We start from the raw sequence: 57,009 nt of genomic DNA on the forward strand, positions 1-57,009 counted from the left end.
CGGTAGAAGGTGAGCTGCGGGTGGATGTCGAGGGGGACGGCGTAGAGCTTTCCGTCGACGACGGACCGTTTCCACAGGGCGGGGTTGAAGTCCTCCTGCCGTACCCGGTACCGGGCGAGGAGCTCCACGTCGAAGGGGTCGAGCAGCCGGTCGGGGGCGAAGCCGGTGAGCCGTCCCAGGTGCAGCACACCGAGCTCGGGGGCGCGGTTCCCGGAGGCGGCCATGGCGAGTTTCGTGTAGTACGGATTGCCCCAGAGCAGCGTCGATTCCAGCACGTCGACGCCCGGGTTCGCCCGCCGGAAGGCGTCCAGCATCGCGATCATGTTCACGCCGTCGCCGCCGCTGAACAGGTTCCAGTAGCGCAGCCGCGCGTCCGCGCCGGAGGTCAGCGCGGAGGCGCTCCGGTTCGCGGCGGCCAGCCCGAAGCTGCCCGCGACGGCGAGTGCTCCGAGCCCGCCGAGCACACCGCGGCGGCTCGGGAAGGAGGGTGACATGACGCCTCTCTTCTTTCTTGCGATTCTCGATTGCGTTTGTTCGGTATATCGAATGGTGATCGCAACTTCGAACGGACCGTAAAGTCCAACATCGTGCGCGTCAACGGTTCGGACGAAGTCCCCGTGAAATGCGGGGCGTTCTGCGCGATGCGTTGACGTGCTCGGCTCTGCTGCCTAAGTTGCCGTTCGTAATCCTGATCAGCGTCCGAGATATCGAACGCGAGATACCGAACACGAGTATCGAGAACGGCAGAGGTGGACATGGCGCGCAGGAGATGGCAACTCGGGCTCACCGTCGGGGCGTTGGGGTCCCTGCTCGCGGGGACGCTCGCCGCGAGCCCCGGCGCGGCGGCCGGTCCCGCCGCACCGGACGAGCCGGCCGACTACACGTTCGACGTCGACACGGCCCGCACCGGAGCGAAGATCGACGACTCGATGTACGGCGTCTTCTACGAGGACATCAACCGTGCGGCCGACGGCGGGCTCTACGCGGAGCTCGTGCAGAACAGGTCCTTCGAGTACAGCACCGACGACAACAAGGCCTACACGCCGCTCACGTCATGGGACACGTCGGGCACCGCCCGCGTCCAGAACGACGACGGCCGCCTGAACACCCGCAACCGCAACTACCTCGCGCTGAACGCCGGTTCGGCCGTCACGAACTCCGGCTACAACACCGGCATCGCGGTCGCCAAGGGCAAGCGGTACGACTTCTCGGTCTGGGCCCGCGCCGACGGGGCGGCGCGCGCGCCGCTGACCATCGGCCTCCGGGACTCCGCCGGCGAACTGGCCGCCGCCCGTCGTGTCACCGCGCGCGGTGGCTGGGCCAAGTACAAGGTCTCCTTCACCGCCACCCGCACCTCCGCGACCGGACGGCTCACCGTCACCGCGGGCGCGCCCGTCGCCCTCGACGAGATCTCCCTCTTCCCGCGCGACACGTACAAGGGCCGCGAGAACGGCCTGCGCAAGGACCTCGCCGAGAAGATCGCCGACCTGCATCCCGGATTCCTGCGCTTCCCCGGCGGCTGCCTGGTCAACACCGGGAGCCACGAGGCGTACGACGAGAAGTCGGGCTGGCAGCGCAAGCGCTCCTACCAGTGGAAGGACACCATCGGCCCGGTCGAGCAGCGCGCCACCAACAGCAACTTCTGGGGCTACAACCAGAGTTACGGGCTCGGCTACTACGAGTACTTCCAGTTCGCCGAGGACACCGGCGCCATGCCGCTGCCCGTCGTGCCCGCCCTGGTCACCGGCTGCGGCCAGAACAAGGCCACCGACGACGACGCGCTCCTGAAGCGGCACATCCAGGACACCCTGGACCTCATCGAGTTCGCCAACGGGCCCGTGACGAGCGAGTGGGGCAAGAAGCGCGCCCGGATGGGCCACCCCAAGCCCTTCCGCCTCACGCACCTGGCGGTCGGCAACGAGGAGAACCTGCCCCACGAGTACTTCGCCCGCTTCAAGCAGTTCCGCGCGGCCATCGAGGCCGCGTACCCGGACGTCACCGTCGTCTCCAACTCCGGGCCCGACGACAGCGGCGCGATATTCGACACCGCCTGGAAGCTCAACCGCGAAGCGAACGTCGACATGGTCGACGAGCACTACTACAACAGCCCCCAGTGGTTCCTGGAGAACAACGACCGCTACGACTCCTACGACCGCAAGGGCCCGAAGGTCTTCCTCGGCGAGTACGCCTCCCAGGGCAACAAGTTCTCCAACGCCCTCGCCGAAGCCGCGTTCATGACCGGCCTGGAGCGCAACGCCGACATCGTGAAGCTCGCCTCGTACGCGCCGCTGCTCGCCAACGAGGACTACGTGCAGTGGAAGCCGAACATGATCTGGTTCGACAACGACCAGTCGTGGGGATCGGCCAACTACGAGACGCAGAAGCTCTTCATGCGCAACGTCGGCGACGAGGTCGTGCCCTCCACCGCCTCCGGCACCCCGGCCACCTCGGGCCCGATCACCGGCGCCGTCGGCCTCTCCACCTGGGCGACGAGCGCCGCGTACGACGACGTGAAGGTCACGGCCGCCGACGGCAGGACCCTGTTGACCGACGACTTCTCGGCCGGTGACAGCCAATGGAAGAAGGCATCGGAAAAGGGCAGTTGGGCCGTCCGGGACGGCGCGTACGTCCAGTCCGACGAGGCCGCCGAGAACACCCTGGTCACGGCCGGCGACAAGAGCTGGCAGAACTACGACCTGAACGTGAAGGCCACCAAGAAGGCGGGCAAGGAAGGCTTCATGGTCGCCTTCGGCGTCAAGGACACCGGCAACCACTACTGGTGGAACGTCGGCGGCTGGAACAACACCCAGTCGGCCGTGGAGAAGACCACCGACGGGGCCAAGCAGACGATGGTCCAGGACGACACGACCGTCGAGACCGGCCGCAGCTACGACCTGCGCGTCGAGGTCCGCGGCCGCCAGGTGACGCTCTACCTCGACGGAAAGAAGTGGGGCTCCTTCACCGACGACAAGCCCGCCGAGCCCTTCCGCCAGGTCGTCACCCGCGACAAGGCCACCGGCGAACTGATCGTCAAGGTCGTCAACGCCCAGAGCACACCGGCCCGCACGCGGGTCGACCTCGGCGACGGCGCGAAGGCGGCCCCGAAGGCACGGGTGACCACCCTGACCGCGGACCCGGCCGCCGAGAACACCAAGGACGCCCGGCCCGTCGCCCCCAGGACGTCCACCTTCGACGGGGTGGACGACAGGTTCTCGTACACCTTCCCCGCGAACTCGGTGACGTTCCTGCGGATCAGGACCGAGTAGCCCGGAGCCGTCCGCACGGACGGCTGCTCGACAGCCGCAATCCCAGATCAGGTTGAGGGAGTCATGACCCGTTCCGCCCGCTTCACCCTGCACCCGGACTTCGCCGTCGGCGATGTCGACCCCCGCCTCTTCGGCTCCTTCGTCGAACACCTCGGCCGGTGCGTCTACACCGGCATCCACGAGCCCGGCCACCCGACGGCCGACGAGACGGGCCTGCGCGGGGACGTCCTCGACCTGATCCGCGAACTCGGCGTGACCACCGTCCGCTACCCCGGCGGCAACTTCGTCTCCGGCTACAAGTGGGAGGACTCCGTCGGCCCGGTCGATGAGCGGCCCCGCCGCCTCGACCTGGCCTGGCGCTCCACGGAGTCCAACCGCTTTGGCCTCTCCGAGTACATCGCCTTCCTCAAGAGGATCGGCCCGCAGGCCGAGCCGATGATGGCGGTCAACCTCGGCACCAGGGGAGTCGCCGAGGCGCTGGAACTTCAGGAGTACGCCAACCACCCCGCCGGGACCGCCCTTTCGGACCTGCGCGTCGCACACGGCGACAAGGACCCCTTCGGCATCCGGCTCTGGTGCCTCGGCAACGAGATGGACGGCCCCTGGCAGACCGGCCACAAGACGGCCGAGGAGTACGGGCGGCTCGCCGCCGAGACCGCCCGCGCGATGCGGCAGATCGACCCCTCCCTGGAACTCGTCGCCTGCGGCTCGTCCAGCCAGGCCATGGACACGTTCGGCGCGTGGGAGGCCACCGTCCTCGCCGAGACGTACGAACTCGTCGACCACATATCCCTGCACGCCTACTACGAAGAGACCGACGGCGACCGCGACTCCTTCCTCGCCTCCGCCGTCGACATGGAGTCCTTCATCGAGAACGTCGTCGCGACCTGCGACCACGTGGGGGCGCGCCTCAAGTCGAAGAAGAAGATCAACCTCTCCTTCGACGAATGGAACGTCTGGTACCTGAGCAGAAGCCAGGAGGAGGCGGCGGCCGCCCGCCTCGACGGGACGCAGGACTGGCCCGAGGCCCCCCGCCTCCTGGAGGACAACTACTCCGTCACGGACGCCGTCGTCTTCGGCTCCCTGCTCATCGCGCTGCTCCGGCACGCGGACCGGGTGGCCGTCGCCTGCCTCGCCCAGCTCGTGAACGTGATCGCGCCGATCCTGACAGAGCCGGGCGGCCCCGCGTGGCGGCAGACCACGTTCTTCCCCTTCGCGCAGGCGTCGCGGTACGGACGCGGGCGGGTCCTCGACGTGCGGGTGGACTCACCGACGTATGAGACGGCGAAGTTCGGCGAGGTGCCGCTGCTGCACGCGACGGCGGTGCGCGCCGACGACGGCAGCGGCGCCGTCACTGTCTTCGCCGTCAACCGCCACCAGTCCGAACCGCTGCCCCTCGAAGTGGCCCTGAGCGGACTCGACATGACGTCCGTCGTCGAACACAGCGCGCTTGCGGACGCCGATCCGGAGGCCCGCAACACCCTGGCCGAGCCGGAGCGGGTCGCCCCGCACGAGGTCACGGGCACGGAGCTGCGGGACGACGGCACGCTGATCGCCACGCTGGAGCCGCTGTCCTGGAACGTGATCCGGCTCGGGTGACCCGGGCTTTCCCGGCCCGACCGGCAACCCGGTGACGGGTGGCGGCGACTACCCGGCGTACCCCCCAATGAGCCGCTCTGAAGGGACGTCCGTATGAGCACGCACCGCAGGGGCCACCACCGCCGCCGCCACCTGATCCTGTTCACCGGAGCCGGCGCCGCCGCGCTCGCGCTCGGCGCCGCACTGCCGCACCTGGCCGCCGCGGAACCCGCGGGGACGGCGGGGGCCCGGTCCGCGCAGGCCGAGAACGCGCCGATCGGCTTCGGCGCGGGCACGACGGGCGGCGGCAACGCCACCCCGGTCACCGTCACCACGCTCGCCGCCTTCAAGTCCGCCGTCGCGGGGAACACTGCCAAGGTCGTCAAGGTCAGCGGCCTGATCCCGCTCAGCGGCCAGGTCGACATCGGCTCCAACACCACGGTGCTCGGGGCCGGTTCGGCCTCGGGCTTCACCGGGGGCGGCCTGCGCGTGAAGGAGGCCACGAACGTCGTCGTGCGCAACCTGAACATCAGCAAGCCGGTGGCGCCCGCCGACGGCATCACCGTGCAGAAGTCGACGAAGGTGTGGATCGACCACAACTCCTTCTCGGCGGACCGCGAGCACGACAAGGACCACTACGACGGCCTTCTCGACATCAACCATGGCTCGGATCACGTCACCGTGTCGTGGAACACCTTCAAGGACCACTTCAAGGGCTCTCTCGTCGGCCACAGCGACAACAACGGGGCCGAGGACAAGGGCCACTTGAAGGTGACCTACCACCACAACCACTTCAGCAACGTCTACTCGCGCATCCCCAGCCTCCGCTTCGGCACCGGCCACTTCTACGACAACTACGTCCAGGGCGCCGACACGGCGGCCCACTCCCGCATGGGCGCACAGCTGCTGGTCGAGAACAACGTCTTCCGCTCCACCAAGATCGCCGTGACCACCAGTCGCAGCAGCGACGTCGACGGCTACGCGGTGCTGCGGGGCAACGACCTCGGGGGCGCCGCCACGGAGATCTCACAGGTGGGCTCCTTCACGAACCCGCCCTACAGCTACACCGCCGAGCCCGCCTCGTCCGTCGTCGCGTCCGTCACGCAGGGCGCGGGCGCCGGAAAACTCTGACTCCGTCAAGAGCAAGGAGAACCGTGTGAGCCGTAGCCGTAGCCGCAGCGCGCTCCTCGTCCTGCCCGCCGCCGTGCTGCTCGCCCTCGTGCCGGGCACCGCGTCGGCGTACCCCAATCCCGGCACCGTCACCGGCAGCACCGTCGTCCACGACCCGACGATGGTCCGCACCGCGTCCGGCAAGTACCTCCTGTACGCCACCGGGGGCGGCATCGGCCACCGGTCCTCCACCGACCGGATCGCCTTCCGCGCCGGCGCGGACGCCTTCGGCGGCCGGCCGGGCTGGTGGTCGCGGTACTCCTCCGTGCCGGAGGCCTGGGCTCCGGACATCTCGTACCACGGCGGGAAGTACCTGATGTACTACTCCGTCTCCAGCTTCGGCTCGAACACCTCCGCGATCGGACTCGCGGGCTCCACCACGGGCGAGCCGGGCACCTGGACCGACCACGGAACGGTCGTCACCTCCGGCCCCGACAGCGACCACAACGCCATCGACCCGAACCTCTTCGTCGACGACGACGGCAAGTGGTGGCTGTCCTACGGCAGTTGGTGGACGGGGATCAAGATGATCCGCGTCGACCCCGGGACGGGCAAGCCGTACGCGGGCGACACGACCCGCCACTCGCTCGCCTCCCGGCCGACCGGGACGAAGGCGGTCGAGGCGCCGTACGTCGTCAAGAGGAACGGCTTCTACTACCTCTTCGCGTCGTACGACACGTGCTGCGCGGGCACCGCCTCGACGTACAAGATCAAGGTCGGCCGCGCGACCTCGCCGACCGGCCCGTACTACGACAGGAACGGCGTCGCGCTGACGAAGAACGGAGGAACCACCGTCCTGGAGTCGCACGGCCGCTACATCGGCCCGGGCGGCCAGTCCGTCCTGAAGGACGTGGACGGCGACCTGCTCGTCTACCACTACTACGACGGACAGGACAACGGCACCCCGAAGCTCGGGGTCAACCTGCTCGACTGGAGCTCGGGGTGGCCGGTCGCCCGCTGACCGGCCTCTGCGACGGGGCACGTCGACTCGTTATTGAAAACGATTGTCATGCTGCTATGGTCAAGCAGCCGCAAAGTCGACGTGTCCCGTTCCAGGAAGAAGTCCCGTGCGCCCTCGCAAGCTGCTGCCTCCCGCCGCCCTGGCCCTGTCCTCCGCGCTCGCTCTCACCGGGTGCTTCGCCGCGAGCACGGCCGGCTCCGGAGAGGCGTCGGACGGCGAGCGGATACGCGTGGCGATGATGAACCCGCCCCGCTCCGGCCTCTCCCCGCTCAGCGACGACGCCTTCAAGCTGTCGCGCTGGTCCACCGCGGAGACCCTGGTCAACCTGGACAAGGACGGCGACGCCGAGCCGGCGCTCGCGACCAGGTGGAAGCGGACGGACGAGCGCACCTGGACCTTCACCCTCCGCAAGGGCGTGACGTTCCACGACGGCACCCCGCTGACCGCGCGGGCCGTCGAGCGGTCCCTCACCGCGGCGGCCACCGCCTCCCCCAAGCCGCGCATCCTCGACGGCGTCGACTTCACGGCCGAGGCCAAGGGCGACACCGTCGTCGTCACCACGGGCGAGCCCGACCCGCTCGTCCCGCAGCGGCTCTCCTCGCCGCAGCTGTCCGTCCTGGCCGCCAAGGCGTACCGGGGCGGGACGGTCGATCCGGTCGGGGCGGGCACCGGCGCCTTCGTCCTGAAGAAGGCCGACGGCACGTCGTCGGCGACCCTCGACCGCAACGAGAAGTACTGGGGCGGACGCGCCAGGGCCGCCGGGATCGACGTGACGTTCGTCCCCGACGGCGCCGCGCGGGCCGCCGCCCTGCGCAGCGGCGACGCCGACATCGTCGAGGCGATCCCGGTCTCCCAGGCCTCGCTCCTGGAGAAGGACCAGATCACCGAGGTGCCCATGCCGCGCACCAACACCCTCTACCTGAACACCGGTGCGGGCGTCTTCAAGGATGCGGGGCAGCGGGCCGCCGCCCGCGAGGCCATCGACGCCGACGCCCTCGTCGACGACATCTACGAAGGGCGCGCCGACACGGCGGAAGGCCTGCTCGGACCCGCCCTGCCCTGGGCGGCGGAGCGCGCCGGACGCACCCGCGCCGCCGAGCCGGCGAAGCCGTCCGGCGAGACCATCACCATCGGCACCTTCACCGACCGGGCCGAACTGCCCGAGGTGGCGGCCACGCTCCAGCAGCAGCTGAAGAAGGCCGGGTTCAAGGTGAAGCTGGAGGTACGGGAGTACGCCGCCATCGAGGCGGACGCGCTGGCCGGGAAGTTCGACGCGTTCGTCCTCTCCCGCGCCACCGTCATCGACTCCGGCGACCCGGCCGCGTACCTGCGCAGCGACTTCGCGGGCGACGGCTCCTTCAACCTCTCCCAGCTCGCCGACCCGCACGTCGACAGGGCCGTCCGCAAGGCGGAGGAGGCCACGTCCGGCGCCGCCCGCCGCGCCGCGGTCCTCGACGCCGAGACCGCGGTCCTCAACACCGACGCGGCCGTCCCCATGCTCCACGAACGGGTCATCCAGGGCGACGCCACGAACGTCGTGGGCTCCGCGAAGGACCCACGCGAGCGTGAGCTGATCACCCTCGACACGTACGTCAAGTGATGCCGGAGATACGCCACGCGGCACGCCGGACCCGGCTCGTGACGCGCCGGGCGGCGCGTGAGGCTGCGGGGGTGGTGGGGGCTGCGGGGTCGGCGTGGTCGGTGCGGGCGGTGCGGGCGGTGCGGGCGTCAGGAGTGCGGGTCGTGCGGTCGGCGGGCGGGGTGCGGCCTCTGCGGCCGACGGCCGAGGCGCGGGCTACGGGTGGCGGGTGTGCCGTGCAGTCTGCGGCCGGGGTGCGGGGCGTGCGGCCGACGGCCGAGGCGCGGGTTGCGGGACCGTCGGTCGGGGTGAGAGCCGGGCGGTCGGTGGGCGGGGTACGGCGGGTTGTGTGGTTGGCGGGGGTGTGGGGCGTGCGGCAGTTGGGCGGGTTGCGAGACATGTGGCTGTCGGGTGGGTTGCGAGGCATGTGGCTGTCGGGTGGGTTGCGGGCCGGGCTTGTGCGGGTTTGTGCGCTCGCCGTGGTTCTCGCCGTCGTCGGGCTGTTGCCCTGGCTCTCCGGGCGGGATCCGGCCCTCACCGTGCTTCGCGCACGCTCCGCCGAGCAGGAGCCCACCGCCGAGGCCCTGTCGGCGATCCGCGCCGACCTCGGCCTGGACGCCGGGCCCCTCACCCTGCTCACCGGCTGGGCCGCCGGCCTGATCCGCGGCGACCTCGGCACCTCCTGGGTCTCCGGAGCCGACGTGCTCCCCTCCGCGCTCTCCGGACTCGGCGTCTCGCTCACCCTCATGGGCGCCTCGCTCGCCGTGGCGCTGCTCGTCGCGACCGCCCTGTGCCTGCCCACGCTGGTACGCGGCGCGCGCGGCACCCTGCGCGGCGGGGGAGGGGCCGGCGGGGCGATGCTCGCAGCCGTACCCGAATTCCTGCTCGCCACCGTGCTGTTGATCGTGCTCGGCGTGTGGGGCGGGCTCCTCCCCGTCTCCGGCTGGCAGGGGCCACGCCACCTCGTGCTGCCCGCCCTCGCCATGGGCGTCCCCGCTGGCGGGCTGCTCGGCCGGCTCGTGGCCGACGCGCTGCCCGCGGTGTTCCGTGAGCGCTGGACGGACGTGTGGCGGGCGAGCGGGACGAGCCCCGTCCGGCTGACCGGGGCGGCACTGCGGCGCGCCCTGCCCGCGCTCGTGCCGCAGGTCGGCCTGGTCGCGGTCGGACTGACCGGCGGCGCGGTCGCCGTCGAGACCGTCTTTGCGGTGCCCGGCCTCGGCCGCACCGCCCTCGGCGCCGCCAAGTCCCAGGACCTGCCGCTGCTCCAGGGCTCGGTCCTCGCGCTGCTGCTCCTCGCCCTGGCGGCGGGCGGCTGCGCGGCCCTCGTGCGGAAGGCGCTGTTCGGCGCCGCGCTCAAGGGCTCGGCGCTCGCGCTGCCCGCGCCGCCGCCGGGGCACGTACCGGCGAGGGTGCCGGCCCTGCTCGGGGCGGCCCTCGCGGCCGTCATCGGGTGGGGGCTGCTGCGCGACCCGTACGCCGTCGACACCACGCTGCGGCTCGCCGCGCCCTCCGCGGCGCATCCGCTCGGCACGGACGCGCTCGGCCGCGACGTGCTGGCCAGGCTCGGGCACGGGGCCGCGAGCACCGTCGGCGTTGCGCTCGCCGTGTGCGCCGTCTCGCTGCTCGTCGCGCTCGTCCTCGGCTTCCTGCCGAACGTGGCCGCCGGCGCGTCCGACATCGCCAACGCGCTGCCGCCCGTCGTGGTCGGCGTTCTCGCCGCCGCCCTCACCGGACCCAGCACCTTCGGCGCTTCCCTCGCGGTCGCGCTCATCTCCTGGCCGCCGCTGGCCGCGCACGCCGCGGCGCTCGTCCAGGAGACGCGCGCCGGGGCCCACCTGGCGGCCCAGCGCGCCATCGGGGCGAGCCCCGCCTGGATCCTCACCCGGCACGTGCTGCCCGCCGTCGCGGGCCCCGTCGCCCGGCACGCGGTCCTGCGCCTGCCCGGCACCGCGCTCGCCCTGGCGGCCCTCGGCTTCCTCGGCCTCGGCGCGCGGCCGCCGTCCCCCGAGTGGGGGCTCCTGCTCGACGAGTCACGGCTGTACGTCGAGAGGGCACCGGTCGCGGCCCTCGCACCGGCCGCCGCGCTCGCGCTGCTGGCGGGTCTGGCGGTGACGCTGGCGGCGGTAAGGCCGCGTGCGGCGAGTTCGGCGCGTACACCGCGTGCACCGCGTCCAGCGCGAACGGCACAGTCCACGATGCCTGCGGAGGTCAAGGCATGAGCATCAGCAACCCTTTGCTCGCCGTGCGGGATCTGCGGGTGAGCGTCGGTGCGGTGACCGCGGTGCGTGGTGTGTCCTTCGACGTCCACGCCGGCCGCGTCACCGCTCTGGTCGGCGAGTCCGGGGCGGGCAAGTCGCTGACCGCCAGAGCGGTCCTCGGGCTCGTGCCGCGCGGCGCCCGGGTGGCCGGCAGCGTACGTCTCGACGGCGAGGAGATCGCCGGGGCGGGGACGGACGTCTACGGACGTCTCTGGGGGCGGCGCCTCGCGTACGTCCCGCAGGACGCGCTGGCCGTCCTCAGCCCCGTGCACACGGTCGGCGCCCAAGTCGCCGCCGCCGTACGCTCGGTGGCCCGCGTCCCGCGCGCGGAGGCCCGGCGCAGGGCGGTCGCGGCGCTGGACCGCGTCGGCATCGCGGAGGCGGCACGGCGCGCCCGCTGCCTCCCGCACGAGTTCTCCGGCGGCATGCGCCAGCGCGCGGTGATCGCGATGGCGCTGGTGAACTCCCCGGACCTGATCGTCGCCGACGAGCCGACCACGGCGCTCGACCCCCGCCTCCGGGAGGAGATCCTGCACGCCCTGACGACCACACCCCGCAAGGGTGACGACAAGTCCCCGGCGCTGCTGCTCATCACCCATGACCTGCCCCTGGCAGCCGCTCACGCCGACCACACGGTGGTCCTGTACGCGGGAAAGCCCGTGGAGTCGGGCCCGACATCCCAGGTGCTCACCCGTCCGAAGTCCCCTTACACGGCGGGCCTCCTGGCCTCGTTGCCGGGAGTGACAGAGGCGCGGCGTGCGGCGCGCGGGCCGTTGCCGGTGGTCGCGGGGAGCCCGCCGTCCCCGCTCGCGCTCCCCGCCGGGTGCGCCTTCGCGGACCGCTGTCCGGCGGCCGTCGACGAGTGCCGGGTGGCGGAGCCCGCGCTGGTCGACGGTGGGGGCGGGCACGCCGTCGCGTGTCATCGGTCGCGGGAGCTGCCCGCACCCCTCACCGGGCTCTTCACCGAGGAGGCCGCCGCGTGACTCCGCTGCTCGAAGTGACCGATCTCGTCGTGCGGTACGGCGAGTACACCGCCGTGGACCGCGTGTCGTTCCGCATCGAAGCGGGCGAGACGCTCGCGCTGACGGGCGCGTCCGGCTGCGGGAAGACGTCCACGGCGACCGCCGTGCTCGCGCTGCGCAGGCCCGAGCGGGGCAGCAGCGTCCGGTTCGCCGGGCAGGAGCTGACGACGCTGCGCGGCCGCGAACTGCGCGCGCTGCGGCCGCAGTTCCAGCCCGTCTTCCAGGACCCCTACGCCTCCCTGTCCCCCCGCACCCCCATCGGCGCCACCATCACCGAGCCGCTGCGCGTGCACGGCAGGCCCGTCGCGGGACGGGCGGCCGAGCTGATGGAGCTGGTCGGCCTCGATCCCGCGTACGCGGCCCGCCTGCCGCACGAGCTCTCCGGCGGCCAGTGCCAGCGCGCCGGAATCGCCAGGGCGCTCGCCCTCGGCCCCCGGCTCCTCGTCCTCGACGAGCCGGTCTCCGCGCTCGACCCCTCCGTCCGCTCCGGCATCGTCAACCTCCTCACCGACCTCCAGGACCGCCTCGGACTCGGCTACCTCTTCATCTGCCACGACCTGGCCCTCGTCCGCCACCTCGCCCACCGCGTCGCCGTCATGTCGGCCGGGCGGATCGTGGAGACGGGACCCACGCACGAACTCTTCGACGCGCACCGGGACCCGTACACCCGTCAGTTCCTCACCGGCCACTGACCCCGACCCGCTTCCCGGACCCATCCGACTTCCCGCGCCCCTCCGACTCCGCGCACCCACCCGATACGAGCGATACGAGCCCCACGCCCGCCATGTCTGCCGTCACCCCCGCCACCCGTACGCACCTCTGGCGCACGCTGCCCGCCCTGCCCCGGCTGCTGATCGTCACCCAGTGCGCCTTCAACATCGGCTTCTTCGCCGTGCTGCCCTTCCTCGCCGACCACCTAGGCGGCGCCCTCGGCCTCGGCGGCTGGCTGGTCGGGCTCGTGCTGGGGCTGCGCACCTTCAGCCAGCAGGGGCTGTTCGTCGTCGGCGGCACGCTCACCGACCGGTACGGGCCCCGGCCCGTCGTGCTCGCCGGATGCGCGCTGCGGGCCTTCGGGTTCGGCTGGCTCGGCTTCGCCGACGCGACCTGGTCCGTCATCGGCTCGGTGCTGCTCGTCGGGTTCGCGGCGGCACTGTTCTCACCGGCCGTCGAGACGGAGATCGCCCGGCAGGCGGTGCGTCACGAGGAGACGACCGGCGTCGAGCGGACCCGGGTCCTCGGCCTCTTCTCGGCGGGCGGCCAGGCGGGCGCCTTGGCGGGGCCGGTCCTGGGCGCGGCCCTGCTGGCGGGCGGGTTCCGGGTGGCCTGTCTCGCGGGGACGGCGGTGTTCCTGGTGATCCTCGCCGCGCACGGCCGGCTGATGCCGGACACGCGCGCGGGCGACGCGGGCGCGGGCGGCGCGGCCACGGACCGCCCGTCGCTGCGGGGCGGTGTACGGCAGCTGCTGCGCCACCGCGCCTTCCTCGGCCTGTGCCTCGCCTACAGCGGCTACCTCCTCGCGTACAACCAGCTCTACCTCGCCCTGCCCGCGGAGCTGGACCGCTCCCTCGGCTCGCAGGCCGCTCTCGGCTGGCTCTTCGCGCTCTCCTCGGTCCTGGTCGTCGCGGGCCAACTGCCCCTCTCCCGCTGGGTCGCGGCGCGGCTCTCGCCTCCGGCGGCACTGCGCTGCGGCCTCGTCCTCGTGGCCGGGTCGTTCGCGGCGACGGGGGTGCTCCTTCCGGTGGGCGGTGTCGTGCCGTCGCTGGCGTTCGTGGTGCTGCTGACGCTCGGCCAGATGCTGGTGGTCCCGGCGGCCCGGGCCTGGCTCCCCGATCTGGTCGAGGACCGCAGGCTCGGCTTCTTCACGGGGGCGCTCTCCTCGGTCTCCGGCGCGGTGGTCCTCGCGGGCGGGGCCCCGGTGGGCGCCTTGCTGGAATGGGGCGGGGCGATGCCTTGGATCGTCCTCGCGGTCGTGCCGGTGCTGGGGCTCGTGGGCGTTCGCCGGGTACCGCCGCCCGGCAGCCCTCCACCGTCCAGGAGCGCCGAACCCGCCGAGCCCGGCCGGCCCGCCTAGCCCGCCTGGCCCGCGTGGCCCGCCCAAAGAACGTCCCGCACGAAGGCGTTGCGGAACTTGCCCGTCGGGTCCAGCTTCTCCGCGAGTGCCGTGAAGTCGGCTCGGCGCGGGTAGCGGGCGCGGAGTTCGGTGGGCGGCAGCGTGAAGACCTTGCCCCAGTGCGGGCGTGGGTCGAACGGTGCGAGGTGGTCCTCGACCAAGGCGACCACCGGGAGCACCGCCGCCGGGTCCGGGAGCCAGGTGAAGTGGAAGGCCACCGTGTCGCGGCCGTACGCGGGGCTCAGCCACTGCGCGTCGGCGGCCACCGTGCGGACCTCACAGACCTGGAGGACGGGGGCGATCGACGCGCGCAAGGAGTCGAGCGCGTGCAGGGCGGCGAGCGCGTCCCGCCGGGGGAGGAGGTACTCCGACTGGAGTTCGGCGCCGCTGCTCGGAGTGAACGCCGGCCGGAAGTGCGGCAGCCGCTCGTGCCACGGGCCGGGTATGCCCTGCTGGCGCGTGCAGTTGACCGCCGGCATGCCCGGCACGGGGTGGGCGGGCACGGTGGCGGGCCGAGCCCACGGGAAGTCGGCCGGCGGCCCGTCGGCGCGCCGCTTGAGCCACACCTGCGTGAAGCGGGGTCCGCGCCAGTCCGTGAAGAGACTCACGCTGTACGCCGCCGCGCTCACCGCCTCGAAGTCGAGCCCGGCCAAGGGGAGTTCGACGTACACGTGCTGGCACACCTCGAAGGTGGGCTCCACGTCGAGGGTGAGGGCGGTGACGACGCCGAGGGCGCCCAGCGCGACCACGGCGCCGTCGAAGCCCTCGTCGCCCCGGCGCAGCGTGAGCCGTGACCCGTCCGCCGTGATCAGTTCGACGGCCCGGACCGCCGAGGACAGGGGCTGGTTGCCGTTGCCGGAGCCGTGGGTGCCGGTGGCGACCGAGCCGGCCACCGAGATGTGCGGCAGGGAGGCCATGTTGGGCAGGGCGAGGCCCTGCGCGTGGAGGTGGCGGGCGAGTTCGGCGTAGCGCACGCCGCCCGCGACGCGGACCGTCCGGGCCGCCGTGTCGACGTCGACGGACGGTTCGAGCCCGGCCAGGGAGACCAGCGCCCCGCCGGATCCAGGATCGACGTCGGCGATCCTGTTGAACGAGTGCCCGGTGCCGAGGACCCGCACTTGGCGGCTGCCCGCGATCAGGTCCCGCAGCTCGTCGAGCGAGCGGGGACGGTGCAGCTCGCCGGTGGAAAAGGTGATGTTTCCCGCCCAGTTGGTCCACGTGCCGCTCGTCATCCCCGCTTCTCCCTCATGTCGCCCTCGTCCCGTCCTACCCGTTGACCTGCTCCGAACACGCCTTTACCGTTTCGGCGTTCGACATCACAGATGTTGTTCGAAATCACGGACGTAACCACGGACGTCATCACGGACGTCCCCTCGCTCCGGAAAGGCGCGCCAGCGTATGAACCCCAGCGAACCACCCACCCCGAACCACGGCCGACGCCCGCACCCGCACCGCAGACTCGTGTTGAAGGGCGCGGCCCTCGCCGCGGGCACCCTCGCCGCCGCCCCGGCCGTGGCCGGCGCCGCGACGCCGGACCCCGCGGCCCGCGCGCCCCACGCCGCCCCCTCCTTCACCAACCCCCTCGTCCGGCAGCGCGCCGACCCGCACATCCACCGCCACACCGACGGCCGGTACTACTTCACCGCCACCTCACCCGAGTACGACCGCATCATCCTGCGCCGCTCCCGCACCCTGCGCGGCATCGCGACCGCCGAGGAGGCCGTCGTCTGGCGCAAGCACGCGAGCGGTGACATGGGCGCGCACATCTGGGCGCCGGAGATCCACCACATCGACGGCAAGTGGTACCTGTACTTCGCCGCCGCGCCCGCCGACGACGTGTGGAAGATCCGCATGTGGGTCCTGGAGAACTCCCACCGCGACCCGTTCAAGGGAACGTGGACGGAGAAGGGGCGGATCGTCACCGCCTGGGACACCTTCTCCCTGGACGCGACCACCTTCACGCACCGCGGCTCCCGCTACCTCGCCTGGGCGCAGTACGAGCCCGGCATGGACAACAACACGGCCGTGTTCCTGTCCCGCATGGCCAACCCCTGGACGGTGACCGGGCCCCAAGTGCGGCTCACCACACCGGAGTACGACTGGGAGTGCGTCGGCTTCAAGGTGAACGAGGGTGCCTCGGTCATCAAGCGCAACGGACGCGTCTTCATGACGTACTCCGCGAGCGCCACCGACGCCAACTACTGCCTGGGCCTGCTCACCGCCGATGCCCGCAGCGACCTCCTCGACCCGAAGTCGTGGACGAAGTCCCCGAAGCCCGTCTTCACCAGCAACGAGACCACCAGGCAGTACGGGCCCGGCCACAACTCCTTCACCGTCGCCGAGGACGGCCGCACCGACGTCCTCGTCTACCACGCCCGCCAGTACAAGGAGATCACCGGCGACCCGCTGCACGACCCCAACCGGCACACCCGCATCCAGCGGCTGGGCTGGAAGGCCGACGGCACACCTGACTTCGGCATTCCCGTGGCCGACGGCCGCAGCTCCTGAGAAACAGCGCGACCCGGCCACCTGGCCGGGTCGCGCCGGAGTCCGGAGGTGCCGCCCCGGATCAGCGGGTGGAGAAGGCGTGGACCGTGCTCGACCGGTAGGTCTCGCCCGGCCGCAGCACCGTGGAGGGGAACGACGGCTGGTTCGGGGAGTCCGGGAAGTGCTGGGTCTCCAGGCACAGCCCGTCGCCCTGGCGGTACGTGCGTCCGGAGGGGCCCGTCAGTGTGCCGTCGAGGAAGTTGCCGGAGTAGAACTGCACACCGGGCTCCGTCGTGGCGATCCTCATGGTGCGGCCGGTCTCCGGGTCCCGGAGCGTCGCGAAGGGCTCGGGGCGGTGGGTGATGCCCTTGTCGAGGACCCAGTTGTGGTCGTACCCCTTGGCGGTCACCAGCTGCGGATGGGCGGCGCGGATGTCCTTGCCCACGCGCTTCGCGCGCCGGAAGTCGAAGGGCGTGCCCGCCACCTTCGCCAGCTCGCCCGTCGGGATCAGCCCCGCGTCGGTCGGCGTGAACCGCCCTGCGGCCAGGGACAGTTCGTGGCCGTAGATGTCGCCGCTGCCCTCACCCGCCAGGTTGTAGTACGTGTGGTTGGTGAGGTTAACGACGGTCGCCTTGTCGGTGGTTGCCGCGTAGTCGATCCGCCAGTCGCCGCGGCCGGTGAGGGTGTACGTCACCTTCACCCGCAGCGTCCCCGGATAGCCCATCTCACCGTCGACGCTCACATACCGGAGGACCAGGCCGACACCGGAGGACCCGGCGAACGGCTCCACGTCCCACACCCGCGTGTCGAAGCCCTTCGCGCCGCCGTGCAGGCTGTTCTCCCCGTCGTTGACGGACAGTTGGTAGCTCTTGCCGTCCAGGGTGAAGCGGCCGCGCGCGATGCGGTTGCCGTAGCGGCCGATGAGCGCGCCGAAGAACGTGGTCCCCGCGGTGTACGCCTCGATGGTGTCGTAACCGAGGGAGACGTTGGTGTACCGGCCGCGCCGGTCGGGCAGTTCCAACGACTGCACGATGCCGCCGTACGAGAGGACCTTCATCCGCGTGCCGCCGTTCGCCAGCGACCAGCGGTACACCTTCGTCCCGTCGGCGAGCCTGCCGAAGAGTTCCTTGGTGGGCCGTGCGCCGTCCGCCGCGTGCGAGGTGCCCGCGACGGCCGCCGTGAGGCCCGTGGCGGCGGCCGCCGCCAGTACATTGCGTCTGCTCGTTTCCATGTGCCGCTCCATAAGGGTGAGTTGGACTGTGACTACCGGCCGACCTTGCGCTTGTTCCAGACGTCGAACCCGACCGCGGCGAGCAGCACCAGGCCCTTGATGACCTGCTGGTAGTCGGTGCCGATGTTGACCAGGGACATGCCCTGGTTGAGGACGCCGAGCACCAGGCCGCCGATCACGGCGCCCATCACCGTGCCCACGCCGCCGCTCATCGACGCGCCGCCGATGAACGAGGCGGCGATCGCCTCCAGTTCGAAGTTCAGGCCCGCCTGCGGGGTGCCCGCGTTCAGCCGCGCCGCGTACACACAGCCCGCGAGCGCCGCCAGCACACCCATGTTGACGAAGATCAGGAAGGTGACGCGCTTGTCCTTCACGCCGGACAGCTTCGCCGCCGCCTTGTTGCCGCCCAGCGCGTACACGTGCCGCCCGATGACGGCGTTGCGCATCACATAGCCGAGGCCGATCAGCAGACCGCACATGATGAGCAGCACGACGGGCACACCGCGGAAGCTCGCCAGGGTCAGCGTGAAGGCGATGACGGCGGCGCTGATCGCGACCAGCTTGGCCACCCACAGGCTCGTCGGCGTGACGTCGAGGTCGTACGCCAGCTGCTGCTTGCGGCTGCGCCATTCACGGAAGACGAGGAACGCGACCGTCACGAAGCCGATGACCAGCGTCGGGTTGTGGTACTGCGTGTACGGGCCCATCTCCGGGATGAAGCCCTTGGCGATGTTCTGGAAACCGTCGGGGAACGGGGACAGGGACTGCCCCTCCAGGACGATCTGCGTGAGACCGCGGAAGAGCAGCATGCCGGCGAGCGTCACGATGAACGACGGGATGCCCACATAGGCGATGAAGAAGCCCTGCCACGCCCCCGCGACCGCGCCGATCAGCAGCGAGAGGACGAGCGCGAGCACCCACGGCATGTCGTGTTTGACCATCATCACCGCCGACATGGCGCCGACGAAGGCCACCAGCGAACCGACGGACAGGTCGATGTGGCCGGCGATGATGACGATCATCATGCCGATGGCCAGGATGAGGATGTAGCCGTTCTGCTGGATCAGGTTGGAGACGTTGCTCGGCAGCAGCAGGACGCCGTCCGACCAGATCTGGAAGAGGATGACGATGAAGGCCAGGGCGATGAGCATGCCGTACTGGCGCATGTTGGAGCGCACGCTGCGCAGCAGCAGTTCGCCGACGGAGGCCTTGGCCGGTGGTGTGGCCGCGGTGTCGCGCGGGGGCGTGGTCGTGGTGGTCATGGCGGATGCCTCAGCTTCTGTTCTTGGTCATGTGGCGCATCAGGAGTTCCTGGGTGGCGTCCGCGCGGTCGACCTCACCGGTCAGCCGGCCCTCGGCCATCGTGTAGATCCGGTCGCACATCCCGAGCAGCTCGGGCAGTTCGGAGGAGATGAAGAGGACCGCCTTGCCCTCGGCCGCGAGCTTGTCGATGACGGTGTAGATCTCGTACTTGGCACCGACGTCGATGCCGCGCGTCGGCTCGTCGAGGATCAGCACCTCGGGGTCGGCGTGGATCCACTTGCTCAGCACGACCTTCTGCTGGTTGCCGCCGGAGAGCCGCCCCACCTGCTCGAACACCGTGGGAGCCTTGATGTTCATCGACTTGCGGTAACGCTCGGCGACGGACCGCTCGTGGTGCTCGTCGACGAAGCCGTCCCGGCGCCGCATGCCCGGCAGTGAGGCCAGGGAGATGTTGCGGTTGATGTTGTCGATGAGGTTCAGGCCGTACTGCTTGCGGTCCTCGGTGACGTACGCGATGCCCGCGTCGACCGCGGCGGGCACCGTCTTCGTGACGACCTGGCGCCCGCCCACCGACACCGTCCCGGACACGTACTGACCGTACGAACGCCCGAAGACGGACATGGCGAGCTCGGTGCGGCCCGCGCCCATCAGGCCCGCGATGCCGACGATCTCACCGCGCCGCACGGTCAGCGACACGTCGTCGACGACCTTGCGCTGGTGGTCGACCGGATGCCGCACCGTCCAGCCCTCGACGGCGAGGGCGGGCGAGCCCGCGTCCGCACCCTCGTAGGGCGTGCGGTCGGGGAAGCGGTGGTCGAGGTCGCGGCCGACCATGCCGCGGATGATGCGGTCCTCGGACAACTGCGGCTCCGATTCCGGCGTCTCACGAACCGTCAGCGTCTCGATCGTCCGGCCGTCGCGCAGGATCGTCACCGAGTCGGTGATGGCCCGGATCTCGTTCAGCTTGTGGGAGATGATGATGCTGGCGATGCCCTGCTCGCGCAGTCCCACGATGAGGTCGAGGAGCTTCGCGCTGTCCTCGTCGTTGAGCGCGGCCGTCGGCTCGTCCAGGATGAGCAGCTTCACCTCCTTGGACAGCGCCTTCGCGATCTCCACCAGCTGCTGCTTGCCCACGCCGATGTCGGCGACCGGCGTCTGCGGCTTCTCGTTCAGGCCCACCCGCTTGAGCAGCGCGCTCGCCCTGCGCAGCGTGTCGTGCCAGTCGATGAAGCCGCGCCTGGCCTGTTCGTTGCCGAGGAAGATGTTCTCGGCGATGGACAGGTACGGGACGAGCGCCAGCTCCTGGTGGATGATCACGATGCCGTGCCGCTCGCTGGCGCGGATGTCCTTGAAGGCCATCCGCTCGCCCTCGAAGTGGATCTCGCCGTCGTAGCTGCCGTGCTCGTGGACGCCGCTGAGGACCTTCATCAGCGTCGACTTGCCCGCGCCGTTCTCGCCGCAGATCGCGTGGATCTCCCCGGCCCGCACGGTCAGGTTCACATCGGAGAGCGCCTTGACGCCGGGGAACGTCTTGGTGATGCCGCGCATCTCGAGCACGGGCCTGCTCACTTGAGCTGCCCCGCCGTGAAGTACCCCTCTTTGACGAGGAGTTGCGTGTTCGACTTGTCGATGCTGACCGGGTCGAGGAGGTACGACGGGACGGTCTTCTTGCCGTTGTGGTAGTTCTTGGTGTCGTTGACCTTGGGCTTCTTGTCGTTCAGGACCGCGTCGCCCATCGCCACCGTCTGCGCGGCCAGCTTGCGGGTGTCTTTGAACACCGTCTGCGTCTGCTCGCCGCGGATGATGGACTTCACCGACGCGAGCTCGGCGTCCTGCCCGGTGATCACCGGCAGCGGCTGGCTCTTGGAGCCGTACCCCGCGCTCTTCAGCGCCGAGATGATGCCGAGCGAGATCCCGTCGTACGGCGAAAGGACCGCGTCGACCCGCTCCGAGCCGTAGTTCTTGCTGATCAGGTCGTCCATGCGCTTCTGCGCGGTGCCGCCGTCCCAGCGCAGCGTGGTGGCCTGGTTCATCCTCGTCTGCTTGCTGCGGACGGTGAGCTGCCCGGTCTTGAAGTACGGCTGCAGCACCTTCATGGCGCCGTTCCAGAAGTACTTGGTGTTGTTGTCGTCCGGCGAGCCCGCGAACAGCTCGATGTTGTACGAGTCGCCGCCCTTCGCCGGCTTGCCCAGCTTCAGCTTGTCGACGATGTACTGCGCCTCGAGGCGGCCGACGCGCTCGTTGTCGAACGACGCGTAGTAGTCGACGTTCTTCGTGCCGAGGATGAGGCGGTCGTACGAGATCACGGGGATGCCGGCGTCGTGCGCGCGCTGCAGGACATCGGTCAGCGCGGAGCCGTCGATGGCGGCGACCACCAGCAGGCTGCGCCCCTTGGTGATCATGTTCTCCAGCTGGGCGACCTGGTTCTCGACCTTGTCGTCGCCGTACTGCAGATCCGTCTTGTAGCCGGCCTTGCGGAACTGCTCGGCCATGTTCTTGCCGTCGGCTATCCACCGCTCGGAGGCCTTGGTCGGCATCGCGAGCCCGATGGTGGCGCCCTTTCCGGCGTCCGGCTTGTACCGGCTGCCGCCCTTGGCCTCCTGGCCGCAGGCGGTGAGCGAGCCGAGCAGGACGGCCGTGGCCACCGCGGCGGTGAGGCGCGTGCGGGTGCGCATGGGTCAGCTCCTTTCCGGGAAGCGGTTCAGGTCGCCGGGCAGGCGCGAGCCCAGCGGCGACATCCCGGCACCGGCGCCGTGCCGGGCCAGCAGATCCAGGGCGAGCCGGCCGCGGCGCACGCGCTCGCGGGCGGTGTCGAGGGTGACGTCGCGCAGCTGCGCTCCGTACGGGTAGATGGCGGGCGCCTTCGCCAGACCGAACTTCAGATACAGGGGCGCGCCGCGCCGGATCAGCTCGGCGATCTCGTACATGCGGATGTAGCCGCCGAGGTCGTCCGGAGCCTCCACGTACATGTCCATCGGCGCGCCCGACACCCGCCGTATCTCGGTGAGGTGAGCGAGCGTCAGGTCACTCGGGACGTTCAGCGAGTCCGCGCCGAGACGCTCGTACACCGCGTAGGCGGCCGGGTTGACCGGGCCGATCAGTGCGGACACCTTCAGCGTCGTGTCGGCCGGGATGATCCCCGCGGTCCGCGCACGGTGCAGCGTCCACAGGACGCCCTCGTCGGCGACGAGCAGACACTTGACGCCCAACTCCGTGGCGCGCAGGGCGTCTTCGACGCATCCGGCGACCGCGTCGTGGCCACGGGCGCGCAGCCCCGCGCCGCGCGAGTCGGTGCGCACGGAGGCGCCGGTGTCCCAGGTGCCGCGCGGCCCGGTGAACAGGCAGAGCTCGATGTCGCGCTCGGCGGCCGTCTCCACCATCTCCGTGATCTCGGCGTCGGAGAGCATCCACACGCCGCTGCCCTGGCTGATGCGGTGGATCGGCACGTCGAGCCGCGCGGCCTCCTTGAGCACGACGCCGAGCGCCTCGGGCCCCTCGACCGACGGAATCTCGACCCGCCAGGTGCCGCCGTCGGGGAACGTGTGGGCCGAGGCGTCGGCGGGATCGGGGGAGGGAGCGGCGAGCCCGAGCGCGGCGAGGGCGGGTTCGCCGGGCTGCCGGGGGAGGGAGGTGGAGGGGTCGTCGGTCACGGTCGTCCTTTGCGTGAGATCACTTGGTTCGAGGTATCGAACGAAGTTCGTGTCGTGGGGTGTGCTTCGGTGAGGCCGCGCAAGCGGGGGGCCTGTGTGTGGTGTGCTCAGGGGCGCGGGGAACTGCGCGACCAGCCACCCCCGCCCCGCAGCCGAAGAGAAGAGCTCAGGGCAGCAACAAGACCTTCCCGGTCCCGGGATCACCACCCCCGACCAGGGAAACCGCCTCCCCGAACCGCTCCAAGGGAAACTCATGCGTGATCAGCGGAGCCGGATCGAGCAGCCCGAGTTCGAACGCCCGTACCGCATCGGCCCACGCGCCGGACGACGCCCCGAAGACGGACCGTACCTCCAGCTGGCTGACGGACAGATGCACGGGATCGATCCCGACGGCCCCCTCCGTGAACATCCCGGTGAGCACCACCCGCCCGCCCCTGCGGGCGAGCAGACACGACGAAGCGGCAGTGGTCGCCGCACCCGCCGTCTCGACCACGAGGTCGAAGGACCCGTTCACGGACCCCGCCTCCGCGGGGGAGAGCGCCGAGGTCGCCCCGAAGCCCAGGGCCAGCTGCCCACGTGCCGCGCGCGGATCGACGACGGTCAGCTCCGCGGGGCCGCCTGCCGCGAGCCACTGCACCGCGAGCAGCCCGAGCGTCCCCGCGCCGACCACCGCGACCCGCTCGCCGGCCCGCGGCCCGCCCGCCCGCACGGCCGCCGCGATCACGGCGGACGGTTCGAGCAGGGCCGCGGCCCGCAGATCGGCGTCGTCACGCAGCGGATGCAGCAGCCGCGCGGGCACGACGACGTGGTCGGCGAAGGCGCCGGGTTCGGTGAACCCGGTCTCCGCGTAGCCGCCGCCGCACAGGCTCGTCTCGCCGTACCGGCACCGCTCGCAGACGCCGCACGCGCGAAAGCCCTCGGCGACGGTCTTCCGCCCGACCAGGCCGGGGTCGACCCCGGCGCCGACGGCCGCCACGGTCCCTGCCCACTCGTGGCCGGGAATCACCGGGTAGCGGACGTACGCGGCGTCGCGGTGTCCGTCGTACACCTCGCGGTCGCTCATGCAGATCCCGGCGGCGGCCACCTCGACGAGGACCTCGCCGGGGCGCGGCTCGGGGCGCTCCCCGGTGACCAGGCGGTGGCTGCCGGGGCGGTCGACGACGACGGCGCGCGATGTCATGCGTCGGCCCCGCCGGGATTCCGCTTCTCCCAGCCCTCGGCCCACAGGTCGAACCGCGCCCGCTGCTGCGGGAACTCGGCGGCGGCGTCGGTGTCCAGCTCGACACCGAGACCCGGCGCGTGCGACAGCTCGAAGCAGCCGGTCTCCGGGTCGACCTGCGGGGCGCCCTTCACGACCTTCTTGATGTCCGCGTCCGCGAAGTCGTTGAAGTGCTCCAGGATCTTGAAGTTCGGCGCGGTGAAGCCGACCTGGAGCGAGGCGGCGGTCAGCACCGGGCCGCCGACATTGTGCGGGGCGACCAGCATGTAGTGCGTCTCGGCGGTGGCCGCGAGCTTGCGGGTCTCCCAGATGCCGCCGATGTGGCCGACGTCGGGCTGGATGATGTCCACGGCCTGGCTCTCGAACAGCTCGCGGAACTCGATCCGGTCGTGGATGCGCTCGCCGGTCGCCACCGGCATGTCGACCTTGGCGGCGACCTTCTCCAGCGCCTTCAGGTTCTCCGGCGGGACGGGCTCCTCCAGCCAGGCGGGCCGGAACGGCGCGAGGTCGCGCGCGAGCCGGACGGCCGTGGCGGGCGAGAACCGGCCGTGCATCTCCAGCATCAGCTCGGCGTCGGGCCCGATGGCGTCGCGCACGGCCTCGATCAGCGAGACCGCGTACAGGCTCTGCTCGTGGTCCAGTTCGTAGTGGCCGGTCCCGAACGGGTCGATCTTCAGCGCGCGGTAGCCGCGCTCCATCACGCCCTGGGCGGCCTTGTGGTACGCCTCCGGGGTGCGCTCCGTGGTGTACCAGCCGTTCGCGTACGCCTTGACGCGGTCGGTGACCTTCCCGCCGAGCAACTGCCAGACGGGGACGCCGAGCGCCTTGCCCTTGATGTCCCAGCAGGCCATCTCGATGACGGCGATGCCCGACATCACGATCTCGCCGGCCCGGCCGTAGTCGCCGTACTTCATGCGGCGCACGAGGTCCTCGACCGCGAACGGGTCGGACCCCTTGATGTGGTTGGCCTCCGCCTCGCGGAGGTAGCCGATGAGCGCGTCGGTGTGGCCGAGCATGCGGGTCTCACCGACACCGGTCAGGCCCTCGTCGGTGTGGACCTGGACATAGGTGAGGTTACGCCACGGCGTCCCGACCACATGCGTGCTGATTCCCGTAATGCGCAAGGCAGTTGCCCCTTGACTTGTTCGGTATTTCGTCACACGTTCGAAATGCTGGCGTGACGTTATTCACGGCGGCCGGAAGGTGTCAATGGGTCGCGCACAACCGCCTGTCGGGAGGGAGGCGGCCATTGCGCCGCGAACGGCGCCGTGCCTACCCTGTGTTCGTCATATCGATCAGCGACCGAAGTTTCGGACGGTTTCGGACGCGCAGGGTGGGAGGCCGAACTCATGGGACGACTGGTGCCCGCGGTGACCAGGTCGCTGGACATACTCGAACTGTTCCTGGAAGGGGACGGCACGTTCTCCGCGCCCGAGGTCACCCGCAGACTCCAGCTGCCGCGCACCACCGTGCACGAGCTGCTCACCACCCTGGCGGCCCGCTCGTATCTCGTCCAGATCCCGGACCAGCCCGGGCGCTACCGCCTCGGCGTGCGCACCTACCAGCTCGGCAGCCGCTATGCCGAGCAGCTCGACCTCGCCGCCGAGGGGCAGCAGGTGGCCCGCGAGGTCGCCGAGACCTGCGACGAGACCGTCCACGTCGCGATCCTGGAGGACACCGACGTCATCTACATCGCCAAGGTCGACTCCACGCACGCCGTGCGCATGGTCTCCGCGGCGGGCCGCCGCCTGCCCGCGCACTGCACCTCGGTCGGCAAGATGCTGCTGGCCTCGCTGCCCCCGGACGAGCTCGAATCCCGGCTGCGGGGGCGGGAGTTCACCGCGATGACCGCCGACAGCATCACCGACCCCGACGAGCTGCTCGCCGCGCTCACCGACATCCGCGAGCGGGGCGTCGCCGTCGAGCACCGGGAGTCCAACCCGGACGTCAGCTGTGTGGCGGCGCCGGTGCGGGACAGTGCGGGGCAGGTCGTCGCGGCGCTCTCCATCTCCGTGCCGATGATCCGCTGGAGCGAGGAGCGCGAGCGCGAACTGGCCGAGCTCGCCGCCAAGGGCGCCGGTGACCTGTCGGTCCGCCTCGGCCACCGGGGCGCGCGATGACGCACGTGGCGGGGCGCGCGATGGCGCACGCGACGAGGCGCGCGTACGACGTGGCGGTGCGCGCGGAGGCAGCGCTCGGCGAGGGCCCCACCTGGGACGCGGACGCCGGCCACCTCATCTGGGTCGACATCCTCGGCTCGCGCGTCCACACGTACGACCCCGTGGCCGGCCGACGCACCGTCATGGCGACCGAGCAGCACGTCGGCGCCGCCAAGCCCCGCGCGGGCGGCGGCCTGGTGGTCAACCTCCGCGACGGCATCGGCCTGTACGGACCGGGTGGTGCGCCCTTCAGCTGGCTGGTGCACGACCCGGCACCGGGCCGGCGGGGCAACGACGCCGCCGTCGCGCCCGACGGCTCGCTCTGGGCGGGCACCATGCGCTACGACGAGGCGCCGGGTGGCGGCAGTCTCACCCGTATCGGCCCCGACGGCACCACGACCGAGCTCCTCGGCGACGTGGCCGTCAGCAACGGCACCGGCTGGAGCCCCGACAAACGCCTCGTCTACTACGTCGACAGCCCCACTCGACGTATCGACGTTTTCGACCACGACGGGCAACGCGCTCTCAACAGGCGCACGTTCGCGCACATCGAAGAGAGCGCGGGCTTCCCCGACGGGCTCACCGTCGACGCCGAAGGCTGCGTGTGGGTCGCGCTCTGGGACGGCGCGCAGGTCCGCCGCTACACACCGGACGGCCGTCTCGACCGCACCGTGGAGCTCCCGGTGCGCCGCCCCACGGCCTGCGCCTTCGGCGGCCCGGACCTGCGCGACCTGTACATCACCACGGCCCGCACCGGCCTCGACCGCCCGCACCCCCTGTCGGGGTCGGTCCTGGTCGTGCCGGACGCGGGCCGCGGGCTGCCGGGCGTCCCCTTCGCGGGCTGAACTCCGGCGCGGTGCTCAGCCCTTGAGCTCCCTGAGGTACTTGCCGAACTTCTCCAGGCCGTCGATGTTGCGTGGCCCGCTGATGCCCTCGTTGTAGTCGAGGACGAAGAAGTTGTTCTTCTTGACGGCGGGCAGTTCCTTCGTGTGCGGGGACTTCTTCAGGAACTCGATCTTCTTCTTCGCGGGCTGGTCGCCGTAGTCGAAGATGATGACGACCTCGGGCTCGGCCTTCGTCACGGCCTCCCAGTTGACCTGCGTCCAGCGCTCGTCGAGGCCGTCGAAGATGTTCCTGCCGCCCGCGCTCTTGATGATGTCGTTGGGCGGGACCTGGCTGCCCGCCGTGAAGGGCTGGTCGGTGCCGGAGTCGTAGAGGAACACCGGCACCCGCTCGCCGTCCTTGGGCGCCTTCTTCTCCACGGCCGCGACGCGCTTCTTCAGGTCCCCGACGACCCGGTCCGCCTTCTCCTCGACCCGGAAGATCTTGCCGAGCCGCTCCAGGTCGCTGTAGAGCGCCTTGAACGGAGTGACCTTCTCCGGATATCCAGGGTAGTTGAAGCAGCTCTCCGTGTGCATGAAGCTCTGGATGCCGAGCTTGTCCAGGGTCTTCGGGGTGATGCCGCGCTGGTCGCTGAAGCCGGAGTTCCAGCCCGCGACGACGAAGTCGGACTTCGCCTCGACGACGACCTCCTTGTTGAGCAGGTCGTCGCTGAGCATCTTCACCTTGGCGTACTCCGACGCCCAGGGCGACTCGCTCACCGGCGGGTTGGCGGGCGGCATCACGTAACCGTGGACGTGCTCGGTCAGGCCGAGGCTGAACAGCTTGTCGGCGCTGCCGCCCTCGTACGCGACGGCCCGCTGCGGGACCTTGTAGGAGACCGGCTCGCCGCAGCGCTTGACGGTGGTCTTCTCGGCCGCATCGGCGGCGCTGTCCGAGTCGACCTCGGCGCCGCAGCCGACGAGCAGCGTCAGCGCGAGCGCGGAGCCGGCCGCGATGGATCGGGTGTGGGACATGGGGAGTCGGTGCCTTTCAGAAGGACGTTTCAGAGGGACGTTCAGAGGGGCGTTTCAGAGGGGCGTGCCAGACGGACGCTTTTTCAGAGGGTGGGGTGGAGCGCGTACAGCAGCTGCGGGTCACCTGTCAGCGGATGCTTGATGACGCTGGCCTGCACGCCGAACACGTCGGCCACCAGGTCTTCGGTGAGGACGTCCTCGGGTGTTCCGGACGCCACGAGCCGCCCCTGCGACAGCACGCCGAGCCGGTCGCAGGCGGCCGCCGCGAGGTTCAGGTCGTGCAGCACGACGAGGACGGTGAGCCCGGCGCCGCGCAGATGCGAGAGGACCTCTATCTGATGGCGTACGTCGAGGTGGTTGGTCGGCTCGTCGAGGACGAGGACCCGCGGCTCCTGGACGAGGGCACGGGCGAGCAGCACGCGCTGCCGTTCCCCGCCGGACAGGGTCAGGACGCCGCGCCCGGCGAGGTGGTGGATGTCGAGCCGCTCCATCGCCCGTGCGCACAGCTCGCGTTCGCGGGCGGTGAGCGCCTGGTTGCCGCGCTGGTGCGGGGCCCGGCCGAGCGCCACGACCTCCGCCACCGTGAAGTCGAGGTCGACGGCGCCGTCCTGCGTCATGGCGGCGACGAGCTGCGCGCCGCGGCGCATCGAGAGCCGGGAGATGTCGTCCCCGCCGACCCGGACGGTGCCCGTGGCCGGCCGCAGCGCCCGGTACACACAGCGCAGCGCGGTCGACTTCCCGCTGCCGTTCGGGCCGACCAGACCGACGACCTGGCCCTCGCCCACATCGAGCGAGAGGTCCCGCACCAGGCTCCTGCCGTCGATGTCGACGCCGAGCCCGTCGATGCGCAGGTCCATCACGGACCTCTCGGCTGCTTCGTCGTGCATGTCGGTCATGTCAACGCCCCCCGAACACATAGCCCTTGCGGCGCATCAGGCCGATGAACACCGGCACGCCGACGAGCGCCGTGATGACTCCCAGCGGCAGTTCGCGCGGCGCGACCACCGTCCGGGACAGCAGATCGACCCAGACCATGAACACCGCGCCGACCAGCGGCGCGACGGCGAGCACCCGGGTGTGCGTGGCGCCGACGACCATCCGCACCAGGTGCGGCATGACGAGCCCCACGAAGCTGATCGCGCCGCTCACGGCGACCATCACGCCGGTGATCAGGGAGACGAGCACGAGCAGGGACTTGCGGTGCCGGTCCGGGCTGACGCCCAGGCTCGCGGCGGTCTCGTCGCCGAGCGCCAGGACGTCCAGCGCCCTGCCGTACCGGTACAGCGCGGCGACGCCGAGCAGCACGACCGCGGAGACGACGGGCAGCGTCCCCCAGGCGGCGGCCCCGAAGCTGCCCATGGTCCAGTACAGGACCATCGACGTCGCCTCGTTGTCCGGGGCGAAGTAGATGATCACGCTCATCACGGCCTGGAAGCCGAGCGACATCGCCACGCCGGTGAGGACCAGGCGCAGCGGGGAGAGGGCGCCCCGGTCACTGGACGCGGCGTATACGAGGAAGGACGCGACGAGCGCGCCGACGAACGCGCCCGCCGACACCGCGTACACCCCGAGCGCGGCCAGGCCGCCGGTCACCGTCACGCCGACCGCGCCCACCGACGCCCCCGAGGAGACGCCCAGGACGAACGGGTCGGCGAGCGCGTTGCGCACCATCGCCTGGATGGCCACGCCGACCGCGCTCAGACCGGCGCCCACCAGCGCGGCGAGCAGCACGCGCGGGGTCCGGATCTGCCAGATGATCTGGTACGTCGTCGTCTCGTCGGCGCCGATGCGGCCGCCGCTGAGCGCCGCCCACAGATAGCGGGTGGTGTCGGCGGGCGACACGTAGGCCGCGCCGAGGCCGATCGCCACGACGACCGACGCGACAAGGACGACGAAGAGCGCGACACAGGTCAGCACGAGGGCCCTGGGGGAGGCGAGCCGCTCCCGCACGGCGGCCCGGCTCTTCGGGGCCCCGGCCGGCGGCGCCTGTGTGAGGGTGCTCACGCGGTGCCCGCCTTCGACGTGCCGCGGAGCACCAGCGCGGCGGCGCCGAGCGCCACGACGACGAGGGTGCCGAAGGCGGCCGCGGTTCCCGGGTAGCCGGCCAGGCCGAGGCCGGCGCCGCCGAGCGCCGCGCCGACGAACACGCCGAGGCTCTGGCCCGCCGCGTTGAGGCTGAGCGCGGAGCCGCGCAGCGTGGTGCCGCAGCGTCGCACGATGAGGCTGACCACGCACGCGGCGACGATCGCGTGGCTCGCCGCGTGCAGCGCGGTCATGACGAGGGCCAGCGGCAGCCAGTGCGTGAAGTAGAAGCCCACGACGGAGACGAGGGCGGCGACCAGGCCGATGGCGAGCAGGCGTTCCGTGCCGATGCGCGGCTGAGCCGAGTTGGTGATCCGTCCGGTGAGGAGGTTGCTGACGAAGAACGCGGCGCCGCTCAGCGTCCACACGAACGCGAACAGCCCGGCGTCGAGGTCGAACCGCTCCTCGTAGAAGGCCGCGAGGTACGACAGGTAGCCCATGAAGACGGCGGTGCGCAGGAACCCGATCAGCAGCAGCGGCACCGCGCCGCGCACCGCCGCGAGGGCCTTGAACGAGGCGAGGTAGCCGAGTCGCGGGGTGTCCTCGGCGGTCTCGGCGCCGTCCGACTCCCGCTGCTGCCTGCGCCGGGCCACGAAGACCACCGCGAGCAGCAGCGACACCACGGTCACGCCGATCAGGTCGCCCTGCCAGCCCCAGAACAGCGCGGGCAGCGCGATGACGGGGGCGGCGAGCATGGCGGTCATGGACTGGGTGGCCGTGACCAGGGTGGCCGCGCGCCCCGCCGCCTTGCCGGTGCCGAAGCGGTCGGCGGCCGCGGCGGTCAGCGCCGGGTTCAGCACGGACGTACTGGCGCCGATCAGCAGGCAGAACACGGCGAGCAGAGCGAAGTCCCCGGCGGCGCCGAGCGCGGCCGACCCGCCGAGCGCGACGAGCGCGCCCGCCGCGGCCCACTCCTTGGGCACCCGGTCGATCAGCGGCGCCAGCGCGGTGCCGACCAGCAGGGCGGCGAGGCCGCCGAGCCCGCGCAGGCCGCCCATCGCGGCGACGCTGCTGCCGGCCTCGTCGGCGATGGGCACCAGATACGTGCTGAAGACGGTGAAGGGCAACAGGCCGACCGCGGAGGCGAGCAGCACGGGCCACAGGGTGCGGGCCATCCGCAGATCGCCCGGTACCGGTTCCTCGGCGCTGTCCTGCGCCGGGTTCTTGACGGCGTCGACGCTCACGCTGCCGCTCCGTTCGGCGCGAGGGCGGCGCGGTAGCGGTACATCGGCGTGGGGTCGGCGCTGAACTGGGAGAACGTGAACGGTTCCGCGTTGAGTCCGGTGACGCCCGCGCCGAGGAAGGCGCGGGCGACGGCGCTGCCGCTCTGGGCGTAGACGATCAGTGGCACTCCGTGCTCGACGCAGTGGCGCAGGATCAGGTCGAAGGTGCCGTTGCTGAGCGTCATGCCGGTGGCGACGACCGCGTCGGCCTGTGCGAGCACCTCGGTCATGTCGTCGGAGACGGGCTCGCCCCACGCGGTCGTCCGCAGGTTCAGATCGCAGGGCAGACAGACGCCGCCCCGCTCCCGTATCGCCGCGACGAGCGGATTGACCACGCCGATCAGGGCGACCTTCGCGCCGGGCTCGATGTCGAGCAGCCCGGCGATGGCGGCGTCGCGGGCCTCGGCACGGACCTCGGGCGTGCCGGCAGGCAGCATGACGCGCTCGGCGTCGGCGGTGTCGCGGTGCGGGCGCACCCGGGCGAGGTAGGCGTCGAGGGCGGCGGTCCGTACCGGCGCGGACTCGTCGCGCAGCAGCTTGTCCAGGGAGTGGCCGGAGGCGTTCTCGCAGAAGCCCGGGGCGAGTTCACCCGCTTCGAAGGAGCAGGCGCCGAACGAGTCGCCGACGCGGAGCAGCAGGTAGTGGTTGTGGTAGGTGACGTCGCCGCCGGCGAGCCGGGTGGTGTTGTAGAGCCAGAACGCGCTGGTGACGGTGAGCTCGGCCGGGTCGGGGCCGTGGGCGCCCGACAGGACGGCGTCGGTGAGCTCCGCGACGGTGTGGGGCGTGGGGTGTGACATGTGTTTTCTCTCCGGGGGGCGGGCGGGTTCAGGAGGTAGCGGGCGGCCAGGCCGTCGTGGACCAGGGGGGCTTGAGGTCGCCGAGCGAGGTGATCTCGTGCGGCTTCAACGTCTCGATGTCCAGGGCCTGTTCGTGCCGGGCGTAGGCGCTCTCGACATAGCGGTGGCCGGTGTCGGCCGCGATGAAGACGTACGTACGCGTGTCGTCCCTGCGCCGCTCCCACAGCGCGCTCAGATAGGCGGCGCCCGCCGAGAGCCCGGCGAAGATGCCGCTGGTGCGCAGCAGGGAGACCGCCCCGGACACGGCGCTGTCGAAGTTCACCCAGTGCACGCGGTCGTACAGCTCGTGCCGGACGTTGCGGAACTCGATGGCGCTGCCGATCCCGGCGATGATCATGTCCGGGTCCGCGACGTGCTCGGAGCCGAAGGTGACGCTGCCGAAGGGCTGCACGCCGACGAGCGACACGTCGCGCCCCGCCTCGCGCAGATAGGTGGCGAGGGCGCCCGTCGAGGCGCCCGAGCCGACGCCGCCGACCAGCGCGAGGGGGCCCGCGGGCAGGTCCTTGCCGATCTCGTCGGCCACCTCGCGGTAGCCGTAGTAGTGGATGTCGTCGTGGTACTGCCGCATCCAGTGGTACGAGGGGTTGTCAGCGAGGATCTCGGCGATCCGCCGCACCCTCAGCTCCTGGTCGAGCCGGAGGTCCTTGGAGGGCGCGACCTGCTCCAGCGTGGCGCCGAGTATCTCCAGCTGCACGCGGGTCGAGCGGTCCACCGTGGTGGAGCCCACGATGTGGCACTTCATTCCGTAGCGGTGGCAGGCGAGCGCGAGGGCCTGGGCGTAGATGCCGCTGGAGCTGTCGATGAGGGTGTCGCCCGGCCGGACGGCGCCGGAGTCGAGCAGGTGCCGGACGGCTCCGAGGGCCGAGTAGATCTTCATCGTCTCGAAGCGGAGGCAGGCCAAGTCCGGTGCCAGGGATATGAGATCGGGCTTCTTCACCGCTTCTGCGATGTGTGCGTGCATGGCTGGGATCCCCCCGTAGGGACGAGCGGGCAGGGAGGGGCGCCGGGGGAGTGCGGGCAGCCCCCGGAGCGGCCCCGGAACGCCGAGAGCATCACACTAGATGAAAATGATTGTCAAGAGCGGGTAAGTTCGGCACACTGGTCCGCGCGGGGTGCCGTGCCGGGTGCGCCGCGACGTTCGAGAGGAGTCGCGTGAAGCTGTTCCAGGGGGCCGCAGCCCGGTCCCGCCCGACCCGACCGCCGCGCCACGGGCCGCCGCCGAGGGCCGGGGTCGGTACCGCGTTCGGCACCTTCGGCGAGCTGCTCCAGGGTGTCCTGCCGGAGGGCCGGCAGGGTGGCGAGGGCGACGGGGACTTCCTCGTGACGCTGCCCGTCGCCCGGTGGACGATGGCCACCTTCCGGGAGGGCTCCGCGTCGGGCGAGCTGGAGGTCTGGCCGCCGCGCAAGACCAAGGCGCTCCGACTCGCCCGGATGATCGCGGAGTTGGCGCCCCGCGCGCCGGGATGCGCGCCGCCCGGCGGGGTGCTGACCGTCAGCAGCGTCATCCCCGAGGGCAAGGGGCTCGCCAGCTCGTCCGCCGACCTCGTCGCCACCGCGCGGGCGGTCGGCCGCGCCCTCGACGTCCCCATGCCGCCCGCCAGGATCGAGCGGCTCCTGTCCCGCATCGAACCCACCGACGGCGTGCTCTACCCCGCGATCGTCGCCTTCCACCACCGCAGCGTCCGGCTCCGCGCGATCCTCGGCTCACTGCCCCCGATGGCGGTGGTCGGCATCGACGAGGGCGGCTCCGTCGACACGGTGGACTTCAACCGCATCCCCAAGCCGTTCACGGCGGCCGACCGGCGCACCTATGCCGACCTGCTCGAACGGCTCACCGCCGCCGTCCGCCACCACGACCTGGCGGAGGTCGGCCGGATCGCCACGCGCAGCGCCCTCATGAACCAGACCCTGCGCCACAAGAGGTCGTTGGAGCCCATGCGGGAGATCTGCCGCGAGGTCGGCGGCCTCGGCGTGGCGGTCGGCCACAGCGGTACGACGCTGGGGGTGCTGCTCGACGCCACGGACCCCGCGTACACGCGGCGGGTCACCGCGGCGGCGCAGGCGTGTGGGGAGCTGACGGGCGGCGGCCGGGCGGGGGGCGGGGTGACGGTCTACCGCACCCTCACCTTCGGCCGCCCTTGTGCCACGGCCCCCGCCATACCTGCCAGCGTCCCCCGAACCGGACAGGACGACGTGCCGTGACGACGAGATCCCGTCTCGGACGCGGGGAGGAGCGCCGCCGTCCCGACGCGGGGCCCGAGGCCGGCGTGCGCAGGACCCGGCAGCGTGCCGCCGTCCTCGAAACGCTCGGGCACTGCGGGGAGTTCATCTCCGCACAGGAACTGCACGCCCTGCTCGCCGGTTCCGACAGGGCCGTAGGTCTCACCACCGTCTACCGCGCGCTGCGCGAACTGGACCGCGCCGGCCTCGTCGACGTCGTACGCGACGAGACCGGCGAACGGCTCTACCTGCGGCGCCCCACCGAGGAACACCGCCACTACCTCATCTGCCGCCGCTGCGGCCGCAGCAGACCGGTGGACGCGGGCGCGGTGGAGGCGTGGGCGGAGCACCTGGCAGAGACCACGGGCTACGCAGAGCTCGAGCACACCCTCGAACTCAGCGGGGTGTGCGGGGAGTGCGGGTCCGGGAGGGGCGGGGCGTAGGCGGTGGGGGGTGCGTGACCGCCCGGTCCCGTGCGGGTTTCGCCAGGCCGGTGCACACCCCCGCCGAGTCCGGCCTGGCACCTGGAGGCCGGTGCTGCGGGGTCCGTTGCGACCTGTGGTCGCTGGTGGCCGGCGACGCCCTCCGGGGGGCAAGGCCGGCTTGCCAGTTCCTCCTCGGCCTGCGTCGACCTGGTGTGCATCCTTGAGCTCGGTGAGTTGGCGGAGGGTGCCGTCCTGTGGGTCAGCGGGATGTGCCGGGAGCGTCGGGCCGGGGCCGCCACGCCGAAGTCCGCAGGAGGCGGAGGCCGTTGAGGCCGACCAGGATCGTGGAGCCCTCGTGGCCCGCGACGCCGAGGGGGAGGGGCAGGTGCCCCGCCAGGTCCCAGACGACCAGCGCGCCGATGCAGACGGAGGCGATGACGAGGTTCTGCACCACGACCCGCCGGGCCCGGCGGGAGAGGGCCACGACCGCCGGGACCGCGGTGAGGTCGTCGCGGACGACGACGGCGTCTGCGGTCTCCAGGGTCAGATCGGACCCGGTCCCGCCCATGGCGACGCCGATGTGCGCGGCGGCGAGCGCGGGCGCGTCGTTGACGCCGTCGCCGACGACCAGGACCCGCTCCCCCCGCTCCTCCCACTGACGCACGGCGGCGACCTTGTCCTGCGGGAGCAGCCCGGCCCGCACGTCCTCGATCCCCGTCTCCCGGGCCGTCGGCGCGGCGGCCCGGGCGCTGTCACCGGTCAGCAAAGCCGGGGCGGAGCCGGTGAGTTGGCCCAGTGCGGCGACCGCTTCGGCGGCCTCGGGTCGCGGCAGGTCGGTGAGGTGCAGGGTCGCGACGGGCACGCCGTCGACCAGGACGACGGCGACGGTGCGGGCGTCGTCGTCCTCGGGCCGGCCCGGCGCGGCCGTGGCGGCGAGCCGGCCCGAACTGTGGGGCGCCATCTCGCGGCCGGCCACGACCGCTCGCTCGCCGGGCCCGCCCTGCGCGCCGAAGTCCCGTGCGCTGGAACCCGGTTCCGCAGTGCCGCCCCGCGTGGATTCCGGCCGGACCGCGGCGACGGTGCGGCTGTCGTCCTCGGGCAGGTCCGGCGCGGCCGTGCCGAGGAGCCGGTCGGGTGTGGCCGTGGCGCGGAGCTTGTCCGGCGTGGTCGTGGCGCGGGGTTGGTCCGGCGGCGTCGGGGTGAGGAGGCGATCCGGGGTGCCGACCTCGACCACGTGGCCCGCGACGACCGCCCGTACACCCCGCCCCGGCTCCGCCGTGAAGTCCCGGGCGGGCTCCGGGGTCAGGCCGCGTTCACGGGCGGCGGTGACCACGGCGCGGGCCAGCGGGTGCTCGCTGGGGTGCTCGGCGGCCGCGGCGAGGGCGAGCACCTCGTCCTCGGTCAGCTCCGTGCCGGGCAGCCGCCGGACCTCCGTGAGCCGGGGCGTGCCCTCGGTGAGCGTCCCCGTCTTGTCCAGGGCGACCTTGGTCACCGCGCCCAACCGCTCCATCACCACGGCGGACTTGACGAGCACCCCGTGCCGCCCGGCGTTGGCGATGGCCGACAGCAGCGGCGGCATCGTCGCGAGGACCACCGCGCACGGCGACGCCACGATCATGAAGGTCATGGCCCGCAGCAGCGTCCCGGCGAAGTCGGCGCCGAGCGCGAGCGGGACGGCGAAGAGCGCGAGGGTGGCCACCACCACGCCCACCGAGTACCGCTGTTCGACCTTCTCGATGAACAGCTGCGTCGGCGCCTTCGTCGCACCGGCCTCCTCGACCATGGCGACGATGCGGGCGATGACCGAGTCCGCCGGGTCCCGGTCGACGCGGACGCGCAGCACCCCCGTGCCGTTGAGGGTGCCGGCGAACACCGTGTCGCCCGGCTCCCTCGGCACCGGCAGCGGTTCGCCGGTGATCGTGGCCTGGTCCACCTCGCTGCCGCCGTCGAGCACGGTGCCGTCGGCGGGCAGCCGCTCACCCGGCCGTACGAGCACGGTGTCGCCGACCCGCAGCGAGTCGACCCCCACCCGCTCCTCCCCGACCGTCCCGCCCGTCTCCGTCACCCGCACCGCCATGGCCGGCGCCAGGTCGAGCAGCCCCCGCACGGAGTCCGTGGTGCGCCGGGTGGCGAGCGCCTCCAGCGCCCCGGACACCGCGAAGATGACGATGAGCAGACCGCCGTCGAGGAACTGCCCGATGGCCGCCGCGCCGAGGGCCGCGACCACCATCAGAAGGTCGACGTCGAGGCTCCGCTCCCGCAGCGCCCGGAGCCCCGCCACGGTCGGCTCCCAGCCGCCGGCGACGTAACAGAGGACGTAGAGCGGGCCCCACAGCAGGCCGGGCGCCCCGGCGAGTTCGAGCGGGCACGCGAGCAGGAACGCGGCGGTGGCCAGCGCCGCCCAGCGGGCCTCGGGCAGGGCGAGGAGGCGGGTGCGGCGCGGTGGTGCTGGTGCGGGTGCGGCAGGGGCGAGGGGCGGGGCCGGCCGGTCGCCCACCAGGGCGGAGGACCCGGAGGACGCGGAGGACCCGGAGGGCCCGGAGGACCCGGAGGACCCGGAGGACCCGGAGGGCGCGGAGGACGCGGAGGGCATCGGGGGACACCTCTTCGTGGACGGGGCAGGGCGAAGGGGCCGGGCGGCGAGCGGAGGGGCCACGCGGCGGCACGGGCCGTGACGGCCTCGCGAACGGTCCTCACCATAGCGGAACACATGAAGAGGTCTTCAAGTGTATGACGAGTAGGATTGCCGCATGGGACACGGAGTCGACAGCGAGATCAGCCCTGCCACACACCTCGACGCGGACTCCGCCGCCACGATCGCCGCCACGCTCCAGGCGCTGGCCACGCCGTCCCGGCTGATGATCCTCAGCAAGCTGCGCCAGGGCCCCTGCGGTGTCGGCGCGCTCGCCGAGGCGGTCGGCATGGAACAGTCGGCGGTCTCCCACCAGTTGCGCCTGCTCCGCGCCCTCGGCCTGGTCACGGGCGCCCGCGAGGGCCGCCGCATCGTCTACAGCCTGTACGACAACCACGTGGCCCAGCTCCTGGACGAAGCCGTCTACCACATCGAGCACCTGCGACTCGGCGCCCGCGACACACCCGCACGCGGCGACACACGCTGAACGTCGGGCTCTGACCCGTGCCCGTGGGGTCAGTCCAGCACCCCCACCCGTGGGGTCAGTCCAGCACCCCCACCCGTGGGGTCAGTCCAGCACCCCCAGTTCCGGATCCGGCCGCACCGGTGCGCGGCGCACCCGGGCCGTGCCCGGCGCCACACCCACAGTGGTGCGGTCGGCCAGATCGTCGACGACGTCGAGAAGACTGCCCGCCCGCGCGTGGGCGGCCCGCTGTCGCTCGGCCCCGCCGCCGTACGTGACGAGCCGCCGCAGGACCGTGGTCACCTGCTGGAGGTCACCGTGGGCCGCAAGGGCCGGGCGGGCGTAGTCGAGGAGCTGCCGCACCAGGTGCGCGGTCGGCACGAGCCGGTTCGTCCGCGGGTCGAGGCTGTGCCCGGTCAGGCCGTCCCGGGCGCAGCGCCAGTACGCGGCGCGCAGCAGGGCGTCGTCCACGGCGGGGCCGGGGTCGCCGCGCCGCACCCGCTCAAGGGCCTGGACGACCAGCGCCCGCACCAGGACGGCAAGGACCGCGCCCTCCTCGACGCTCGTGGTGACGTCCATCGCCCTGATCTCCAGGGTGGGCAGGTGCGCGCACGGGCGTACGTCCCAGTAGAGCGAGCGTTCCCCGTGGGTCGCGCCCGCCACCTGCAGCGAGGCCGCGAGCGCGTCGTAGTGGGCGGCCGAGGAGAAGTACGGCGGGGGTCCCGCCACGGGCCAGCGCGTGGCGCCCAGGGTCCGCCAGCTGCAGTACCCGCTGTCGCGCTCCTCCCAGAAGGGCGAGTTCGCCGACAGCGCCACGAGGGTCGGCAGCCACGGCCGCAGGTGGTTGCTGACGAGGACTGCGTGGTCGCGGTCGGGAACCTGCACGTGGACGTGGAGGCCGCAGAAGGCGAAGGTGTCGTACAGCGACCGGAACGTCTCGACCTGGGCGAGGTAGTGGGGGTCGGTGCTGAGCGGTATCGGCGCGCGCATGCCGAGCAGGGGCGTGGCGGAGGCGACGAGGCGCAGGCCCTCGTCGGCCGCCGCGGCGGCGACGGCCCTGCGGACGCGTCGCAGCTGGTGAAGGAGTTCGCCCAGCGTCCCGCAGGGTGGCGTCTTGCCCTCCACCTGGTACTGCGACGCCTCGCCGGTGACGAGGTCCCCGACCACCGGTTTCAGGCGGGGCAGGACCCGGGAGGCTGCTGCGACGACGGCACGGTGCGAGGCGTCGACGAGGAAGTACTCCTCCTCGACGCCGACGGGGGGAAGGTGGTCCGCCATACGTGTCGTGTCCTTCGGAGAGAGGGTGGATGACGCGTGCCTGTCCACCTTCCTCGCCCGGAGCCGTGACGGCGAGTCCGCACGGCCGGGCTCAACGGTGCACGCCCACCCCGGACAGGCCCGGCGCGAGCTCGGGCCGCAGCACCAGGTCCTCGTCGTAGGCGCCGCCGTTCTCGTGGTGGAAGGGCAGCGGATCGGTGGTGCGCAGGGTGCGCAGGCGCTCCCTCAGCTCCGCCGCTTCGCGGGCGTACCCCGCGGCGGTGAGCCGGTCGGCGCCGTACACGACGAACGGCGGCAGCGCGGCCATGCCCGTGTACCAGAACGTGCCGTGCAGCAGGGGGAACAGCACCTGGTCCAGCTGGCCGTGGATGCCGCGCGGGCCGAAGCCGGACTCCCGCGCGCCCACCGAGGTGACGACGAGCGCGCGCTTCCCGGCCAGGCCGCCGTCCCCGTACCGCAGGGTGCGGCCGTCGGGCCCCTCCAGGCCGAAGCCGAAGCCCTGGACGAGCACGCGGTCGAACCAGCCCTTGAGGATCGCGGGCGGCCCGAACCACCAGAGCGGGAACTGGAAGACCAGCGTGTCCGCCCACGCGATCTTCTCCTGCTCGCGGCGGATGTCCTCGCTCAACGACCGCCCCCTGTAGGCGCGTTCCTGCTCGGCGCCCACGAAGAGCCGCTCGCGCGGCCGGCCCCCGAAGTCGTCGGCGTCCACCACGGCCTTCCAGCCCATGCGGTACAGGTCCGACGTGCGGTGCTCGTGCCCGAGGGACTCCAGCGTGCGCAGACCGTCGGTCATCAGGGAACCGCCCAGTGAGCGCCGTTCCGGATGTGCGAATACCCAGAGAATCTTCATGCCTCCGATCCTCGGCCGCCCCCCTCACCGGCCGCGAGTGGCCAGATAGCCATGGCCCGCAAGGATCTGGCCAGTTCTGATCTTCCCGGGAACTCGACGGCGACCGCGTCCGACTCCTGAAGCGGTGCGGGCCGCCCGGTCCGTGCCTTCGCGCGATCGGGAGCGGTGATGGCTGACCATCAAGGCCGGGCGATGGCTGACCACCAAGGCCGGGTGGCTGACCACCAACGGCGGAGATTCGTGCCGCCGCCCGCGCTCTGCGGCTTCCTCCTGCTGCTGGTGCTGATCTTCGCCGCGTCGTACGCCGTGGGGCGGGCGGCCGGACCGGTCGCGCCCGGCATGCACGAATCGACCACCGACTCCGGGACCGGTGACGGCGGCGGAGACGGCGGCGGCGTGGGCGGTACGCACGGCGGAGGCCACTGATGGCCACCGGAGCGGCGGACGCCGCCGTCACCACCGATCTGGCCATCGGCGGCATGACCTGCGCCGCCTGCGTGAACCGGGTCGAGAAGCGGCTCGGCCGGCTGGAGGGTGTGAGCGCGACGGTCAACCTCGCGACCGGCCGCGCCCGGATCAGCCACCCGCCGCACGTCACACCGGACGAACTCGTCGCCGCCGTGGAGCGGTCCGGCTACACGGCGGAGCTGCCCCCGCCGCCCGAGCCGGCCGACGGGGAACGGCCACCGGACGGAGCGGAGCCGACGGATTCCGGGGCCGACCGGGAACGGCAGCGGCAGCGGGAGCACCTGCTCGTCACCGCTCTGCTCGCGGTGCCCGTACTCGTCCTCTCCATGGTGCCCGCCCTGCAGTTCCGCAACTGGCAGTGGCTCTGCTTCGCGCTCGCCGCACCGGTCGCCACCTGGAGCGCGTGGCCGTTCCACCTGCGTGCGCTGCGCAACCTGCGGCACTCGGCGGCCACCATGGACACGCTGGTCTCCCTCGGCGTCGCCGCGTCCTTCGGCTGGTCGGCGTACGCGCTCTTCCTCGGCGGCGCGGGCGTCCCCGGCATGACCATGCCGTTCACCCTGCTGCCCACCGCCGACAACGGCACCGCGCACGTCTATCTGGAGGCGGCCGTCGGCGTCCCGCTGTTCGTCCTCACCGGGCGGTTCCTGGAGGCGCGGGCCCGGCACGGCACCGGCGCCGCCCTGCGCTCCCTCGCCGGGCTCGCCGTCAAGGACGTCGCCGTACGGGACGGTGCCACGGAACGCCTCGTCCCGCTGGGGCAGTTGGGCGTCGGGCAGGTCTTCGTGGTACGGCCCGGCGAGCGGGTCGCCACCGACGGGGCCGTCGTGGAGGGCAGCTCCGCCGTGGATCTGTCCCTGGTCACCGGGGAGAGCGAACCCGTCGAGGTCGGGCCGGGCTCCCGGGTGACCGGCGGCGCCGTCAACGCGGGCGGCCTGCTCCTCGTCCGCGCCACAGCCGTCGGCGCCGACACGCAACTGGCCCGCATCACCCAAATGGTGACGGAGGCTCAGGCGGGCAAGGCGGGCGCGCAACGGCTCGCCGACGCGGTGGCCGGAGCGTTCGTGCCGGTGGTGCTCGCGCTCGCCGCCACGGTCCTCGGCTTCTGGCTCGGCGCCGGAGCCGATCCGCAGGCGGCCGTCACCGCCTGCGTGGCCGTCCTCGTCGTCGCCTGCCCGTGCGCCCTCGGGCTCGCCACCCCCACCGCCCTGATGGCCGCCACCGGCCGCGGCGCCCAGCTCGGGGTCCTGGTCAGCGGCCCGCAGGCCCTCGAAGCGCTGCGGCACATCGACACCGTCGTCCTGGACAAGACCGGCACCCTCACCTCGGGCCGCATGAGCGTCACCGCGGTCACGGCGGTGCCCGACGGCATCGGCGAGGAGGCGGTGCTGCGGCTCGCCGGGGCCGTGGAGGAGGGCTCGGAACACCCGCTGGGCCGGGCGATCACCTCGTACGCGAAAAAGTCCCTGTCCGTTCAGGCGCTGCCGCCGGTGCGGGAGTTCAGCGCGGTGGCGGGGCAGGGCGTCCGCGGCGAGGTCGACGGGCACCTCGTCGAAGTGCGCTCGCCCGGTGACGAGTTGACCGGCGAGCTCGCCCGCGCGCTGGCAGCGGCCGAGGCCGCCGCGCACACCCCCGTCCTGGTCCGCGTGGACGGCGTGCCCGAAGCGGTCGTCGCGGTCGGCGACCTGGTGCGGCCCGGCAGCTACCGCGCCGTGGACCGGCTGCGGCGCCTCGGGGTGCGCCCGGTCCTCGCCACCGGCGACCGCGAGGCCACCGCACGCGCGGTCGCCGCGCAGCTCGGCATCGACGACGTGCACGCCCGCTGCACCCCCGAGGACAAGGCCGCGCTCGTACGGGAGACGAAGGCGCGCGGCCACCGGGTCGCGGTCATCGGCGACGGGGTGAACGACGCCGCGGCGCTGGCCGGCGCCGACCTCGGGATCGCCATGGGCGGCGGCACCGACGTGGCCATCGGGGCGGCCGACGTGACGCTGGTGCGCGGCGACATCGAAGCCGTCGCTGACGCGGTCCGGCTCGCCCGGCGCACCCTGGGCACGATCCGCGTCAACCTCCTGTGGGCCTTCGGCTACAACGCCCTCACCGTGCCGCTCGCCGCGGTCGGCCTGCTCAACCCCATGGTCGCCGCCGCGGCGATGTCGGCGAGCTCGCTGCTGGTGGTCGGCAACAGCCTGCGCCTGCGCACCTGGCGCCCCACCCGCGGCCCGTCCCCCGGCGGGCCACGCCGCGCCACGCGGGGAGGCACACGATGACCGCCGACCCGCACCCCTGGAAGCCGGACCGCCAAAGGCTCCGCGAGGCCTTCGGTGCCGCGCTCGAACCCCTTGCGGCCTGTGCCGTCGCGCTCGGGCTGCTCACCACGTGGGTGGGGTTCGGTGCCGCGGGAAGTCCGGCCCGGGTCGAGGTGTCCACCGGGACGGTCTTCCGGCCGCAGGGGAACACGAAGGAGACCGCCGCGTTCTTCCGGATCTCCAACACCGGCGGCTCCGACGACGCGCTGACGTCGGTGACGTCCCCCGCCTTCGACGACGTGATGCTCAGCCGGTACACGCCCATGGGTCGCGGCGCCGCCGGCATGCGCATGGTGGGCTCTGCCGCCGTCCCGGCCGGTGAAGGCCTCACCATGTCGCCGCGCGGCGTGGACATCATGGTGCGCGCGCGGGGCCCGCTCCGTCTCGGCGACCGCGTGCCGTTCATCCTCACCTTCCGGCACGGCGGCACGGTCAGGACGGAGGCGGTGGTGATCCGCCCGTCCGTCTGGACGCCCAAGCCCTAGGGCGCCGCCACCGACGCCAGGAAGTCGTCGAGCAGCGCGGTCTGCCGCTCCACGGAGAACCGGTCCGGGTCGAAGAGGGCCTGGACGACGAGGCCGTGGGTGAAGGCGACGGCGGTGGCGGCGAGCTGTTCCGGGTCGGCGGCGGCGGGCAGCTCGCCGAGGTCGCGGGCGGCTTCGAGGTGGGGGCGGAGCGTCGCGCGGAGCCGTTCGTAGCGGCCGGCCTGCTCGGCGGCGAGTTCGTCGTCGGCGAGGGAGAGGTCCCAGGAGCTCACCCAGACGCGGTTGCGGGCGGTGTCGCCCGGGGTCAGCGGCAGGATGTCCAGGAGCATGGCGCGCACGGTGGCGAGGCCCGCCGCGGGACGCGTCCGGCGCGGCCGCTCGGCCGTGCGCTTCTCCAGCAGGTCCAGGGCGTGCGTGAGCAGGGCCCGCTTGGTCGGGAAGTAGTGCATCAGCATGCCGGTCGACACCCCCATCGCGGCGGCGACCGCGCGCAGGGTCAGGCCGCCGAACCCCTTGTCGGCGAGGACCTGCCACACCGCCTCCGAGACGTCTTGGCGGCGGGCTTCACGGTCTCCGGGTGCGGGTGGCATGCTGCTACCTTACGTACCGAACGCTTGTTACGCACCCATGCACCCGCGCACCCCCGCACCCAACGCATCCAAGAGAGCGAGACTGCCGTGTTCACTGTGCCGCTCGGCGACCGTGCCCTGCTCCGCCAGCTGGAGCCCTGGCACGCACCGGAGTTCCTCGCCCACATGGACCGCGCGAGGCCCACCGTCGACCCGTGGATACCCTGGGCGACCTTCAGCACCGACCTGGAATCCGCCACGGCAACTCTCCAGCGCTACGCCGACCGCCTGGCCGCGGACACCGGCCGCCTCTACGGCATCTGGCTGGACGACACCCTGGTCGGCGGCGTCATGTTCACCCGCTTCGACGCCGAAACGGGAGTGTGCGAGGTCGGCTGCTGGCTGGAGCAGGCCGCCGAGGGGCGCGGCCTGGTGACCCGGGCCTGCCGGGAGCTGATCGACTGGGCCTTCCGCGAACGCGGGATGAGCCGGGTCGAGTGGTGGGCGGGGTCGGGCAACACGCGCAGCACCGAGGCCGCGCGCCGCCTCGGCATGACCCGCGAGGGCGTGCTGCGGCAGCGCTTCCCGTACCGGGGCGTGCGCCAGGACAGCGAGGTCTGGTCGGTCCTCCGCGACGAGTGGCCGCCCACCGGGGAGGAGTCCGGCTCCGGCGTCCAGGCCGAACTCGACCGGCTGATGGGCGTGTTCATCGGGGCCTTCACCAACACCGGCGGCCGCGTGCCGGACCTCGGCGTCATCCGCGACGTCTTCATCCCGGAGGGCAGGATCATCGCGAACGTCGGGGACGAGCCGGTGATCTACGACCTGGACACGTTCATCGAACCCCGGCAGAAGATGCTCACCGACGGGACGCTGACGGAGTTCTCGGAGTGGGAGGTCTCCGCGCGCACCGAGATCTTCGGCTCGGTCGCCCACCGGTTCAGCGCCTACCGCAAGTCCGGCCGCCACCACGGCGCACGGTTCGAGGGCTCCGGCCACAAGACCACCCAGTACCTCCGGACCCCGGCGGGCTGGCGGATGTCGTCGCTCGCCTGGGACGACGCGCCCGCCACCGGCGCCGAGTAGCCTGCCCGCACCCCCGTCTACACTCGCGCTGCGCACCTGATGGCAGTGTGAGCCGTATGGCACTGTGAGCTGTTTGGTGCTCCGAGCCGAGGGGAGGGGAGAGGGTTATGAAGATCCTCATCAGCGCCGACATGGAGGGCGCCACCGGCGTGACCTGGCCGGCCGACGTGCTGCCCGGGACCCCGCAGTGGGAGCGCTGCCGGTCCCTGTTCACCTCGGACGTCAACGCCGCCGTGCTCGGGTTCTTCGACGGCGGCGCCGACGAGGTCCTCATCAACGAAGCGCACTGGACCATGCGCAACCTGCTCCTGGAGCAGCTGGACGAGCGCGCGGAGATGCTCACCGGACGGCACAAGTCGCTCTCCATGGTGGAGGGCGTGCAGCACGGCGACGTGGACGGCATCGCCTTCGTCGGCTACCACGCGGGCGCCGGCATGGAGGGCGTCCTCGCGCACACCTACCTCGCCAACCAGATCACGGGCGTGTGGGTCAACGGCGTCCGGGCCAGCGAGGGGCTGCTCAACTCGCACGTCGTCGCCGAGTACGGCGTCCCCGTCGTCCTGGTCACCGGCGACGACCTGGCCTGCGAGGACGCCCTCGGCTACGCGCCGGGCGCGCTGAAGGTCGCCGTCAAGGACCACGTCTCGCGGTACGCGGCGGTCTGCCGCACGCCGGCCCGCACCGCCGCCGACATCCGCGCCGCGGCGAAGGAGGCCGCCACCCTCGCCGTGCGCCACGAGCCGGTGGCCGGCGGTCCTTTCACCGTGGAGGTCGAGTTCGACGCCGAGCACCTCTCCATGGCGTCGACCGTGGTGCCGGGCGTGCGCCGTACGGGGGAGCGCAAGGTCGCGTACGACAGCGAGACGATGTACGAGGGGATCCGTACCTTCAAGGCGGTTACGACGATCGCCTCTGCCGCCGTGGAGGAGCAGTATGGCTAGCCAGCAGACGGAGCAGGAGCCGGCGTCCGGGGAGCGGGAGCCCGGGGACCGGGTGGACGCGCGGGCGCTCGACGAGGTCGTCACGTTCACCTCCGAGCTCATCCGCATCGACACCACCAACCGCGGCGGCGGCGACTGCCGCGAGCGGCCCGCCGCCGAGTACGCCGCCGAACGCCTCGCCGAAGCGGGACTGGAGCCGATCCTCCTGGAGCGCACCCCCGGCCGCACGAACGTCGTCGCCCGCATCGAGGGCACCGACCCCTCGGCGGACGCGCTGCTCGTCCACGGCCACCTGGACGTCGTGCCCGCCGAGGCCGCGGACTGGAGCGTCGACCCGTTCTCCGGGGAGGTCCGCGACGGCGTCGTGTGGGGCCGGGGCGCGATCGACATGAAGAACATGGACGCGATGATCCTGTCCGTGGTCAGGATGTGGGCCAGGGCCGGGGTGCGACCGCGCCGCGACCTCGTGATCGCCTTCACCGCCGACGAGGAGGCCAGTGCCGCCGACGGCTCCGGATTCCTCGCCGACCGGCACGCCGGGCTCTTCGAGGGCTGCACCGAGGGCATCAGCGAGTCGGGCGCCTTCACCTTCCACGACGGCCGGGGCAATCAGATCTACCCCATCGCGGCGGGGGAGCGCGGCACCGGCTGGCTCAAGCTCACCGCGCGCGGCAAGGCCGGCCACGGCTCCAAGGTCAACCACGCCAACGCGGTGAGCAGGCTGGCCGGCGCCATCACCCGCATCGGCGAGCACCGCTGGCCGGTCCGGCTCACCCCGACCGTCCGCGCCTCCCTCGTCGAACTGGCCACGCTCTACGGCCTGGAGACCGACCCCGAAGCGCCCGGCTTCGACGTGGACGCCTTCCTGGAGAAGCTCGGTCCGACCGCCGACCTCGTCGCCCCGACGGTCCGCAACAGCGCCAACCCGACGATGCTGCAGTCGGGTTACAAGGTCAATGTGATCCCTGGTGAGGCAGTGGCGTACGTCGACGGCCGCTTTCTGCCCGGCGGCGAGGAAGAGTTCCGCCGCACGCTTGACCGGCTCACCGGCCCTGACGTCGACTGGGAGTTCCACCACCGCGAGGTGGCGCTGCAGGCGCCGGTCGACTCGCCGACGTACGCGCGCATGCGGGCGGCCGTCGAGGAGTTCGCGCCGGAGGGCCACGTCGTGCCGTACTGCATGTCGGGCGGCACGGACGCCAAGCAGTTCTCGCGACTCGGCATCACCGGCTACGGCTTCTCGCCGCTGAGGACACCGGAGGGCTTCGACTACCAGGCGTTGTTCCACGGAGTCGACGAATGTGTGCCCGTCGACGCACTGCACTTCGGCGTCCGCGTCCTCGACCGCTTCCTGCGGACGGCCTGACGGAAAATGGGGGAAGAGAAGGACATGATGCAGACCCGGGCGTACGGATCATGGCCGTCGCCGATCGACGCCGAGCTCGCCGCCACCCACGACGGCGCTCCGGGGTACGTGGGCTTCGTCGGCGCCGAGACCTGGTGGACCGAACCGCGCCCCACCGAGGCGGGCCGGCGCGCGCTGGTGCGGCGGCTGCCCGACGGCGAGGAGCGCACGGTGCTCCCGGCGCCGTGGAACGTGCGCAGCCGCGTCGTCGAGTACGGCGGCCGCCCCTGGGCCGGCGCCGAGCGCCCCGAGGGGCCCCTGGTGGTCTTCGTCGACTTCGCCGACCAGCGCCTGTACGCGTACGAGCCCGACGCCCCCGGCGCCGAACCGAGACCCCTGACCCCGGTCTCGGCCGTCGGCGGCGGACTGCGCTGGGCCGACCCGGTGCTCCACACCGACCGCGGCGAAGTCTGGTGCGTCCTGGAGGAGTTCACCGGCGAAGCGTCCACCGACCTGCGGCGCGTCATCGCGGCCGTGCCGCTCGACGGGTCGGCGGCCGAGGACCGGGGTGCCGTGCGCGAACTGTCCGACGGCAGGCACCGGTTCGTCACCGGGCCCCGCCTGTCGCCCGACGGCGCCCACGCCGCCTGGATCGCCTGGGACCACCCCCGCATGCCGTGGGACGGCACGGAACTGACGCTCGCCGAGGTGCGCGACGACGGCACCTTCGGCGCGGCACGGACCTTCGCGGGCGGTCCCGAGGAATCGATCGTGCAGGTCGAGTGGGCCCACGACGGACGGCTGCTGTTCTCCAGCGACCGCACCGGCTGGTGGAACCTGTACCGGGCCGACCCCCACACCGCCGACGTGCAGCCGCTCTGCCCCCGCGAGGAGGAGTTCGCCGGGCCCCTGTGGCAGATCGGCCTGAACTGGTTCGCCCCCCTGGAGAGCGGACTGATCGCCGTCGTGCACGGCAAGGGCGCCACCGCACTCGGCATACTCGACCCCGAGACGGGCGAGGTCGTCGACTCGGCGGGCCCCTGGACGGAGTGGGCGTCCACCGTCGCCGCACACGGAACCCGCGTGATCGGCGTCGCCGCGAGCCCCCGCAGCGCGTACGAGGTCGTGGAACTGGACACCTGCACCGGCCACGCCCGCGTCATCGGCGCCGCCCACGACGACCCGGTCGACCCCACGTACTACCCGGAACCGCAGATCCGCACCTTCTACGGCCCGGCGGGACGCGAGATCCACGCGCACATCTACCCGCCGCACCACCCCGGCCACATCGCGCCCGACGACGAGCTGCCGCCCTACGTGGTGTGGGCGCACGGCGGACCCACCGGCCGCTCGCCCCTGGTGCTCGACCTGGCCGTCGCCTACTTCACCTCGCGCGGCATCGGCGTCGCCGAGGTCAACTACGGCGGCTCCACCGGGTACGGGCGCGCCTACCGCGACCGGCTGCGCGAGCAGTGGGGCATCGGTGACGTCGAGGACTGCGCGGCCGTCGCCCTCGGCCTCGCCGACGAGGGCACCGCCGACCGGGCCCGGCTCGCGATCCGCGGCGGCAGCGCGGGCGGCTGGACCACCGCTGTCTCCCTGACCAGCACGGACGTCTACGCCTGCGGAACCATCATCTACCCCGTGCTCGACCTCGCCGCGTTCGCGTCGGGGGAGACCCACGACCTCGAATCGCGGTACCTGGAGTCCCTCGTCGGCCGGCTCGACGAGGTCCCGGGGCGGTACGCCGAGCGCTCGCCCGTGCTGCACGCCGAACTGATCACCACCCCGTTCCTGCTGCTCCAGGGGCTCGACGACGTGGTCTGTCCGCCCGCCCAGTCCGAACGGTTCCTCGCCAGGATGGCGGGGCGCGGCGTCCCGCACGCCCACATCGCCTTCGAGGGCGAGGGGCACGGGTTCCGCCGAGCCGACACCATGGTCCGCGCCCTCGAGGCGGAACTCTCGCTGTACGCCCAGGTGTTCAGGCTCGACCTCGCGGGCCCTGTGCCCACCCTGGAGCTCACCAAGTGACACCTCTCGTGCGGCCCGCCCGCCTCACCCCCGGCGCGCGGGTCGCCGTCGTCGCGCCGAGCGGCCCCGTCCCCGACGACCAGCTCGAAGCGGGCCTCGACATCCTGCGCGGCTGGGACCTGGACCCCGTGGTCGCGCCCCATGTGCGCGAGCGTCACCCGGAGTTCTGGTACCTCGCGGGGGCGGACGCCGACCGCGCCCGCGACCTGGAGCGGGCCTGGTGCGACCCGTCCGTGGCCGCCGTGTTCTGCGCCCGTGGCGGGTACGGCGCCCAGCGGATGGTGGACCTCGTCGACTGGGCGGCGCTGCGGGCGGCGACACGGGCCACCGGGCCCAAGGTGTTCCTCGGCTACAGCGACATCACCGTCCTGCACGAGGCCTTCGCCACGCGGCTCGGCGTCGCCACCCTGCACGGCCCGATGACGGCCACGACCGACTTCCTGAAGAACACGCGGGCCCAGGAACACCTGCGGGCGACGCTCTTCGCGCCGGAGGAGACCCGGGTCGTCCGGACCGCGGCAGCCGACGCGGCGCCGCTGGCCGGCGGCCGGGCCAGGGGCGTCACGCTCGGCGGCTGTGTGTCGCTGCTCGCCGCCGACCTCGGCACGCCCGCGGCCCGGACCTCCGCCCGCGGCGGCCTGCTCTTCATCGAGGACACCGGCGAGGAGGCGTACCGCCTGGACCGGATCCTCACCCAACTCCTGCGCGCCCGCTGGCTGGACGGCGTGGCGGGGATCGTGCTGGGCTCGTGGCAGAAGTGCGGGACCCGCGACGAGCTGCGAGCGCTCTTCGCGGACCGGCTCGGCGGGCTCGGTGTGCCGGTGGCCGAGGAGTTCGGGTTCGGGCACTGCGAGGGGGCGCTGACGGTGCCGTTCGGGGTGGCGGGCGAACTGGACGCGGACGCGGGGACGTTGACGCTGGACGAGCCCGCGCTGGTCTGACGGGCCCGCGCTGGTCTGACGGGCCCGCGCCGGTCTGCCGGGCCTGCGCTTGTCCGACGGGCGCAGCCGCGCGGGAGGGCGTCCCCGCACGGAAGCTCCGGACAGAAACCGCTGTCACGGGCATTGACCTCTACATGACACGTGTCACAGCATGACTCCGGCCGGTACTTACCGGCCAGTAGTCACCGGTCGTCGGCCGTCCTCAGCGTGGAGGTCCCCTTGTCCCGTCGCCGTGCCCTGACCTTCACCACCGTGGCGGCGCTCGCCGCGCCGCTCGCGCTCGCCGCCCCCGCGCCGGCGAGCGCCGCGGGCCAGTACACCGTCACCGCGCTGAAGTTCACCGTCCAGGCGGGCGGCAGGAACTGCACGATCGACGCCGACCTGTACCGGCCCGCCGGCGTGGACGCCGCGCACCCCGCGCCGGCCGTGCTCACCACCAACGGCTTCGGCGGCAGCAAGTCCGACGGGACCGCCGCCACCGGGAAGGCCTTCGCCGAGCGCGGCTACGTCTCCCTCGTCTACTCCGGACTCGGGTTCGGCAAGTCGGGGTGCTTGATTTCCCTGGACGATCCGGAGATCGACGGCAGGGCGGCGTCCGGGCTCATCGACTTCCTCGGTGGCAAGCGGGCCGCCGACGACGGGACCAGGGCCGACTACGTCACCGCCGACGGCAAGGGCGACCCGCGCGTCGGCATGATCGGCGGCTCGTACGGCGGGGCCGTCCAGCTGGCGACCGCCGCCGTGGACCACCGGGTCGACGCGCTCGTCCCGATGATCACCTGGCACGACCTCGCGTACTCCCTCGACCCGAACAACGCGGCCGACCGCAGCGTCCCCGGCGCCGCCAAATGGCAGTGGATGAACGGCTTCTACCTCATCGGCGAGGGTCAGCCGCTCCTCGTCCCCAACCTGGACCCCTCCCGCATCAACCGCCTCGACTGCCTGCACTTCGTTACCAAGGCGTGCGAGACGATCCGCACCCTCAACTCCGGCCGCTATCCGGCGGACAGGACCGAGGCGCTCCAGGAGTTCGCGCGAAGCGTCTCCCCGGTGTCGTACCTGCACAAGGTGAAGGCGCCGACGCTCCTCGTGCAGGGGCAGGCCGACAGCCTCTTCAACCTCAACGAAGCCGAAGCGACGTACAGCACACTCAAGTCCCAGGGCACCACGGCCAAGATGATCTGGCAGTCCTGGGGACACAGCGGCGGCACGACCGACCCCGCCTCCGGGGAACTCAATCTCGAACAGGGCAACTTGGAGACGTCGTACGTAGGCAAGCGCATCCTCGCCTGGTTCGACCGCTACCTCCACCTGAAGAAGGACACCGACACCGGCCCCGCCTTCGCCTACTACCGCGACTGGATCACCGACCCGGACAACACCTACGCCACCGCCCCCGAAGTGCCCGATCTCAGCGGCAGGTTCTACCTCTCCGGCGACGGCAAGCTCGTCGACAACAGGAAGAAGGTGGCCCGCGGCAGCCGCGAGTACCGCAACTGGCTGATCCCCACCAGCCATTCGGAGTCCTCGCTCGTCGGCATGCTCGGCCTGCCCGACCCGCGGCCGCACGACACCAGGGGCACCTACCTCGACTGGACCACCGAGCCCTTCACCGGCCCGGTGGACGTCGTCGGCGCGCCCAGGGCGACGCTGAAGGTGATCTCGCCGCGGACCGAGCGCGTGCAGCACTCCGGGGACGCCGCCGACAAGCTCGTCCTCTTCGCCAAGCTGTACGACGTCGCGCCCGACGGCAAGAAGACCCTCGTCCACCGCCTCGTCGCGCCCGTGCGGGTGCCGGACGTCACCAAGCCGTTCACGGTCTCGCTGCCCGGCATCGTGCACCGGTACGAGAAGGGCCACCGGTTGCAGTTCGTGGTGGCGGCGAGCGACGGGGCGTACGGCGGCAACAAGGGCGTCAAGCCCGTGACCGTCACCAGCGCCCCCGAGGACACCGGCGTCCTCGACCTGCCGGTCGTCGGCCACTGACCTCCGCGACCGTCCGCCGCCGTCACCCGTACGGCCCACCGCCCCGCCCCGGAGGCACCCCACCGCGCGCGCTCCGCTCCCCGGCTGCCCATGCTGGGGGCGGGGGAGGCCGGCGTACCTCCGACGGAAGGGTCCACACCATGAGCCCCAACACCTCCACAGGCGGCTCCAAGGGCGGCGGCCCGGGCGGCGGGCTGATGACACCCGGCAGGGTGACCGTCGCCGCGATCGTCGTCCTGACCCTCGTCTTCATCTTCGAGAACACCCGCAGCACCAAGATCCGCCTGCTCATCCCCGAAGTGACCATGCCCCTGTGGATGGCCCTCCTCGGCACGGGGCTCATCGGTGCCCTGTGCGGCGCCTACTTCATGCGAAGGCGCAGGTGAGAGGAGGGTCGGCGGCGCGGGGCCGGTGTGGTCGCGGCCGCCCCGCGACGTAGCGTGGACGCATGTCCGGTCACACCGCACCCCTCGCCGAAGGCCCTCGCGTGGGCATACGCCCCCTCACCCTGGAGGACGGCCCCGAGTTCACCGCACGCGCCAGGGAGAGCCGGGAGCTGCACCACCCCTGGCTCTTCCCGCCCTGCACGGACGACACCTTCCGCGCGTACGCCGGTGCGCTCGTCGAGGATCCGGCCAGGGCAGGGTTCCTGGTGTACGAGCGCGACAGCGGCGCCGTCAGTGGGTTCATCAACATCAACAACATCGTCCGGGGCGCCTTCCGCAGCGGCGCCCTCGGATACGGCGCCTTCGCACACGCCGCCGGGCGGGGCCTGATGAGCGAGGGGCTCGGCCTCGTCATGGCGTACGCCTTCGGCGACCTCGGACTGCACCGCCTGGAGGCCAACATCCAGCCCGGGAACGAGGCTTCGATCGGCCTTGTCCGCCGCGCGGGCTTCCGGTACGAGGGCTTCTCGCCGGATTTCCTCTTCATCGACGGAGCCTGGCGCGACCACGAACGCTGGGCCGTCACCGCCGGGACGGCGAGTGCCTCGGCGGACTCCCGCCTTCCCCGGCATCCGGGAGCGGCGACTCCTCAGGAGTGAACCGCATTTGAGCCAGGCCGCGTTCGCCGGAAGTTCCCGCGGTGGCGGCAGTGTTGAAAGCGTCGGGCCACGTCCCGGAGGATGGGCGGCATGCGGAATATCGTGGTCGTCGACGCCCCCTCCAACCTGGGCCTGCGCCCGCCCGCCCCCGGCACCGTGCCCGGCTGCCACAAACTGGCCGGCGCGCTGCGCGAGCGTGGCCTCCTGCGCCGCCTCGCGGCCTTCGAAGGCGGCGTCGTGGTCCCACCCCGCTACGACCGCGGGGACTGGCAGGAGGGCGACGGCGTCTTCCACGCGGACGCCATCGCCTCGTACACCCGCAGGCTCGCCGACCGCATCGAACACCACGTGCGCGCCGAGGACTTCGTCGTCGTCCTCGGCGGCGACTGCTCGATCCAGCTGGGCGCCGCGCTGGCGCTGCGCCGCATCGGGCGGTACGGACTCGCGGCCCTGGACGGCTCCGCCGACTTCCGGCACCCCGGCAACTCCGACCGGATCGGCGCCGCGGGCGGCGAGGAGCTCGCCCTCGCGACGGGCCGCGGGCAGCGCGACCTCACCGACCTGGAGGAGCTGCGGCCCTACCTGCGCGACGAGGACGTATGCCTCTTCGGACTGCGGGACGGGGACGAGGACCGCGCCGAGTTCACCACCCTGAAGATCGCCAACGCGACCGTCGGCGAGCTCAGGAAGTGGGGCGCGGAGAACGTCGCCCGCGCGGTCACGCAGACCCTGGAAGTGCCCGAACTCGACGGGTTCTGGGTGCATCTGGACGCGGACATCCTCGACCCGTCGGTGATGCCCGCCGTCGACAGCCCCGAGCCCGACGGCCTGTTCGCGGACGAACTCCTCGACCTGATACGGCCGTTCGTGCGCTCGCCGCGCTGCGTCGGCCTCAACGTCACCATCTACGACCCGGACCTCGACCCGGACGGCAAGGCGGGCGACCTGCTCACCGACGTGCTCGTGTCGGCCCTCGTCCCGTCCTGAGCGGCCGCCGCCGCGCGGCCCGCGACGGTCTTCGCGCCATGCCGGCCAGGGAGACCTCTGGCCGCCGCCCCGCGGACCGTGTTCCATGGTGATCGTGAAGACCACCGTGCGACGCGACGTACTGACTCTACCCGCCGCGGGAACGGGGCCCGAGAACCCGCTGCCGCCCCTGCTGCCGCTGCGGAGAACGCACACCCTCGACGAACGCGCCAAGAGGGGGCTGCCGCGCGACATGGCGCGGCAGATCGGTTACGAACCGCTGAGCTCACCGCTGCCCACCCGGATCCTCGACGGGTACGGCCGCGAGCGCACCGACACGGCCGTCGACGTGCTCGTCGTCGAGAACGACCGGCTGCGCGCCACCGTCCTGCCCGGGTACGGCGGCCGCGTCCACTCGCTCCTGCACAAGCCGACCGGACGCGAACTCCTGTACCGCAACCCGGTGTTGCAGCCCGCCGCCTTCGCGCTCAACGGCGCGTGGATCTCCGGCGGCATCGAGTGGAACATCGGCGCCACCGGCCACACCACCCTCTCCTGCGCCCCCGTGCACGCGGCCCGCGTGCGGGCGCCCGACGGCGGCGAGATGCTGCGCCTGTGGGAGTGGGAGCGGCTGCGCGACCTGCCCTTCCAGGTCGACCTGTGGTTGCCCGAGGGATCGGACTTCCTCCACGTCGGTGTCCGCGTCCGCAATCCGCACGAGAGGCCCGCGCCCGTCTACTGGTGGTCGAACATCGCGGTGCCCGAGGAGCGCAGGGTGCTCGCCCCCGCCGACGAGGCCTGGCACTTCGCGTACCAGGCCGGCGGCTTCCGGCGCGTGCCCGTGCCGGAGTCCGACGGCGTCGACTGGACGTACCCGCTGCGCAGCGAGTACTCCGCCGACTATTTCTACGACGTGCCGGACGGCGAGCGGCGGTGGATCGCCGCGCTCGACGCCACCGGGCACGGGCTCGTCCAGACCTCCACGGACCTGCCGCGCGGCCGCAAACTCTTCCTCTGGGGCACGGGCACCGGAGGGCGGCGCTGGCAGGAGTGGCTCACCGAACCCGGCACCGGCGGCTACGCGGAGATCCAGTCGGGCCTCGCCCGCACCCAGCTGGAACACGTCCGCCTGGAAGCGGAGGCCGAGTTCAGCTGGCTGGAGGCGTACGGGCCGCTGACCGCGTCCGCGGACCGCGTGCACGGCGACTGGATGGAAGCGCGGGACGAGGTCGCCGCGCGGCTCGGCGACGCGCTGCCGAGGGAAGCCGTGGACGCGGCCCACGAAGCGTGGCTGACCGCCGCCGACACCGAGCCCGGCGACGTGCTCGCCGTGGGTTCGGGCTGGGGTGCGCTCGAAGTCCTGCGCGCGGGCTACAAGTTGCCCGGCACGCCCTTCCCCGAGTCGACGCTCGGTCCCGAGCAGGAGCCGTGGCTGGAGCTGCTGCGCTCGGGCGCCGTCCCCGAGCCGCGCAAGGTCGCGCCGCCCGGGCCCACGCTGGTCGCGCGGCACTGGCGGGACATGCTGGAGACGGCGCCCGCGCGGCCGGTCGCCGAGTACCACCTCGGCGTCGCGCAGTGGCACGCGGGCGACCGTGCCCAGGCCGTCCGCAGCTGGGAACGCGGCCTCGAACTGGCCCCCTCGCGCTGGCCGTTGCTTCGCTGCCTAGCCGTCGCCGACCACGCCGAGGGCAACACCGAGCGGGCCGCCGACCGGTATGCGGAGGCCTTCGATGACCTGTGCCAGGAGCGGCGCGACGACGGACCCGCCTGGACCGCGGCCACCGCCGCGCTCGGCAGGGAGGCGATCACCGCGCTGCTCGCCGCGCACCGCACGGAAGCGGCCCGCGCGGTCTGGGACCGCCTGCACGAGACGACCCGCGCCGAGGGCCGCTTCCGCCTCCTGGAGGCGCAACTGCGCCATGCCGAGGGCGACATGGCGGGCGTGCGCGCCGTCTTCGAGTCCGGCTTCGAGGCGGCGGACCTCAGGGAGGGCGCGGAGACGCTGGGTGACCTGTGGACGGCGGCGACGGGGGAGGAGGTACCGGCGCGGTACGACTTCCGGATGCGCCCGGACCACACTCCCTGAGGTCATTGCGCGGGCCGCACCTATGGGTCACACCAGTTCGCCGTCGCGGGCAACGACCCGGCCGCCGTGCACCACCATGTCCCGCTGCGGCATGTCGACGACGGCCTGGGGCACGCCCTCGCCGCGTACGAGGATGAAGTCGGCCGGGGCGCCCGGGGTGAAGTCGGCGTGCCGCAGGCCCATGACGTCCGCGCCGCCGTGGGCGCCCACGCGGTAGCAGTCCGTCAGCTCCTCGTCGAGGCGGACGTCGGTGACCCAGCCGAGGATGTGCGTGCGGTGGAGCATGTCCGCATTGCCGAAGGGGCTCCACGCGTCGCGCACGCCGTCGGAGCCGAGGCCGACGCGCACCCCGTGCTCCCGCAGCTTCGCTATCGGCAGGACCAGCGACTCGTTCGGCGCCACAGTCGTCAAGGAGATGTCCAGCTCTCCCAAGTCGGCTGCCATCCGGCCGAGTTCGGTGTCGGGCAGGTTCGGCAGGCAGAAGACATGGCTGACCGTGACCTTGCCGCGCAGGGACAGCGCGCGGGTGCGGTCGATGATGGCGCGCAGCACCTTCGTGCCCTTCTCGTCCCGGTCGTGCAGGTGGATGTCCACCCCCACGCCGTGCCGGTCCGCGAGGCCGAAGACCACGTCGAGCTGCTCGTCCATCGCGCCGTCGAAGCTGATCGGGTCGATGCCGCCGATGAAGTCGACGAGACCGGAGCGGGCTGCCTCTTCGAGGAGCTCCGCCGTGCCGGGCGCGCGGACCACGCCGTGCTGCGGGAACGCCACGATCTGCACGTCGAGCGCGTGCCGCAGCCGGTCCCGCGCGTGGGCGACACCTTCGAGGCCCGCCAGGTCGTAGGCCGGTGCCACGTCGGCGTGGGCCCGCATCGCGCGCGTGCCGCGGGTCACGGCGTGCGCCATCAG

The 57,009-nt window shown here is 72.3% G+C and carries 49 protein-coding genes (2 of these 49 running past the window's edge); 28 read left to right on the forward strand and 21 right to left on the reverse strand.

Annotation, left to right across the window (positions count from 1 at the left end):
- Positions 1-494, reverse strand: partial view of an extracellular solute-binding protein gene (locus ACZ7LU_RS04070; protein WP_471915607.1) — the start only. 853 nt of this gene lie to the left of the window's left edge; 494 of the gene's 1,347 nt are visible here — the first part of the coding sequence; the start codon lies at positions 492-494; its stop codon lies off the left edge, out of view.
- Positions 495-755: 261 nt separating this feature from the next.
- Here ACZ7LU_RS04070 and ACZ7LU_RS04075 point away from each other — a divergent pair, with 261 nt between their 5' ends.
- From ACZ7LU_RS04075 to ACZ7LU_RS04095, 5 genes are all read left to right on the forward strand, one after another.
- Positions 756-3,266 carry an alpha-L-arabinofuranosidase C-terminal domain-containing protein gene (locus tag ACZ7LU_RS04075; RefSeq protein ID WP_471915608.1) on the forward strand — a complete coding sequence of 837 codons (2,511 nt, stop codon included), beginning with the start codon at positions 756-758 and terminating at the stop codon, positions 3,264-3,266.
- A 63-nt stretch (positions 3,267-3,329) separates the two neighbouring features.
- Positions 3,330-4,865, forward strand: coding sequence for an arabinosylfuranosidase ArfA (gene arfA / locus ACZ7LU_RS04080; protein WP_471915609.1), 1,536 nt, complete (start codon positions 3,330-3,332; stop codon positions 4,863-4,865).
- 93 nt (positions 4,866-4,958) lie between these two features.
- A complete protein-coding gene (locus tag ACZ7LU_RS04085) occupies positions 4,959-5,975 on the forward strand; it encodes a pectate lyase family protein (RefSeq protein WP_471915610.1) in 1,017 nt (338 codons plus the stop codon).
- Positions 5,976-6,000: 25 nt separating this feature from the next.
- Entirely contained in the window at positions 6,001-6,975 is a 975-nt protein-coding gene (locus ACZ7LU_RS04090; RefSeq protein WP_471915611.1) for an arabinan endo-1,5-alpha-L-arabinosidase, read from the forward strand.
- 106 nt (positions 6,976-7,081) lie between these two features.
- Positions 7,082-8,575, forward strand: a complete 1,494-nt coding sequence (locus ACZ7LU_RS04095; protein ID WP_471915612.1) for an ABC transporter substrate-binding protein — start codon at positions 7,082-7,084, stop codon at positions 8,573-8,575.
- Here the strand turns inward: ACZ7LU_RS04095 and ACZ7LU_RS04100 are convergent.
- Complete coding sequence (locus ACZ7LU_RS04100) at positions 8,568-8,954, reverse strand: hypothetical protein (protein ID WP_471915613.1); 387 nt, start codon at positions 8,952-8,954, stop codon at positions 8,568-8,570. The genes ACZ7LU_RS04095 and ACZ7LU_RS04100 overlap by 8 nt on opposite strands.
- 25 nt (positions 8,955-8,979) lie before the next feature.
- On the opposite strand from ACZ7LU_RS04100, the gene ACZ7LU_RS04105 reads away from it, so the two are divergent.
- The 4 genes from ACZ7LU_RS04105 to ACZ7LU_RS04120 all read left to right on the forward strand — a co-directional run bounded on the left by ACZ7LU_RS04105 (position 8,980) and on the right by ACZ7LU_RS04120 (position 13,905).
- Entirely contained in the window at positions 8,980-10,773 is a 1,794-nt protein-coding gene (locus ACZ7LU_RS04105) for an ABC transporter permease subunit (protein WP_471915614.1), read from the forward strand.
- Entirely contained in the window at positions 10,770-11,795 is a 1,026-nt protein-coding gene (locus ACZ7LU_RS04110) for an ABC transporter ATP-binding protein (protein ID WP_471915615.1), read from the forward strand. Before ACZ7LU_RS04105 ends, ACZ7LU_RS04110 begins: the two co-directional genes overlap by 4 nt.
- Positions 11,792-12,526 (forward strand): ATP-binding cassette domain-containing protein, encoded by a 735-nt coding sequence (locus ACZ7LU_RS04115; protein WP_471915616.1) that lies wholly within the window; start codon positions 11,792-11,794, stop codon positions 12,524-12,526. The genes ACZ7LU_RS04110 and ACZ7LU_RS04115 overlap by 4 nt, the downstream gene beginning before the upstream one ends.
- Before the next feature lie 92 nt (positions 12,527-12,618).
- Positions 12,619-13,905 carry an MFS transporter gene (locus ACZ7LU_RS04120; RefSeq protein ID WP_471915617.1) on the forward strand — a complete coding sequence of 429 codons (1,287 nt, stop codon included), beginning with the start codon at positions 12,619-12,621 and terminating at the stop codon, positions 13,903-13,905.
- Here the strand turns inward: ACZ7LU_RS04120 and ACZ7LU_RS04125 are convergent.
- Positions 13,902-15,176 (reverse strand): FAD-binding protein, encoded by a 1,275-nt coding sequence (locus ACZ7LU_RS04125; RefSeq protein WP_471915618.1) that lies wholly within the window; start codon positions 15,174-15,176, stop codon positions 13,902-13,904. The two genes, ACZ7LU_RS04120 and ACZ7LU_RS04125, sit on opposite strands and share 4 nt — an antisense overlap.
- Before the next feature lie 166 nt (positions 15,177-15,342).
- Here ACZ7LU_RS04125 and ACZ7LU_RS04130 point away from each other — a divergent pair, with 166 nt between their 5' ends.
- A complete protein-coding gene (locus ACZ7LU_RS04130) occupies positions 15,343-16,452 on the forward strand; it encodes a glycoside hydrolase family 43 protein (protein ID WP_471915619.1) in 1,110 nt (369 codons plus the stop codon).
- Between the two features lie 61 nt (positions 16,453-16,513).
- On the opposite strand, the gene ACZ7LU_RS04135 is transcribed toward ACZ7LU_RS04130, so the two are convergent.
- The 7 genes from ACZ7LU_RS04135 to ACZ7LU_RS04165 form a co-directional block, all read right to left on the reverse strand.
- Positions 16,514-17,662, reverse strand: a complete 1,149-nt coding sequence (locus ACZ7LU_RS04135; RefSeq protein WP_471915620.1) for an aldose epimerase family protein — start codon at positions 17,660-17,662, stop codon at positions 16,514-16,516.
- 32 nt (positions 17,663-17,694) lie between these two features.
- Positions 17,695-18,924, reverse strand: a complete 1,230-nt coding sequence (gene mmsB / locus ACZ7LU_RS04140) for a multiple monosaccharide ABC transporter permease (protein ID WP_468302435.1) — start codon at positions 18,922-18,924, stop codon at positions 17,695-17,697.
- A 10-nt stretch (positions 18,925-18,934) separates the two neighbouring features.
- On the reverse strand, positions 18,935-20,473 hold the full coding sequence (mmsA, locus tag ACZ7LU_RS04145) for a multiple monosaccharide ABC transporter ATP-binding protein (protein WP_471916474.1): 1,539 nt from the start codon (positions 20,471-20,473) through the stop codon (positions 18,935-18,937).
- 17 nt (positions 20,474-20,490) lie between these two features.
- Positions 20,491-21,600, reverse strand: coding sequence for a multiple monosaccharide ABC transporter substrate-binding protein (gene chvE / locus ACZ7LU_RS04150; protein WP_398299728.1), 1,110 nt, complete (start codon positions 21,598-21,600; stop codon positions 20,491-20,493).
- A gap of 3 nt (positions 21,601-21,603) precedes the next feature.
- Positions 21,604-22,575: a hypothetical protein gene (locus ACZ7LU_RS04155; RefSeq protein ID WP_468302441.1), complete on the reverse strand. Its 972-nt coding sequence runs from the start codon at positions 22,573-22,575 to the stop codon at positions 21,604-21,606.
- A gap of 166 nt (positions 22,576-22,741) precedes the next feature.
- The gene (locus tag ACZ7LU_RS04160; RefSeq protein WP_471915621.1) at positions 22,742-23,755 is read right to left on the reverse strand and encodes a zinc-dependent alcohol dehydrogenase; all 1,014 of its coding nucleotides are present in this window, start codon (positions 23,753-23,755) and stop codon (positions 22,742-22,744) included.
- Complete coding sequence (locus ACZ7LU_RS04165) at positions 23,752-24,918, reverse strand: mandelate racemase/muconate lactonizing enzyme family protein (RefSeq protein WP_398299723.1); 1,167 nt, start codon at positions 24,916-24,918, stop codon at positions 23,752-23,754. The genes ACZ7LU_RS04160 and ACZ7LU_RS04165 overlap by 4 nt, the downstream gene beginning before the upstream one ends.
- A gap of 225 nt (positions 24,919-25,143) precedes the next feature.
- Between ACZ7LU_RS04165 and ACZ7LU_RS04170 the strand changes: the two genes are divergently transcribed.
- Positions 25,144-25,914: an IclR family transcriptional regulator gene (locus ACZ7LU_RS04170; RefSeq protein ID WP_471915622.1), complete on the forward strand. Its 771-nt coding sequence runs from the start codon at positions 25,144-25,146 to the stop codon at positions 25,912-25,914.
- Complete coding sequence (locus tag ACZ7LU_RS04175; RefSeq protein ID WP_471915623.1) at positions 25,911-26,798, forward strand: SMP-30/gluconolactonase/LRE family protein; 888 nt, start codon at positions 25,911-25,913, stop codon at positions 26,796-26,798. The genes ACZ7LU_RS04170 and ACZ7LU_RS04175 overlap by 4 nt, the downstream gene beginning before the upstream one ends.
- Positions 26,799-26,813: 15 nt before the next feature.
- Here ACZ7LU_RS04175 and ACZ7LU_RS04180 read toward each other — a convergent pair whose 3' ends face one another.
- The 6 genes from ACZ7LU_RS04180 to ACZ7LU_RS04205 all read right to left on the reverse strand — a co-directional run bounded on the left by ACZ7LU_RS04180 (position 26,814) and on the right by ACZ7LU_RS04205 (position 32,932).
- A complete protein-coding gene (locus ACZ7LU_RS04180; RefSeq protein WP_468302451.1) occupies positions 26,814-27,809 on the reverse strand; it encodes an ABC transporter substrate-binding protein in 996 nt (331 codons plus the stop codon).
- A gap of 83 nt (positions 27,810-27,892) precedes the next feature.
- Positions 27,893-28,666 (reverse strand): ABC transporter ATP-binding protein, encoded by a 774-nt coding sequence (locus ACZ7LU_RS04185; protein WP_468713599.1) that lies wholly within the window; start codon positions 28,664-28,666, stop codon positions 27,893-27,895.
- 40 nt (positions 28,667-28,706) lie between these two features.
- Entirely contained in the window at positions 28,707-29,759 is a 1,053-nt protein-coding gene (locus ACZ7LU_RS04190; protein WP_471916475.1) for a FecCD family ABC transporter permease, read from the reverse strand.
- A gap of 50 nt (positions 29,760-29,809) precedes the next feature.
- A complete protein-coding gene (locus ACZ7LU_RS04195; RefSeq protein ID WP_471915624.1) occupies positions 29,810-31,075 on the reverse strand; it encodes an MFS transporter in 1,266 nt (421 codons plus the stop codon).
- On the reverse strand, positions 31,072-31,911 hold the full coding sequence (locus tag ACZ7LU_RS04200; RefSeq protein WP_471915625.1) for a Rossmann-like domain-containing protein: 840 nt from the start codon (positions 31,909-31,911) through the stop codon (positions 31,072-31,074). The genes ACZ7LU_RS04195 and ACZ7LU_RS04200 overlap by 4 nt, the downstream gene beginning before the upstream one ends.
- Before the next feature lie 28 nt (positions 31,912-31,939).
- Positions 31,940-32,932, reverse strand: a complete 993-nt coding sequence (locus ACZ7LU_RS04205) for a pyridoxal-phosphate dependent enzyme (protein ID WP_471915626.1) — start codon at positions 32,930-32,932, stop codon at positions 31,940-31,942.
- A 191-nt stretch (positions 32,933-33,123) separates the two neighbouring features.
- On the opposite strand from ACZ7LU_RS04205, the gene ACZ7LU_RS04210 reads away from it, so the two are divergent.
- Positions 33,124-34,173, forward strand: a complete 1,050-nt coding sequence (locus ACZ7LU_RS04210; protein ID WP_471915627.1) for a GHMP family kinase ATP-binding protein — start codon at positions 33,124-33,126, stop codon at positions 34,171-34,173.
- Positions 34,170-34,634 carry a Fur family transcriptional regulator gene (locus ACZ7LU_RS04215; protein WP_471915628.1) on the forward strand — a complete coding sequence of 155 codons (465 nt, stop codon included), beginning with the start codon at positions 34,170-34,172 and terminating at the stop codon, positions 34,632-34,634. The genes ACZ7LU_RS04210 and ACZ7LU_RS04215 overlap by 4 nt, the downstream gene beginning before the upstream one ends.
- 241 nt (positions 34,635-34,875) lie before the next feature.
- Here ACZ7LU_RS04215 and ACZ7LU_RS04220 read toward each other — a convergent pair whose 3' ends face one another.
- Positions 34,876-37,209, reverse strand: coding sequence for a heavy metal translocating P-type ATPase (locus tag ACZ7LU_RS04220; protein WP_471915629.1), 2,334 nt, complete (start codon positions 37,207-37,209; stop codon positions 34,876-34,878).
- A gap of 157 nt (positions 37,210-37,366) precedes the next feature.
- Between ACZ7LU_RS04220 and ACZ7LU_RS04225 the strand changes: the two genes are divergently transcribed.
- Positions 37,367-37,735 carry an ArsR/SmtB family transcription factor gene (locus tag ACZ7LU_RS04225; RefSeq protein ID WP_398299704.1) on the forward strand — a complete coding sequence of 123 codons (369 nt, stop codon included), beginning with the start codon at positions 37,367-37,369 and terminating at the stop codon, positions 37,733-37,735.
- 81 nt (positions 37,736-37,816) lie between these two features.
- On the opposite strand, the gene ACZ7LU_RS04230 is transcribed toward ACZ7LU_RS04225, so the two are convergent.
- Together ACZ7LU_RS04230 and ACZ7LU_RS04235 are read right to left on the reverse strand one after the other, a co-directional pair.
- Positions 37,817-38,989 (reverse strand): carboxylate-amine ligase, encoded by a 1,173-nt coding sequence (locus ACZ7LU_RS04230; RefSeq protein WP_471915630.1) that lies wholly within the window; start codon positions 38,987-38,989, stop codon positions 37,817-37,819.
- A gap of 91 nt (positions 38,990-39,080) precedes the next feature.
- Positions 39,081-39,842 (reverse strand): NAD(P)H-dependent oxidoreductase, encoded by a 762-nt coding sequence (locus tag ACZ7LU_RS04235; RefSeq protein ID WP_471915631.1) that lies wholly within the window; start codon positions 39,840-39,842, stop codon positions 39,081-39,083.
- Positions 39,843-40,034: 192 nt separating this feature from the next.
- Between ACZ7LU_RS04235 and ACZ7LU_RS04240 the strand changes: the two genes are divergently transcribed.
- The 3 genes from ACZ7LU_RS04240 to ACZ7LU_RS04250 are packed head-to-tail and all read left to right on the forward strand — an operon-like array spanning position 40,035 to position 43,104.
- Positions 40,035-40,268 carry a hypothetical protein gene (locus tag ACZ7LU_RS04240; protein WP_468557982.1) on the forward strand — a complete coding sequence of 78 codons (234 nt, stop codon included), beginning with the start codon at positions 40,035-40,037 and terminating at the stop codon, positions 40,266-40,268.
- A complete protein-coding gene (locus ACZ7LU_RS04245; protein ID WP_471915632.1) occupies positions 40,268-42,580 on the forward strand; it encodes a heavy metal translocating P-type ATPase in 2,313 nt (770 codons plus the stop codon). Before ACZ7LU_RS04240 ends, ACZ7LU_RS04245 begins: the two co-directional genes overlap by 1 nt.
- On the forward strand, positions 42,577-43,104 hold the full coding sequence (locus ACZ7LU_RS04250; RefSeq protein WP_471915633.1) for a copper chaperone PCu(A)C: 528 nt from the start codon (positions 42,577-42,579) through the stop codon (positions 43,102-43,104). The genes ACZ7LU_RS04245 and ACZ7LU_RS04250 overlap by 4 nt, the downstream gene beginning before the upstream one ends.
- Here the strand turns inward: ACZ7LU_RS04250 and ACZ7LU_RS04255 are convergent.
- On the reverse strand, positions 43,101-43,694 hold the full coding sequence (locus tag ACZ7LU_RS04255; protein WP_471111628.1) for a TetR/AcrR family transcriptional regulator: 594 nt from the start codon (positions 43,692-43,694) through the stop codon (positions 43,101-43,103). The two genes, ACZ7LU_RS04250 and ACZ7LU_RS04255, sit on opposite strands and share 4 nt — an antisense overlap.
- Positions 43,695-43,781: 87 nt before the next feature.
- Here ACZ7LU_RS04255 and ACZ7LU_RS04260 point away from each other — a divergent pair, with 87 nt between their 5' ends.
- From ACZ7LU_RS04260 to ACZ7LU_RS04305, 10 genes are all read left to right on the forward strand, one after another.
- On the forward strand, positions 43,782-44,759 hold the full coding sequence (locus tag ACZ7LU_RS04260) for a GNAT family N-acetyltransferase (RefSeq protein WP_471915634.1): 978 nt from the start codon (positions 43,782-43,784) through the stop codon (positions 44,757-44,759).
- 107 nt (positions 44,760-44,866) lie between these two features.
- The gene (locus ACZ7LU_RS04265) at positions 44,867-45,700 is read left to right on the forward strand and encodes a M55 family metallopeptidase (protein ID WP_471150525.1); all 834 of its coding nucleotides are present in this window, start codon (positions 44,867-44,869) and stop codon (positions 45,698-45,700) included.
- Entirely contained in the window at positions 45,693-47,066 is a 1,374-nt protein-coding gene (locus tag ACZ7LU_RS04270) for a M20/M25/M40 family metallo-hydrolase (RefSeq protein WP_471915635.1), read from the forward strand. Before ACZ7LU_RS04265 ends, ACZ7LU_RS04270 begins: the two co-directional genes overlap by 8 nt.
- Before the next feature lie 27 nt (positions 47,067-47,093).
- A complete protein-coding gene (locus ACZ7LU_RS04275; protein ID WP_471916476.1) occupies positions 47,094-49,076 on the forward strand; it encodes a prolyl oligopeptidase family serine peptidase in 1,983 nt (660 codons plus the stop codon).
- Positions 49,073-50,017 carry a S66 peptidase family protein gene (locus ACZ7LU_RS04280; RefSeq protein ID WP_471915636.1) on the forward strand — a complete coding sequence of 315 codons (945 nt, stop codon included), beginning with the start codon at positions 49,073-49,075 and terminating at the stop codon, positions 50,015-50,017. Before ACZ7LU_RS04275 ends, ACZ7LU_RS04280 begins: the two co-directional genes overlap by 4 nt.
- A gap of 219 nt (positions 50,018-50,236) precedes the next feature.
- Complete coding sequence (locus tag ACZ7LU_RS04285) at positions 50,237-52,003, forward strand: CocE/NonD family hydrolase (protein WP_471915637.1); 1,767 nt, start codon at positions 50,237-50,239, stop codon at positions 52,001-52,003.
- Between the two features lie 140 nt (positions 52,004-52,143).
- Positions 52,144-52,389 (forward strand): DUF1049 domain-containing protein, encoded by a 246-nt coding sequence (locus ACZ7LU_RS04290; RefSeq protein WP_398299683.1) that lies wholly within the window; start codon positions 52,144-52,146, stop codon positions 52,387-52,389.
- Positions 52,390-52,451: 62 nt separating this feature from the next.
- On the forward strand, positions 52,452-53,048 hold the full coding sequence (locus ACZ7LU_RS04295; protein ID WP_471915638.1) for a GNAT family N-acetyltransferase: 597 nt from the start codon (positions 52,452-52,454) through the stop codon (positions 53,046-53,048).
- Between the two features lie 90 nt (positions 53,049-53,138).
- Positions 53,139-54,035: an arginase family protein gene (locus ACZ7LU_RS04300; RefSeq protein WP_471915639.1), complete on the forward strand. Its 897-nt coding sequence runs from the start codon at positions 53,139-53,141 to the stop codon at positions 54,033-54,035.
- A gap of 85 nt (positions 54,036-54,120) precedes the next feature.
- Positions 54,121-56,100 carry a DUF5107 domain-containing protein gene (locus tag ACZ7LU_RS04305; RefSeq protein ID WP_471915640.1) on the forward strand — a complete coding sequence of 660 codons (1,980 nt, stop codon included), beginning with the start codon at positions 54,121-54,123 and terminating at the stop codon, positions 56,098-56,100.
- 27 nt (positions 56,101-56,127) lie between these two features.
- Here the strand turns inward: ACZ7LU_RS04305 and ACZ7LU_RS04310 are convergent, their stop codons facing one another.
- Positions 56,128-57,009, reverse strand: partial view of an amidohydrolase gene (locus tag ACZ7LU_RS04310; protein WP_471915641.1) — the 3' portion only. It continues 399 nt past the right edge of the window; the window shows 882 of its 1,281 coding nt (coding positions 400-1,281); its start codon lies beyond the right edge, outside the window — the gene reads right to left on this strand; the stop codon is at positions 56,128-56,130.

This window comes from Streptomyces sp. NPDC039462, from assembly GCF_055639375.1.

Excerpts from the sequence above, each read along its gene's own strand:
- ACZ7LU_RS04185 (WP_468713599.1), bottom strand. The coding sequence starts at position 28,666 with ATGGACCTGCGCATCGACGGGCTCGGCGTCGACATCGACGGCAGGAGC.
- ACZ7LU_RS04200 (WP_471915625.1), bottom strand. The coding sequence starts at position 31,911 with ATGTCACACCCCACGCCCCACACCGTCGCGGAGCTCACCGACGCCGTC.
- arfA (WP_471915609.1), top strand. The coding sequence starts at position 3,330 with ATGACCCGTTCCGCCCGCTTCACCCTGCACCCGGACTTCGCCGTCGGC.
- ACZ7LU_RS04085 (WP_471915610.1), top strand. The coding sequence starts at position 4,959 with ATGAGCACGCACCGCAGGGGCCACCACCGCCGCCGCCACCTGATCCTG.
- ACZ7LU_RS04170 (WP_471915622.1), top strand. The coding sequence starts at position 25,144 with ATGGGACGACTGGTGCCCGCGGTGACCAGGTCGCTGGACATACTCGAA.
- ACZ7LU_RS04110 (WP_471915615.1), top strand. The coding sequence starts at position 10,770 with ATGAGCATCAGCAACCCTTTGCTCGCCGTGCGGGATCTGCGGGTGAGC.
- ACZ7LU_RS04130 (WP_471915619.1), top strand. The coding sequence starts at position 15,343 with ATGAACCCCAGCGAACCACCCACCCCGAACCACGGCCGACGCCCGCAC.
- ACZ7LU_RS04255 (WP_471111628.1), bottom strand. The coding sequence starts at position 43,694 with ATGCCACCCGCACCCGGAGACCGTGAAGCCCGCCGCCAAGACGTCTCG.
- ACZ7LU_RS04275 (WP_471916476.1), top strand. The coding sequence starts at position 47,094 with ATGCAGACCCGGGCGTACGGATCATGGCCGTCGCCGATCGACGCCGAG.
- ACZ7LU_RS04290 (WP_398299683.1), top strand. The coding sequence starts at position 52,144 with ATGAGCCCCAACACCTCCACAGGCGGCTCCAAGGGCGGCGGCCCGGGC.
- ACZ7LU_RS04270 (WP_471915635.1), top strand. The coding sequence starts at position 45,693 with ATGGCTAGCCAGCAGACGGAGCAGGAGCCGGCGTCCGGGGAGCGGGAG.
- ACZ7LU_RS04220 (WP_471915629.1), bottom strand. The coding sequence starts at position 37,209 with ATGCCCTCCGCGTCCTCCGCGCCCTCCGGGTCCTCCGGGTCCTCCGGG.
- ACZ7LU_RS04230 (WP_471915630.1), bottom strand. The coding sequence starts at position 38,989 with ATGGCGGACCACCTTCCCCCCGTCGGCGTCGAGGAGGAGTACTTCCTC.
- ACZ7LU_RS04135 (WP_471915620.1), bottom strand. The coding sequence starts at position 17,662 with ATGGAAACGAGCAGACGCAATGTACTGGCGGCGGCCGCCGCCACGGGC.
- ACZ7LU_RS04125 (WP_471915618.1), bottom strand. The coding sequence starts at position 15,176 with ATGACGAGCGGCACGTGGACCAACTGGGCGGGAAACATCACCTTTTCC.
- ACZ7LU_RS04205 (WP_471915626.1), bottom strand. The coding sequence starts at position 32,932 with ATGCACGCACACATCGCAGAAGCGGTGAAGAAGCCCGATCTCATATCC.
- ACZ7LU_RS04160 (WP_471915621.1), bottom strand. The coding sequence starts at position 23,755 with ATGACATCGCGCGCCGTCGTCGTCGACCGCCCCGGCAGCCACCGCCTG.
- ACZ7LU_RS04175 (WP_471915623.1), top strand. The coding sequence starts at position 25,911 with ATGACGCACGTGGCGGGGCGCGCGATGGCGCACGCGACGAGGCGCGCG.
- ACZ7LU_RS04120 (WP_471915617.1), top strand. The coding sequence starts at position 12,619 with ATGTCTGCCGTCACCCCCGCCACCCGTACGCACCTCTGGCGCACGCTG.
- chvE (WP_398299728.1), bottom strand. The coding sequence starts at position 21,600 with ATGCGCACCCGCACGCGCCTCACCGCCGCGGTGGCCACGGCCGTCCTG.
- ACZ7LU_RS04245 (WP_471915632.1), top strand. The coding sequence starts at position 40,268 with ATGGCCACCGGAGCGGCGGACGCCGCCGTCACCACCGATCTGGCCATC.
- ACZ7LU_RS04075 (WP_471915608.1), top strand. The coding sequence starts at position 756 with ATGGCGCGCAGGAGATGGCAACTCGGGCTCACCGTCGGGGCGTTGGGG.
- ACZ7LU_RS04105 (WP_471915614.1), top strand. The coding sequence starts at position 8,980 with ATGTGGCTGTCGGGTGGGTTGCGGGCCGGGCTTGTGCGGGTTTGTGCG.
- ACZ7LU_RS04295 (WP_471915638.1), top strand. The coding sequence starts at position 52,452 with ATGTCCGGTCACACCGCACCCCTCGCCGAAGGCCCTCGCGTGGGCATA.
- ACZ7LU_RS04305 (WP_471915640.1), top strand. The coding sequence starts at position 54,121 with ATGGTGATCGTGAAGACCACCGTGCGACGCGACGTACTGACTCTACCC.
- ACZ7LU_RS04180 (WP_468302451.1), bottom strand. The coding sequence starts at position 27,809 with ATGTCCCACACCCGATCCATCGCGGCCGGCTCCGCGCTCGCGCTGACG.
- ACZ7LU_RS04225 (WP_398299704.1), top strand. The coding sequence starts at position 37,367 with ATGGGACACGGAGTCGACAGCGAGATCAGCCCTGCCACACACCTCGAC.
- ACZ7LU_RS04240 (WP_468557982.1), top strand. The coding sequence starts at position 40,035 with ATGGCTGACCACCAAGGCCGGGTGGCTGACCACCAACGGCGGAGATTC.
- ACZ7LU_RS04100 (WP_471915613.1), bottom strand. The coding sequence starts at position 8,954 with ATGTCTCGCAACCCGCCCAACTGCCGCACGCCCCACACCCCCGCCAAC.
- ACZ7LU_RS04300 (WP_471915639.1), top strand. The coding sequence starts at position 53,139 with ATGCGGAATATCGTGGTCGTCGACGCCCCCTCCAACCTGGGCCTGCGC.
- ACZ7LU_RS04265 (WP_471150525.1), top strand. The coding sequence starts at position 44,867 with ATGAAGATCCTCATCAGCGCCGACATGGAGGGCGCCACCGGCGTGACC.
- mmsB (WP_468302435.1), bottom strand. The coding sequence starts at position 18,924 with ATGACCACCACGACCACGCCCCCGCGCGACACCGCGGCCACACCACCG.
- ACZ7LU_RS04235 (WP_471915631.1), bottom strand. The coding sequence starts at position 39,842 with ATGAAGATTCTCTGGGTATTCGCACATCCGGAACGGCGCTCACTGGGC.
- ACZ7LU_RS04250 (WP_471915633.1), top strand. The coding sequence starts at position 42,577 with ATGACCGCCGACCCGCACCCCTGGAAGCCGGACCGCCAAAGGCTCCGC.
- mmsA (WP_471916474.1), bottom strand. The coding sequence starts at position 20,473 with ATGCGCGGCATCACCAAGACGTTCCCCGGCGTCAAGGCGCTCTCCGAT.